We start from the raw sequence: 49,039 nt of genomic DNA, 5'->3' as shown, positions 1-49,039 counted from the left end.
AAAAGTTCCTGGCTTGATATCATGTTCCACACACCATTGATGATCTGTCAATCCACTTTGACGGCATTCCATGATGAGACGGTATTGTTCTTCAGCAGGTATTCTTTTGCTTCTCATGAGCACACCTCCATAACTTGAATAGAGTAAAATGCTCGCATCTATCATTTCTAGCAAGAGAAAATGAAGTGAAATGCTTGCATTCTCTAATGATTATTATGGATTGATTTTTAGGGCAACACAATCCGTCGAATTATTTTGCGCTTACTTCAAATCAGAACTTATCATCCCACGATAAAGTATATTTTGAAAATAATAAACAGCGATCTGGATTATTTTCACAGACCGCTGCTTAAATTTTTATTAAAGCGATACCCAACTCCCCATACTGTTTGTATGTAAATCGGTTTACTTGGGTTATCTTCTATTTTCCCACGCAAATTGCGGATATGACTCATGACAATGTTATGATCACCGAAGTAAGGCTCTTTCCAAACATGATTGTATATCTGCTCCTTACTGAATACTATTCCAGCATTTTGTGCTAATAACAATAAGATTTCAAATTCTGTATAGGTTAATTCAATCTCTTTATCTTCACGAACCACAATCCGCTTCGGTTCATCTATACAAAGTCCATTAAAGCAAATGTTTCCATTATAAGTCGCCCCATACTGTACAATTTTAGTTTCGCCATCTACATATGATAAAATGCGTTCTAACATATCTTCTTCATTATCGTTAACTGTCAAAATTAAAACTCTCCCAAATAACCACCTCTTTTCAGCATCTGTAATTAATATTTATATTGATGCACCTTCACCACTTCATAATTCAAGAATGATACTAAGTCTATTAGATTGAATTTTTGCAGCAATACTTCCTCCAAGAATTTCAACAAGTCCCTTAACTACCGCAAGTCCCAAGCCTGTACTTCCATCATGTCGTGATTTATCGCCAGTATAAAAACGGTCAAACAATCGATTACAATCAATTTCAAAATTATCATGTATTGGATTTTCAATAGTAAATATAATGCCACTATCTTCTTTCTGTAAAAGTGTTATTTTTATTATTCCAGCCGAATACTTAATTGCATTTGTCAATAAATTTTGTAAAATTCGTTCTAACATATTTCTATCAGAATATACGTATATCGAATAATCAGGGAGATTTATTTCTGGTAAAATATTCTTTTTTTCTAATGCCACCGCATTTTCTGTAATCAAATTTATCAGTAAATTTGATATATTAAACGTTTCCTTTTCGGGAACAGTTTGTTGTTCCTCTAAAATTGAAAGGTCATAGAATGTTTCTACTAATTCTTTCATTTTTTCAGCTTTACCTAAAATGGTTTTTATACGCTGTGCTTGACTGGATTCTAAATTTTCTTTTTGTAATAATTGTAAGTGTCCCAGAATGACTGTGAGTGGAGTGCGTAAATCATGTGATATATTGGCAACTGATTCTTTTAAATATTCTTCATTGCGTAATACGCTCGCAATAGCATGTCTCTGTCTAATATTATATTGATTAAGTATACCAGCCAACCTCTCTAAATCTTTATCAATTAGAGAAATGTCTAACATCTGTTCCGAATTTCCACAATTCAATTCTTTCACTTGATCCGCAAGGTTGCGGATTTGTTTTTTTAATTGAATATATCGAAATAGCAGTATTAAGAAAAATCCAGTTATGATAAGTAAAATCCATTCTATGTTAGACATTTTTCCTCCATCTATTTAAAATCACATTTACAAAATTTTATCCAAGAAAGTAATACTAGTATGCCAATCCATATAATTCCTACCAAAATAGCAATCGGCTGAAAAAGCGGTGTCATGCTAACTGCAATTCTGATTTGATAAGTAGGCAAGAAACTAACTGGTAGTTTTAACATCATTCCATATCCAAGATACAGGCTAAGACCAAAAATAATAATTGCTGTAACTGAAGTTGCTTTTATAGAATCCTGTAAATAACAACAAACAAGTATAGCAATTAAGAATATCGCACTGTTTAACAGGCAAGAATAAAGAATTGCTTTTATTATATTGTAAAAAAACATTCCTCCATCTTCAATACCAAAACGTCCAAATTCTTTTATGCACCCTCCGACTGGATATACAAGTGCCATAACATTAAAAGCAATCAAATACGATATTATTTTACTTGTAAAAATCCGTTTTCTGGAATGTCCTGCACTGATCTCTAAATTTATTGTTCTCTTAGAAAATTCCTGTCCTAAAATCAAAGCAAGTATGCCCGATATGATAATAAGAAGAAATGTAGAATCATATACCATTCCATTAAAAATATCTGCTAGAGAAGACGCAATTTCTTCTGTCGGTCCCATGACTTCTGTAACATAAGTATCCGCTGTAAAAAATCCCATAACAAAGATTCCAATCATGCTACACCAGTAGAGAGAATTATGTAATAACTGATATTTTTCCATTTTTAATAATTTATCCATTAAAATCGCCCCCAGCTATTTCAAATCTATATGTAAAAAAACATTACCTGCAACCATGTACAAAATGACATTCCATAAAAAATCCACAAGCAAGAAAAAATCTATCGAATAGAACTTTTGCAATGAAATCAATCGAAGTTGTCCCATTGGCAATATTTTTATAATAGTCTGTGCATATTCACTGTTCATGAAAAAAATCATAACAAAAAATAAAACCATTGAAATCGCCAGTGTTCTTCCCATATCCCGAAAAATGAAAGCAAGAAATATCGGTAATGTACACATTGTTATCATGGCAAGTAGCGTTACTAAAAGTATAGTATATCCGTTATCTCCCCAAATAAATTTTTCTTTCATGCAAAATTGACTAATAACTCCATGCATAAGCAATGGAAATATAAGAATGATAATACAACCTATTTGAGATACAATCACTTTTGCCCACAATATACAACTTCTTTTATGTCCGGCAGTAATATATGTATTTAAAGTTCTTCTACCTAAATCGCTTCCAATAAATAATGCTATAAATACAATAATTAGAAAATAGAGTAATGGAACATTGTATAAGGACGCCATAATTAAATTGGAAGATTTCCCCTTACTATCCAATAGTAATATAGTGCTTAAAAAGAGATTGAATATTCCAATTCCCCAAAAATACCAACTATGAAACAATTTATATAATTCAGTTTTTAGGAGATTTGACATCTTTCATTCCTCCTATTTTACTTAGAAAGTAATCTTCCAAAGTATCGCCTGATACCGAAAGCCCTGTAACAAGAATGTGCGACTCTGCCAGGATAGACGCAACAAGCTCTAAATCATTTAAATAATCATACAATCGAATCGTGCCATCCGGCATGAGTCTAAAGTTATCTGTATGGAGATTATCTTCTAAAACCATCACTGTTTTCTGGACATCTGTAGTTTTTATTGAAATATGACGTTTGCAACGTTCATTTAAATCATGGTCAGAAATTTCCTCTATAATTTTTCCATGGTCAATCAGAATAAATTCTGATGCCGTTTGATACAGTTCTTCCAGAATATGACTGGAAACCAAAATAGTCATTCCATATTCCTTGTTTAAGGATTTTAATAAATTTCTGATTTCTACAATTCCAGCAGGGTCAAGACCATTGATGGGCTCATCTAAAATCAACAACTCTGGCGTGTTTAAAAGCGCAATCGCTATTCCCAATCGCTGACGCATACCTAATGAGAAATTACGAACACTTTTTTTACCTGTATCTTGCAACCCAACCATATCTAACGTTCTTTTAATAATTGATTTGTCTGGTATACCACGTTGGATACGCTGTACTTCCATATTCTGATATGCAGTCATTGCTGGAAATAGTGCAGGGGTTTCAATCATACATCCAATTCGTTTGCGTTGTTTCTGCAATTCTTCTTTACTTGACTTTCCCCATAAAGCAAGTGTGCCGCTTGTAGGAAATGCAAGTCCAGTGACTAATCTTAAAAATGTAGTCTTTCCAGCTCCATTCTGACCAATAAATCCATAAATTTTGCCTTTTTTAATTTGTAAATTTATGTGGTCTAATGCTATTGTCTGTTTATATTCTTTGGTTAAGCCTCGTGCTTCTAAAATAATTGAATTCATACTCCAAACCTCCTTTACTTTAAACATTATAATAAGTAATCATAAAGAATTTCTTAAATATGAAAGATAAGAGCTAAAAAAAGAATAAAGCCAAGGAATTGTTAATCCTTAGCTTTATGTAAACGATAGCCAATACCCCAGACAGTATCTATAAATTCTTTATCAGGGCATATAGCTTTTAATTTGTTTCGCAAATTGCTGATATGAACATTCAGAGTATTATCTTCGGTAAAATATTCTGTATTCCAAATACTTTGAAAAAGATTTGATTTTGAAAACACTTTATCTGGATATTTCATCAATAATTCCAAAATTGCAAATTCTTTGGCAGTCAACGACAATTCTACTCCATTTAAAGTTGCTGTATTTTTTTCTAAGTCCAAAGATAAATTGTCATAATGTAAACATTCTGCCGAACCATTTTGAAACTGTATTCTCCGCAGATTACTTTCAATTCTGGCAAGCACCTCTTCCATATCAAAAGGCTTTGTAATATAATCATCTGCACCCAGTCGAAGCAAGTCAATTTTATTTTGTGTAGTTTCTTTTGCTGAGATAATAATAACAGGCATTGTAAATTGTTTACGTATATCAGCTAAAATAATATCACCGCTTCGATAAGGAAGCATAATATCAAGTATAATCAAATCAATTTTTTCTTTGCGTAAGAAATCTAAAACATGAAGTCCATCATATTGACAATGTACAGCATATCCATTTTCTCTTAAAAAGTCAGCAAGAAGCGTATTTATTTCTATATCATCTTCAATAATCACTATTTTCTTCATTATTGTACCCCGTTTCTATAATGTACTTTCTCATTATATATTTTCATGACGATTTTCTCAATACCATTGTACCTCTCAATTATATATGTGACATCATATGAAATACCACAATATTTATTCAAAAAACATTCTATATTTGAACTACTCTTTTCCTTTTTTTATGTAAATTGGCTTATATATAAAGCAATCATTTTTAGAGCAAGTTTCGCAATGTCAGACAAAAACCCCTACGGGATTTTGTCTGCCTTGCAACTTGATGGGGATTTCGTTTCCCCATACCCTCGACCACAACCAAAGATGTGTGTATTGGTTCCCATTTGCATGGTCACAGCGTGATGCTTTTTCATCACTTGCTTTCACAGCTTACTGTGAACTTTCTATTTTTCCTGCGGAACCTTTATACCAGAAAGGAACATTGAATGACACGACCACAAAAAGAAACGGACATGAAACGAGAACACCGGGTAACCATCCGCTTGACAGATACAGAGTTTTCTATCATAGAAAATGCAGCAACACAGGCAGAAATGAGTATTTCAGAATACATGAGAACTCAAACTATGGAAGGAAAGGTAAATGCACGATTTGAAATTGTTGCTGACGTCAATCAGATTAAAAAACTAATCGGTGAGTTTGGTAAGATTGGCAGCAACCTAAATCAGATTGCCCGATATTTTAATCAGGGTGGAATCCTCTCTTCAGAAATGAGAAATGAAATCCGAAAGTCTCTCCGGGATATTTATGAAATGAAATATGAAGTGATGAAAATGGCAGGTGATTTCCGTGGCAGTAATTAAACATATCGCAAGCAAAAACTCTGACTACGGAGAATCGGAACGGTATCTTATCTTCCAACACAACGAGTATACGCAAAAACCGATTCTGGATAAAGAAGGACATATGATGTTGAGAGAAGAATATTATCTGGACGGTCTGAACTGTGATCCATTCTCTTTTGCATCTGAATGTCAGGAGCTGAACAGCTACTACCACAAGAACAAAAACTTCAATGAGATAAAATCCCATCATTATATCATCAGCTTCGACCCGAAAGACAGGGATGAATGTGGATTGACCGGTGAACGTGCCCAGCAACTTGGATTAACTTTTGCAAAGAAAAATTTCCCCGGTCATCAGGCTTTAGTCTGCACTCATACTGATGGTCATAACGAAAGTGGAAATATCCATGTACACATCGTAATCAACAGTCTCCGTAAATATGACATACCACAAGAACCCTATATGGAATTTGACTGTGAAGCAAAAGCCGGATACAAGCACCATCTAAGCACAGCATACCTTATCCATTTAAAACAGGAAGTTATGGATATGTGTAAAAAAGAAGGACTACATCAGGTTGATCTGCTCACTCCTGCTGAAAGAAAAATCACAGAAAAAGAATATTGGGCACAACGCCGGGGACAGGAAAAACTCGATAAGTTAAATCAGAAAATGAAAGAAGATGGAATCACTCCAAAGGGAACTCGTTACCAGACAGAGGAACAATTTCTTCGTGACGCTATTGATGATGCTGCAAGTACCGCCCGATCACCAGAAGAATTTTCAAAAATCCTTGATGAAAAATATCACATTATCTTCAAGATCAGTCGAAACCGGTACAGCTATCTTCACCCTGGCAGAAAAAAATATATCACTGGAAGAAATCTTGGAACCAGATACACAGAAGATTTTCTCTTGAAAACATTTGAGGAAAACACAAAATCCCATAAAGAACAGAAAGAAGAAATTCTGGAACAGCAGACTCCGAATACTTCCACAGATTCGCCAACTGTTCCTTTCTCCGATACTTCTGCTATCCCTGCACCATTCATTTTCATAAAATCAGATCTCCGGCTTGTCATAGATCTGCAAACCTGTATTAAAGCACAGCAGAGCGAAGCCTATGCTCAAAAAGTAAAGCTCACCAATTTAAAGCAGATGGCTCAGACTGTTGCCTACATACAGGAACATGGCTATGATTCTCTTGATGATTTCCATGCAGCACTCGATCAGGCATCAGACCAGACCAGTGCTTCCAGAAAATCTTTAAAAGATACTGAACAGCAACTTAAAGATGTGAATGAGCAGATTCATTTTACCGGACAATATCTGGCATATAAAAATGTGTACGCAGATTATCGCAAAAGCCGAAACAAGGAGAAATTTTATGAAGAACACCAGGCAGAACTTTCCCTGTATGACGCAGCCCTCCGAACACTCAGAGAAAAATCTGGCGGGAATAAATTGCCTTCCATGAAAGCTCTCTATGCTGAAAAGGACCGGCTTGTTGAATTGAAGGATAGACAGCGTGAAGATTTTTCTAATCACCGGGATTATGAACGGGAACTTCGCACTGTGTCTGCGAATATTGATATGATTCTTAAGAAGAATTACGAGCAACTACATGATAGAAAAGAGCCAAATTTATAGAGACACATTAAAAGGGACAGATTGCTCCTCTGTCCCTAAAAATATATCTCTATTTTTCTAACTGCTTATACCAATCTTCCGGAAACCCTATATGTCTCAATGATATATCATTCTCATATTCTTCTACAATAGCTTTTAATTCTATCAAGACTTTGTTGATCCATTCTTTTTTGTCTGGATATAATAATTTTAATACAAGTATTTGTGAAAACAATTTTCTGTTTGGTGACATTTCTAATTCCCTTGGCATTTTGGGTAATGCGGGAAATGACCAATAATACAGCCTTGAATAATGTGCGCAACGGTTTCTTAAATCAGTGATGCAACGTAACCAGCTTTTTAAACAGGCCACTGATGTACCATATAATTCTTTTGCTAAATATTTCTGGTCACCAGACTGCAAATCTGCATAAAAGTAGGACAACATTCCCATTGAAAAAAATTCAACAATAACCCATATAGGAAAATTTCCGCCATACTTTTCTTTATGGTGCTGAACTACTGATGTACTTTTATTTTCCTCTATACATACATTTAACAGTTTCACAAACTTTTCATGATTGTGCCTGTCATTGTAAATAGCCCCATCCATATATCCTAAAGCCCCATGAACATGTCCACTGTAATAGGCTAATTGCGTTCTTAAATATAATTCAACTTTTTCTATATAATTAAATAATACACCACGCAATCTACTGTCAAATTCATAGATTCTTTGAATTCTGTGAAAGTTTATATTTGAAAAATACGTCCCATCCTTTTTTCTAAACGGAAGGAAATAAGCAGATAATCTATAATAATTCGCCTGTTTTAAAAATCTGATACATTCTGTATCATTATCTATAATAAAACCCTTTTCTTTAATAATTTCAACTTGTTGAGCAAAGGTTTTCGGTTGTTTCATTACCTGTACAGTTGCTTCATTATTTTTCAACTTTTCATTTTTAATTTCACTTGTATTCACCATTATTTCTCCAAAAATAAAAATGTCTCCCCATGGGACACATCACTTGCGTGAGAGGTGCGGGGAGTCCTGTTAATGTTATGATATGATATTCGAGAGAAAAAATCAACCATTTTTTTATATTACCCTCAAAAATTCTGGCAAGACTTTTTTACTTCTTCTTCCTTTCCATTTCTTCTTCCATCGCCTTCTGTTGTTGTGGCTGTCCTTTGCCTTGACTGGCTATCTTCTTCTGATGATTGCGGAGCCGTTTCAGTACCGATCTCCGTGGAGCGTTCTTATCCTTTTTCTTTGGAGTGTTGTTCATCAGTCCGTCAATCATATTGTAATTGGCTTCTTCTGCCATCTCTGCACTGCGAAGATATTCTCCATTATCCATGACCTTCTGCCAGTTTGCCAGCTCTGGTTTCTTCTTTTGTGTTTCTCCGGATTGTAATTGTTCGGTCTGGGATTGTACCTGCATTTCCTGTTGTTTCTTTTGTTCCTGTGCCTGCTCTGCCTGTTGCTGCATGAAGTTCTGGATGTTCCGTCTGGCTTCTTCATCAAAGCCATTGTAACAGTCATTCATAACTACGGCACCTTCTTCACTAAGAATCACATAGGCTGCTCTTGTCCCATACTCCTCATGTTCCATCAGAAACCATTTCTTTTCGTTCATCAGGATATAATCCTGTGCAAGCCATGTCCCTTTCTTTCCTTCGATTTCATATCCGGTCGTATCAATGGAGAGTCTGGTATCGGAAGAACTTTTGATTGTGAGAAATTCCGGAATGATGATAAAACCATCTTTGTTGACATAGTAAGCTGTGGTTTTTCCATCGTCGGTGATGACGATCACATCACTGCAACCAATGGAATGACCTCTGAAGTTCTTCGGTCGCTGTTTCTGTAAACGGAGTTTAATGTCAGCCGGAGTTTCCCCCGGCTGGATTCTTCCAATATACACCTGCTGATAGTTTTCTATCTGGACTGTTCTTCCTTCGCCTTTCAGTTTCTCGTAAGAACGGAAACGGACATCCCGGTACTCTGGGGTATCTTTTACCTGATATACTGCACACTGACTTGTACTCATTCTTCTTCCTCCTCTTCCAGTTCCATTTTATATTCTTCCAGATCCATAAGAAAAACCTCATATCCTTCATCACTCATGCAGAACAGTTTTCTTATGGTATTGCAGACAAGCCCGATCATATCTGCATCGCCTTTCAAAAAAGGAATGATATGGTCGATTGCCTCCATTGTGTCATTTCGGTTTCCTTTATCAAACATTGCGGTTACTAAACATTCATCCGCATCAAAGTTCATCGCCAGATCCATCATAATTCCACCTCTCCCTTCTTATGTGTCTTGGATTTTTCCGTTGTCTTATTCTGCTCCTGTGCTTTTGCCCTTGCCTGAAAATCTTTTAAAGACTGCAGCACAGACTTCTTCACTTCACCTTTTGCTCTGCTTGCAGGTTCCGCTTTTTGTGGCTGGCTCTGACTTACAGATACCGCCTGCTCTGCCCTTCTGTCTGCCGTAATCGCAGAAGGTTTCTCTCCACTTTCTATTACTGTTTCTGCCGCATGTTCCGTTTCCTGCACCCTTCCATGCTTTTCATCCAGATACTTTTCCATATCTGTGATTGCTTTCTGCACCAGAGGGCTTTCTTTATAGTGTGGAATCATATCTATCAGATCACGCCGTATCCGGTCTGCACTCATCAACTCATATTCCCCAGAATAATCTTCATCACCATCTTGCAGATCAAATCCGATTCCTTTAATCCCATGCAGTCTCTCTGCTGGGATACTCTCATATATTTTAATGGCTTCTTCTAAAGTGAGGTTATTATGGTACTCTCCCATGACTGGAAACTCCATGCACTCTGCGACATAAAAACTGATCGTGGCTTCTGGCTGTTCCTGCTCCGGCTGTTTGTCAAAGATAGAAAATCTCTCTGCGTCCTCCAGACGTGAAAGTAAAGAATGGGCAGTTATAATATCGCTGTCTATATCGGATTCTTCAGATACCTCAAGCAGCCAGTCCTTGACAGCCTCTGTTTTCTTATTCAAAATATCCTCCGTGAGTTTCTCCACCTGTTCTTCTCTATTTTCAACCGTATCGTTATACTCATAGGTATCAACGTCATAGCTAAAATTATCCAGATCCACGGCAAGTTTTTTAATCTCCTGCTGGTCAAGATATTTTTCAGATTCTTTTATATACTCTGCCAGAGTGATTCGCTCCTCTGCAATCGGGTTAATGTCCACCTGGATTCCTGCCATCGCTATGCCGGATTCATTTAAGGCATTGAAAAAGCTATCTTCTCGAATATCACCTTTATAGGAAAGAACCACATCAAGGTCAGAATCTTCCCGGTAAAGGTCTTGTCTGCTTCTGGAACCATACACCCTTGCAGCAAGCAGCTCTACCTCTTGTTCCATTCCCATATCTTCTAATACTGCCTGTGCATGATACAGGACACCTCTTTCAACTTCTGCCCTGCTCAGGCTATTTAATGCCCGTTCATTTCTTCCAATCTCCGAAGTCGCACGAAGTTCCCCCTCCTGCAATAAATCCTTAGAGTGCTGGATCGTCATTTCTTCAAATTCTTTATAATCCACTTTGACACATTCCATGTCATCCATTCTTTCACTTTTAAGGATTTCATAAGCTGCTTCCTGAATGGATGCGTCTGGATTATCGTAATCACCACCCTGAATTTCATGCAGGTCAGAGTCATAAAAAATAAACGAACATCCTTCTTCTGTTGCCTGAATAGTCAGATACCCTTTGCTCCTGGTAAACTGCATTGCAATTCCTTCATAGGTTTGCAGTGCTTCTTTCCTGCGAAATCCTTCAAAAATACTTGCCGGGCAGTTCTTTTCTAATTGCACCCGCTGCATCTGTTCTTCCTGAACTTCTTCCACATCTGCCATCAGTTCTTCATAATCCACTACTTTTGCATCTTCCAGCGAGTACCCTTTATCTTCTAAAATATCACTGGCGGCTTCATCCACATAGATTGTCGGATTGTCATAGATTCCTCCATCATCCTCCTGATAATCTTCATTGTAAAACGTATAATCATAGCCATCTTCTACGGTCTGGATTGTAAAGTATTGTTTTCCAATCTGATATGCAATCTGCACCTCATTCCACTCCAGTATATTTTCCATTTTATTTACCGCTTCATATATTTCCGGATTCAGCCACCCTCCGATCTGTTCATATGCATGGGTAAGCTGATCTATTCCGTTTTCACACCGGATAAAATCCATGCTTTCCTGCATTGTTTCCGTATTCTGGATACCAAGCACTTTTTTCTGATGATTTGGCAAACGTAAATATTCCTGCATCGCTTCATCCAGTGATTCATACCGGTTTACTTTTACTACACCCTCTGCATTTACATCTTCCATCACATAAAAATTATCAATGTAATGAATCTCTGGCATTTTTAACTTTATGCCTTCCGGCAGCTGCACCTCACTGACTGCATGAAAATTAAATCGGACATCTGTTCCAGATTCATTTTTTCCTTCCATCGTTTCTTCCCAGGTATCTTTCTGCACTGCCTGTACTTCTTCGATTGTAAGTGTCTGTCCACTCCGCAGGGTTACAGCAGAATCTTTCGGGAATTCCGGCAAGTCATAAAGTGTTGTTCCATTTTCCTGCAAATATTCTAATACAGCTTCCAATGCTCCTGCATCAAACCCATTCCATAAGTCCTCCGCTACAAGCTGTCCATTTTCTGCTACGATAATGCCTGCCACATCGGAACCAAATTCATCATGTTCCATTAAGAAAAACTTCTCCCCGGCATATTCCTTTTCATCAACCGTATGCCATGTCCCGTTATGTCCTTCTGCTTCATATCCTCTTGTCTCTGCCGTGATCGTCACTTCGTTTTCTCCTATCGCCTGTTCTATCCTCTGCATCCGGATCTCAGCTCTTGCCATGTCGATAAACCCATCTAAAACTGCCGGGTGGCTTTCGATCACATAATCCAGATTCAGATTTCTGCCCCGGCTGATATTTTCCGGGACTTCGATATGCTCCGCCCAGTCTTTGTTCTGTCTGGAGAATCTTCCATCATGGGAAAGTTCACGGATGGTGTTTGCCATAACAAAATTCATACGTTCTTCCCCAAAGCGTTCCACGGCTTCTTTTGCCGCATCCTGCTTTAAGTGCAGTCCGTCAAAATTCTCCCGGATGGTTTCTTCGATTGCCTTCTTGCAGTCCAGGTTTAACTTTCTGGAATCCAAATAGGCATCTACATCCCGTTCTCCCATTGCCTGTTCCAATGTTCCTTTATAAACTGGCGGATATGCCCTGACGGAATTATGTTCCAGCATGTTCCTTCTCTGCTGGACAAACTCCGGAAGTTCCTGAAATCCAAAAGAATCTACATAATAGGCTGTGATCTCTGCACCCCTGTTTATCACGATCACATCACTTACCGATAATGAATGTCCACGGAAATCTTCTGGTCGGTCAATGTTAAAGCGTTCAAATATATTTTCTAACGTGATCGTTGGCATCCATGGTGCTGCATAAACCATCCGGTAATCCTTTCCGTCAATGGTATATCCCAGACTCTTTGCGGATTCCATTCCCATAAACTGATAAGTATGCTCATCTCCACTATCCATCTGATAAATGGCAAACCTTCCGCTTTCTCCATGCAGAAGAAGTGTCTCATCAATCCTTTCTGCACTCTGCTGTTCCAGTGCCTCCTGCTTTGTAGCAGAGGCTTCTCTTTCTTTCTGCACTTCCCATTCTGTTTCTGTGATTCCAAAGATACCGTCATATCCAAGAATTGCATTTTCTGTGTCTACAAGTGTGGATTCTGCCAGTTGCGGATTGTCGGAATTTCCATGTAACACATAAATTTCTGCCCCTCCACGGTACAATTCATATGCCCGGTCTTTCGTAAGCGGAAGCATATGGTCTAACCGGATTCCTGCCTCGTGCATTTCGGTAAAACCGATCATGCCATCCGGAAAATTGTCAATCTGTGCCTGTGTTTCATTCATAAGGCTCCTCGTATATTCACTTCCCGGTCTGCGGATTGCCGTCATCATACGGTTCACCAGTCCAAGCACTTCATCTTTGTTATCCATCTTATATGCAAAATTTACAATAAGATTTCTCTGGGAATCTGTGAAATCTCCCGTATTGGCAGCTTCTGCTGTTTCAATCAGACGGTGGGCATACTGCATGGCTGTTTCTTCTGCAATTTCCGGTTCCTTCGCTGGGAAGTTCGCCCTCGCTGCCTGGATCACTTCATACACCAGCTTTGAACCGGCTTCATCATAAGATTCCCTCATATCCCATACCAGGTCATTCAGTCTTTCCACCTGTCCAGGGAAGGTTTCTGCATATTCATTTACAAATGCCTTTTCATTTTCCGAAAAAATATTTCTTGGAAACTCTGCTTTTTGCACCAACATCTCTGCCTGATCTTTCGGAGAAAGGTCAGAAAAATAAGTAATGCCTGTGTCAGCATCATATTCCACATCATAAAAATCAATCGGATAGTTCTCTCCGTGCCCACTGCTGTCATACAGTGGTGTGACGGCAGCACCTTTTTCTTCCAGAAAACTTTCCAGTGGTTTTTCATTTTCCTCTATCTCACCACTTTCCAGAAGGCGGACGTATTCACCCACATTCTGCTCTAATTGTTCCCTGCTCATGTTTTCGATCAGATCATAAGTAAACTCGGAACCCATGCTGCCTGAAAGATGCAGAATTAAATCTTCCTTATGAAAAGTATCCCGGATTGGTCTTTCCATTTCCAGCTCGTGCATCTGTGTCTCGATATTCTCAATGACTTCCGCAGACGTTTTCCGGATGGTATCCATAGATGCCCGGAGTGCTTTCATATCCTTGCTCTCACACCAGCTGGCAATATAGGTAAAAGAGTATTCTGAAGTATCCAGACCAAAGTGGTTGCAGACAATATAGGCAATACTTTCTGCTTCTACTTCTTTGGTTGTCCGGTCTTTTAAAATCCCTTCCGCATCCATTACCTCCCGGTCATGCAGCAATGCGTGGCTTACTTCATGGACTCCGGTTTTCATGGTCTGGAGATTACTCATATTTTCCTGAATTGCGATATATTTTTCTGTCTGATGATAATACCCCTTTGCTTCCCCTTCTATCTCCATCATGCGGATTGGCACAGGGGAAATGTTCTGCAATGCTTCCATGAACGTGTCATAAAACTGTACGCTCCCGGTAAGTTCCGGTACTTCCAGCTCTGCAATCGGTTCTCCCTCTGTCTGGCTGACATCAAATACTGTTGTCACACGGAACCTTGGAATGACCATCTCAACAATCTCTGTTTCCGGCTGACCGTCATCCCCGATCACCGGCTCTTTGGTCACCAGGTCAATCTTTTCAATCTCCTGTTTCTCACGGATGGGTGCCGGTGCGATGATCTGGATTCCTTTTTCCCCTCTCTTTACATGGCGGTTAAACTTCTTCTGCCATGCCTGATACCCTGCCACCAGAGTAGCCTCCGGTTTCTGCATGGTGATCAGAAGGGTGTTATTAAAACTGTAATTATGGAACTTGGACATGGTATTCAGATATTCCGTATACCGTTCCGAAGTAAAAATCTCCTTTACGCCCTGTTCCAGACGTTCCGATATTTCCTTTAACTGTTTCTCTATATTATTTGCCATATAAAAATCCTCCTTTTGGATGTTTCCCGCCAGAGAACCCTCTGACGGGAAAACTTTTATAACTCCTGCTCGTGTTTCTTCTTTGCCGGCTTCTGTACAGTCGGCTGTTGTAGTGCGTTTTGCTGTGCTTTCTCCTGCTTCAGACGGTCTACGATGGAAGGCTTATGTATGTTATCTGCGATTTCCGGCAGTTCCCGTTCTCCCACAGATTCTCTCTTATTGCTTTCCGCACTCGCTTCCCTGCCAATATCTTCATCTGCCATGATGGTTTCATTTCCCTTCTCGTCCATATTTAACAGGGAATTTAACTCCGATAACCGTTCCATCTTTTCATTCAGTTCTGCCTCTTTTGGAAACGGCTTTTTCACTTCTTCCTGTGCAGTCGCAAGCTGCTGTTGTACCGTTTCCAGTTTCTGCTCACTCTCTGCCAACTTTTTCTCGATAGAAGAAAAAGCATTGTGAATACGCTGGATATTTCCTGCGGGGTCTTTTCCAATCTCCAGCTTATAGGAACATTTTCCTTTGACCGTCAGTTCAAATGTATGGGTGAATGCATTAAACGTTGCTGACAGACGAAATCCATGATACTCCCCGACTTTGCCGCCGGTACTGACTGTCTTTAATCCTGCACAGGCTGCAAGTAACGCTTCCCCTGCCTCCTTTTTATCTGCATAATTGACATTCCCTACGTTCATAACAAAAGCATCATTGTCCTGTAAATCCACGCTTTTTATGACCTGCAAGTCTGCCTGCATCCCGGCAATCCGTTCCTTCAATGCACTGATCTGTACTGGGAAATTCTTTGCAATATCGGATTCCAAGCGGTAGATCTGACTGGTATGGTTCGCCTTTAAGAGCTTTAATTTACTGACCTGCACATCCAGATCCATCTTTTCCTTGATATACGGATTTCCTGTGGCAAGTGCCTTGATCTCGGCATAGGAAAGTGCCGTATCATCCACATCTTCACAGGCCCTGACCGGGGATTTACTGGTCATGATCTGGCTGATGAACTTCTGCTTGTTCTCCAGAATCTGCCACATGTACGCATCAAATGTATTTTCCGTAACGTACCGGAAGATCTTTACCTTCTCATTCTGGTTTCCCTGTCGTAAGATTCGACCTTCCTGCTGTTCCAGATCGGACGGCTTCCACGGGCAGTCCAGATGGTGCAAGGCAATCAATCGGTCCTGCACATTAGTACCGGCACCAAGTTTCGGTGTGGAACCCATCAGGATTCTCACCTGCCCGGCTCTTACCTTTGCAAAAAGGTCAGCTTTTTTTGCTTCCGTGTTATATTCATGGATAAAAGCAACTTCCTCTTTCGGTACACCTCTGGCAACCAGCTTCTCCCGCACATCATCGTACACATTGAAACTGCCATCCTCTTTCGGTGTGGACAGGTCACAGAAGATTAGCTGTGTTGTACGGTCTGCTTTTCCTTCCTCCCATACCTGATACGCATTTTTTACGCAGGTATTGACCTTGCTTGTTTCATCGTCCGGAAGAAGTTCATTTAATAATCTCTGGTCAAGGGCACATTTTCTTCCATCGTTCGTGATCTTCAGCATGTTATCCTCGGTTGGATTCACTAAGCCTGCCCTTACGCTTTCCGCACGTTCCGAAAATGCCCCGACCATTTCCTGCTGTTCCTCGCTTGGTTTTAAGACTTCGTTGATAAACTCTGCTTCCGGTACAGGAAGGTTCAGCATATCCGATGTCTGGATGTCCGCAGCTTCCTTAAATATGGAGATCAGCTCCGGAAGATTAAAAAAACGGGCAAACCGTGTTTTCGCACGATAGCCCGTTCCTTCCGGTGATAATTCGATTGCGGTCACTGTCTCCCCGAACGTTGCCGCCCAGGAATCAAAATGTCCCATGCCCATACGCATGAGTGTGTCATACTGGAGATAACGCATGATAGTGTAAAGTTCTGTCATACTATTTGACACGGGAGTACCTGTCGCAAAAGTGATCCCCCTGCCGCCGGTCAGTTCATCCATGTATCTGCACTTCATAAACATATCCGAACTTTTCTGTGCATCGGTCTGGGAAATTCCTGCCACGTTCCGCATTTTTGTATATAAAAAAAGGTTCTTGAATGAATGGCTCTCATCCACAAACAGCCTGTCTACTCCCAGCTGTTCAAATGTCACAACATCATCCTTTCTGGTCTGGTCATTGAGTTTTTTCATCTTTGCCTGTAAGCTCTTTTTTGTTTTTTCCAGCTGTTTGACCGTATAATTCTGCCCTGCCTGCCGTCCTGCTTCCTCGATAGAGAACGTAATATCTGCGATCTGCTGTTCCAGCATGGCAATCTGCCGTTCTCTGGAAAGAGGGATTTTCTCAAATTGTGTATGCCCGATAATCACGGCATCGTAATCCCCGGTCGCAATACGGGAACAAAACCGTTTTCGGTTTGCCGGTTCAAAGTCCTTCTTTGTAGCAACCAGGATATTTGCTCCCGGATAAAGGCGTAAGAAGTCACTTCCCCACTGTTCCGTCAGATGGTTCGGCACGACATAAAGGTTTTTTTGTGACAGTCCCAGACGCTTCGCTTCCATACCGGCTGCGATCATCTGGAACGTCTTTCCAGCTCCTACACAGTGGGCCAGCAGAGTATTGTTCCCATACAACACATGAGCCACCGCATTTTTCTGGTGCGGCATCAGGGTGATTTCCGGATTCATACCTACAAACTGGATATGGCTTCCATCGTATTCTCTTGGACGGATACTGTTAAACCGTTCATTATAGATCTGGCATAAATCTTCCCTGCGGTGCATGTCTTTGAATATCCAGGACTTAAATTCCTCCCGAATCAATTCCTGTTTCTGCTGTGCAAGCATCGTTTCTTTCCGGTTCAATTCCCGGTGTTCCCCGTCCGCATCCTGCACCGTATCATAAATCTTGGTATCCCTAAGATTTAAGGCATCTTCCAGCAAACGGTACGCATTTGCCCTCTGTGTTCCATAAGTAGAAGTAACAAGAGCATTTCCATAGCTGTCTATACTTTTTCCTGTGACATTCCACTGCCCGGTCACTTCGGCATACTGGACTTTGATCCGGTCCCCGACATAATATCTTGGTGTATGGAATGTCTCTGCCATGAACTGTGTGATATAGTCCTCCGAAATCCAGGTTGCACCAAGCCTTGCCTCAATCTCTGACGCATCCAGGTCTTTGGGCTGTACCTGCTCTAAATACTGCACGTTTACAATGTATTCCGGATGATTTTCGGCAAACTGTTTCGCAATCCGCAGCTTTTCCCTTACATTCCCGGAAAGGTACTCATCCGATGGCTCCCATTTTTCACCGATTGGATTCTTAAAGATGACTCCTGCAAGTTCCTCCGTCAGTTCCTCTTCCGTTTTCCCGGAAAGCTGTGACATATACGCAAGGTCAACCCCGGCTCTTTCTCCGATAGATACGGCAAGTGCTTCACTGGCTGTATCAACAGAAGTCACGGTTTCTGCCCGGCGGATGGTTCTCTTGGTAAAAATATCTGCCTTCCGTTTCAGTTCTCCCTTATCATCCAGAAATTCCAGAGATGTTAAAAGACAATAGCTGCTGTCCTGGCTAAATGCCCTTTTATTGGCATTACTGCTGAGCAGACCATACTTTGCTGTGAACGTATCGTATTCTTCATTGAGTTTCCCCTGAAGCTGTGTGATCTGCTCATCGCTTCCCTCGGTCATCTGACACTGAATCAGGGCATTCGTCGCATCACGGATCTTTACCATGCCTTTTACACGCTCGGTCGTTGCCGCCGGGAGTTCCATCCGGTTCATCACAGAGTTTTCCCGGTAATACACTTCCTCATTGACCACCGTAAAACTGAAATTCTTTACCTCCAGGTCTGCCGGAATGGACACCACATCTTCTTCCAGTTCCGTATCGGAAAGTTCCAGCTCCGTAATGGTTCCGTGGATATGCTTTACTGCTTCCTTTAACTGTTCCTCTAAGGTGACTCCCTCTTTTGCTCTTACAGTTACTTCCTGTTTTCCATACTGGGTACTCTCCGTTGTAAACTCCCCAAGCACCATTTCCGGATGCTCTGCAAAATACGCATTGACCGAATATCCTTCGGCAGTTTCCTTCAGATGTATCCAGTCCGGTTCCTCGATGGAAGCCCTGTCTCTTTTCTGGAAAAATAAAATATCGGAGACAACACCTGTATTGGCATTTCTCTGGAACGCATTATTTGGAAGGCGGATCGCCCCTAATAACTCTGCCCGGTTTGCAAGGTACTGTCGGACTGCCGGATTTTGTTTATCCATCGTCCCACTGGAAGTCACCACAGCCACCACTCCGCCGGGACGAATCAGGTCAAGGGATTTTGCGATAAAGTAATCATGGATCAGAAAATGGTGGCGGTCATATCTGCGGTCACTGACCTGATATGCCCCAAATGGTACATTCCCGATCACGCAGTCAAAAAAGCTGTCCGGGTAATCTGTTTCCTCAAATCCCTGTATGGCAATCTTATTTTTCTGGTAAAGCTGCCTTGCAATCCTGCCGGAAACCGGGTCAAGCTCCACACCATACATTTTTGCCTTGTTCATGCTCTCCGGGATCAAACCCATAAAGTTACCGACACCACATGATGGCTCCAGAATATTTCCCTGCTTCAGTCCCATGTTCTCCAGTGCTTCATACATACTACTAATCACAGTTGGCGAAGTATAAAACGCATTTAAGGTCGATGCCCTTGCCGCACTGTATTCTTCTGCTGACAGAGTGTTCTTTAACTCCAGATATTCCTCTGCCCAGCTGCTGTTGTTTTCCTCAAATGCCTGTGGGATACCGCCCCATCCGACATAGCGGGATAAGATTTCCTGTTCCTGTGGCGTTGCCAGTCGTTCTTCCTTCTCCAAAGTCTGCAATAAATGGATGGCTTCCATATTTGCCTGATACTTTGCTTTCGGTCCGCCAGCACCAAGGTCATGATCCTGGATGCGGAAGTTATGCGGTTCCGTTACAATCTTCTCCTGTTCCTGTTTTACATACGGCAGAAACTCTCCCTCGTATCCAAACAGTTCATTTTCTCCCGGAATATAGTTGCGTCCGGTTTCCAGACACCGGAATATATCTGCGGTCGGTGCGTTGCAGACTGCATAAAACTCCTCATAAGAATATTTCGGAAAATCTTCGGTATGATAGGTGGATAAATGCAGTTCTGTATTGGAACGGGTCTGAGCTACCAGTTCTTTTCCTTCCAGTCCTTCCGGTAATACTCCAACGGCTTCAAAATGATAACCCTGATACTCGAAAACACCTTCGTCCCAGGAATCCGCAAGCTGTTCTGCAGTCTTTCTATCTGCACTACTTTCTGGTTTCTCTACTTCAATTTGCTCTGATACTTCTACAATGTCTTCGTCTGTCAGAAGTTCCTCCTGTTCCTCAGTCTCAGAAACAGATTCTCCCTCAGTGGTTATCTCCACTTCCTCGGTTTCGTCCACATCCGACATATCTATCTCGGTCGGTTCAGACAATGCCCTTGTATCCAGATAATCAAACATAGACATCTGATGCCCAGATAGCCCTGCTTCTGAAAAAGATGTTTCCACTTCCGGAATTGGAAAGATCGTATAAATTCCTTCTGCATACTGATGAAGTTCTGAAAGAATCCCTGCTTTCTGCTGATAGTCTGTCCCATAGGCTTCAAAGTCTAATGGCAGAGCTGCCAATGCCGCATCCATTTTTTCAAGTAGTTCTTCTGTGCTTTCCGGATTATTCAGCACCTCCATGATCTCCTTTCTGGGTGCTTCCCAGAAAAAATCCTCTTCAAAAGGACGGTCAATATCTTCTGGCAGACGGTTATAAAAGTTCAACACCTTTGTTGCCATCTGCTCCCGTTCATATTCTGGCATATGGACATAATCCTCTGCCTGCAAGAACTTGTCATTCTTTATCAGATACTCTACCCGTCTTGCCACTTTATTCCACGGTAAGGTAATGGAAGTATGCGGATTTCCAAAATTTCCTCTGGCAAGAACCAAACCTTTCCCGTCATAGTCTGCATGGGAATTATCCGCACCGGAAAGTGCGTGGCTGCATCCGCCGATGCCATACTGCTCTTTTATAAAGTCAGCCCTTGCTTTTTCCTCCGTATGTAACAGATAAAAGGAATATGTCCTGAGCCTGCCTTCGGAATACGCCCCACCTCTGGCAAGAAATGCGTCGATCTCGTCCTGTGTAATGAACATCTGCTGTTCTTTCCATGCAAATCCCTCTCTCGCCTGGTATGGAATCACCTCATCTGCAAACTTCTGGAACTGTCTGGAGATATTGACCGGATTATAATGATGGAAACGCATAAGAGAATTGTCCGTCTCGTAGGCTTCTGCCAGTGCTTCCAGTCTTTCATTCAAATCCGAAAGCCACTCTGAATCTTGCAGTTTTTCAGTAAGATAATCCGTGATTTTCGGATAAATACTGCGAAGATGCGGCAGGTCTGCTTCATCAAAGACAATCTCTGCCACACCTTCTGCCATATCCCCTTTCATATAGGCAAGTGCCTGTGCGTGTTCCTTCAGGGCATTGTCCCTTGCCGCATCCAATACCGACTGCGGGGCATATTCTCCCTGATCTAAAAGCTGATGGATACGTCTGCTGACATCTTTCCAAGATAAAAAGGCTTTATCCAGAATCTGGTCTGCCACCGTGTGCCCGACTGCGATCTGCATCCCGGTTTCATCAAACCAGACGGAATATTCCCTTCCATCCATCTGAAAACCTTTGCCGCCTTTTCCATACTCACGCTTTACAAACTCCGTGTATTCTCCCGGTGACTGTTCACTCATAAAGTTATAGATGATACGCAGCTGGCTTCCTGTCCGGTTTCCTCCCGTCCGTAAAATATCATCCACAACACTTTCCGGAATAGGAATCTCCCCGGCATATAAAGCAGCTACCCTTTCACCAATCTGCCTTTTCTGTTCATTTGCTGTGGGATATTCGGGCAAAGATAAAGCAGAGGCGATTTCTTCCTCTGCTTTGCTCAGTCCATCTTCTCTTGTATCTTCAACTAGCTGTATACCAATTCCGTCAAGATGCTCTCTTCCGCTGTTGCCATCAGTGCGTTCATATGTGCTGTCCAGGCCATCGGGTCTGCTTCCTTGTCCGGTGCCGGATGGTTCTTCAGCAGTTTCTCCATCTGGCTGTCCATCCTCTCCTGTGCTGCCTTCTCGATCTCTGCCAGATGGCTGTTCAGCTTTCCTGTCAGGAACAGGCTCTGATACAGGCTGTTCTTGTGTTCCTTCAGGAATGTTCTCCGAAGCATCCCGTATTTCCCGATTGTCACTTCTTCCTCCTCTACGGTCAGGTTCGGAAACAGGTAATCCCCCTTGCGATGATATGTCAGTTCCATAGTCGGTTCCTCCTTCATTCTCGATATTTTCTTCTTTGTTGTTTTCTACATCCTGATTTTTATTTTCACGCATTAATGTGTTAAAGTTATTATAATTCCTTTCATTGGAAATTTCAACCTCTTTTCTGGCTTCTTCCAGAGAAATTTTATGTACCGTCCTTCCAATGTCGATCAGAACACTCTCACTGATCTGGCTTGCTGCATTTCCAAGAAAGGTCAGTACAGACAGCCGGTTATAATCGGTGATGTGCATAAAATCCTCTTCTTCCAGAAGCTCCATCGGTTCCAGACCACACCGTCTGCAAAGCATGTAATATACGCTGTCCGTTGCAAGCTGGCGGAAATCACTGCGGATCGTAACTTCATCCAGATCTTCCAGATACGTTCCTTCCGCTGCATACTCCAAGCCGTCCAGATATTCTTCCAGACTGTCTGCGACCATTTCCCTTGCAACCGCCATCAACGCATCCGATAAACTCCCGGTATCTTTTTCTTCCAGACCATACGCTTCTACCAGATGGGTAAGGATCTCTTCCTGCTGATGTTCCTGCATCTGCCACAGGTAAGGGCTTCTTCCGCCTGCCACCATGTGCGTATCTGAAATATCAAACACATACCGGAGTCTGGCATTGTGACCATTCTCGTCAAGCAGGGCGATTCCTCTTGCTCCCCGGTTTACCCAGCGGAACATCTTCTCATTCCACAGTTCCAGGGACGCACAGGCGGTTGCCTGTGGATGCTGTGCGTGGATCAGTAACTGGTCTGTAAAAGGATACCGGTACAGTCTCGCTGCGGTATCCATGTAACCCATCCAGTCCCTTGGTGAACTGCTCACCGATGTCGCATGTTCCTGTGCCAATTCCCGGATGTCCTGTAATTTCGACATACTGCCTACCTCCTTGCCTTATTTCTTTTTCTTCTTTGGAAATTCCAGATGGAACCTTGGCTTTCCATCCTCCAGTGTCAGCAAAAGGTCTGCGTCAAACTTTATATCTTTTTTTCTGGAATACAGCCCTTTTACATGGGTGCAGGCTTTATCAAGAAGCTCCACTGCCATCTTTTTATCCAAAGTTTTCTCCATGCTCCCTAAGAAACGGTTTTCTTTCCAGAGGGCAAAATCACACTGCCTGTTGGAACAGTAAAAATTCTGTTTCCCTTCAAAAACATCCGAACCGCAGACCGGACACTTACCGATCACTTCCCTTGCCTTCTGGAATCTTCTCCTTTCTTCTTCCGGTATCTCCCTGCATACAGAAAGGATCTTACCAACTAAAGAAGTGATCTCACCCATAAACTGTGTATCTGTGATCTGCCCTTTTTCCATCATTAAAAGCTGATTCTCCCATTCGGCAGTCATTGCGGCAGATTTCAGATAAGCCGGCATAACATTTACCAGTTCCCTGCCCTCTGTGCTTGGCACGATCTGCTTTCCTTTTCTTACCGCATAGCCGGAAGAAACCAGTTTTTCAATGATACCTGCCCTGGTTGCCGGAGTCCCCAGTCCTTTCTTCTCTGTCTCCGAATCGAAGTCTTTATTCCCTGCGGTTTCCATGGCGGCAAGGAGGGTGTCTTCATTGAATGGTTTGGGCGGGGAAGTAAAATGCACTGTCTTTTCTGCCTTTACCGGAGAAAGCGTCATTCCTTCTTCATAGCCATATGGAATGGAAGTTTCTTTTTCCGTTTCTTCTTCCGGCTTGGCTTTCACGCACTGGTTCTTAAAAGCATTTCCCGCCTCTTTAAATCCCATCTGCACCGGCACTTTTCCTCTGGCGGTAAAATCATGTTCCTGACATTTGACCGTAATATCAGTCTGCTCATACTGATACTCTTCCCCGGTTGCCTGCACCAGCTGCTGGCAGACCAGCATCATCAGGTTCTTTTTGTCCGCTGGCAGATCAGAGATTCCTTTTTCTACGGCTTCTTTGGTTGGAAGAATCGCATGATGGTCGGATACTTTTGCATTGTTGATCACTCTGGTGATATTATGTCCCAGCTGTCCATAATCCAGGAACGGAAGTAAGACTGGCATTTTCCCTACCAGTTTCTCTACGGTATCCCTCATATCCTCCGTCACAAACTGGCTGTCCGTTCTTGGATAAGTGACCAGCTTTTCTTCATATAATTCCTGCAGCATATCCAGTGTTTTCTTTGCCGTATAGCCAAAGTAACGGTTTGCTTCCCTTTGCAGGCTGGTCAGATCATAAAGTTTAGGAGGAAATGCTTTCTTTTGTTCCTTCTTTACCTGTGTAATCACAGCTTCCGAACCCATACATAAGGAAGCAAGGAGATCGGCGGCTTCCTCATTTGCAATATTTTCAGAAACCACCGTAAGCCTTCCGTCTGTCAGTGCTACTTTATAAAAGGCTTCTTTCTGAAAATGCTCAATCTTATCCTGACGTTCTGCAAGCATGGCAAGCGTTGGCGTCTGCACCCTGCCCACAACCAGACGTTTAAAATAACAGGTCGTATATGCCCTGGTTCCGTTCATTCCGATCAGCCAGTCTGCCTGTGCCCTGCATACCGCAGCCATGCAGATATTCCGGTATTCCTCTGCTCCTTTCATTGTCTGAAAACCTGTCCGGATTGCCGTATCCTCCATGGAACTGATCCATAAACGCTTCACCGGTTTCCTGCATCCGGCAAGGTCATACACTCTCTGGAAGATCAGTTCCCCTTCCCTTCCTGCATCACAGCCATTTACCAGATAGTCCACATCTGCCCGGTTCATCAGGCTTTTTAACACATCAAACTGTTTCTTCTTATCTCTGGAAACTTTCAACTTCCAGACCTGCGGAAGAATCGGAAGGTCATCAAACTGCCATTTCTCATATTTGGAATCGTATTCTTCCGGCTGTGCATACTCTGCCAGATGCCCAAGGCACCAGCTGACAATACAGCTCTCTCCCTCTAAATATCCGTCCCCTTTCTTATAAGCTGACAGGTTTTTGGCATAACTCTGTGCCACACTTGGTTTCTCTGCGATCACTAAAAATTTTGACATACGCTTTTTTGTCCTTTCTGAAAAAAGGGCAGCCAAACTGCTCTGGCCGCCCCTGTCCTTATTTTGGTTGCTTCTTTGGAGATGGAAGTTTATTCTTCTTCCTCATCCTCTTCTTCATTTACATACGGTCCGTCAGAGAACTCCAGCTGTTCGCTTACATAGTCCTCCTCTTTGCCACGTCCATGCTTTTTATAAACAGCGATACCTGCCACTCCAAGAATCACTGCAAGTACGATTGCTCCAAGTCCTTTTACATTCATTCCTGTCTTTTCTTCTTTCTTCACTTCGGTTTCCTCCTCTACTGCCGGGGTAGTTTCCGGTGTGGTTTCCGGAATCACTACGGTTGATTCTTCGGTTTCTTTGCTCTTTTCTGTCTCATCCAGAAATTCTGCCAGGTCATTCTCATCGACCAGGGACATCATGTACACGTTTTCTGTATTGCTGGAACGGTCAATGACCATGTAAAACGTATTTCCCTTCTTGGTCTGGATGGTAAGGAACTGTTTCGTATCATCATTTTCCTTATCATCCACCAGCTGGGCATTTCCCGGAGTAGAAAAAGCAGAATTATCCCCTTCTCCGGTGACCCTTACGATATCCTCTTTCTTCTCCGTATCTTCTGTTGATTCTGTTGTTGTTTCTTCTACTACCTGTGTCGTTGTCTCCTCCGCCGGTGGGTTTGCATTTGCGTAAACCGTAGCAATGGATGTCCCGGAGATCATGGTGACTGCCATGGCAATCATAAGCAGTTTCTTTACCACTTTATTCCTCATCGTCTAAAACCTCTCTTTCTGTCATCTGACCAACAGATGGTCTATGAACTTCTGCGTTGTTTTCCTTTTTCTGCGGAGCTTTTGCATCCTCCACCGTAATACCGCCATCCTCATCCATCTGGATCGTAACGGTTCCTTTCTGAATCCCGTCAAGCAGGACAAGCAGGCTGCGGCTGTCCAGCTTCATGGAACGGAACGACTTAACGATCTCTATATCTTCCATCTGCTGTCTCAATGTATTCTGCCGCTTCAGGTGTTCCTGTAATTCAGCAATCTTATCCTCCGTTTTCTGAATATCATCCAGAAGTTTTTTTAATTTCATGTTCATCTGCCCTGTCACCTCCTCTAATGCAGACGACCAAACGCCATAAAATGTTCCTGCCAGTAGGCACTTGCGATGCTCGTATACTGGACAGGCTTGCCACAGTGGATCATCATGTTATTGCCGACATAGATTCCCACATGGCTTGCTCCCGGTGTGTCATAGGTTCCTTGGAAGAAGATCAGATCTCCCGGTTTTGCCTCCGATGGAGATACCTGCGAACAGTGTGACCGCAGCTCATCTGCAGTACATCTTCCGACATTCCATCCATTTCCACAGTTATTGATAACCCAGCTCACAAAACCGGAACAGTCAAAACCACTTGGGGAATAACCGCCCCATACATATGGAACACCCAGATATTTTTCTGCTTCCTGTATCATTTTTGCAAACTGTGGATCAGATAAAGCATCTGCCGGTATGTCATAACCAAATCCACTGCTTCCGGTGGGTATGCTGTTTAGATCAAACAGATAATCACGGTTGCCGTAATATTTGTTATACGCATCGTAGCGTTCCTGTTCTTCCTCTGTCATACGGCTCCTTAACACGGCATCCAGGCTGTGGTTTGTCATCGTTACATCCAGGCGGTTCACTTCTTTTGTGGTCGTGACCTGCACTTCCTGGCTTCCATTACTGTCTGCTATGTAGGCTTCCCATGTCTGGTGTCCATGTGCGGATGCCGCCGCATGATTGTCATAGTAAACATCGAACTGTACCCCATATCTTGCAAACGCTCCAGTATCTTCTACTACATATTCCACACCGTTCATGACTACATGTGTTCCGATCGGCACAAATGGGTTCGCTGCATCCACGGCAATCGTATGGTTTGCTGTCGGCATCGCCCCACTGGCTGTCGGTCCGCCACTCCACTGCCCACAGCAGATCGGGCAGTTACAGTATCCACTCGTCACAACCTGTCCCAAGGATTCCCCTACCCGGACCGTCTTGGTTTCCGTAACCGTCTCTCTGGTAGAGTCTGTGGTGATCCCATACTGCTGTCGGAAGATTTCCTTAATCTCCTCTGCCACTTCCTCGTAAGTGAAGCCGCCATATTTTACCGTAAGATAAGAGATCAGCTGATATGGGTTATGACCGATCTCATCAATCTGATACCGGTATTCATCGTAATCCGGATGGGTGGATTCCATTTGGTTGATCTGTGTATTCAGTGCTTCTTCCAAGGCACGGTACGCATTTTCAGCGGCATAAATATCTTCATCCGTACTGGAATAGCTAGTAGAGATGATCGCTGAGGAAGCTCCCTGCAAGGATGCCGTACAGCTGGTAAAACTGGCTGCGATCAGCACAAAGATCAGGGCAAAGACTGCTACCGTGGCAAAAATTCCCCGGTTCTGTGCCATCACCATCTTGACCGCATCTTTCGCTTTTTCCGTAAACTTCTGTGCGGAAGTGATCGCTGCATCCTTTACTTTTTTACTCTGTCTGGCTGCCTGATACTGCTTCTGGTAACGCTTCTTCTGAAAGAGTTTCTGCAGGGCAGATTTCTTTTTCTTCTCTGCTTCTCTTTTCACTGCGTCCTTCGCTTCATTTCCATAGGCAGTCTCAAATACCAGCCTGCTCCTTTCTGCTTCATCCAGGACGCTTTCTTTTAATCTCCGGGATTCTTCCCTCCGCCCTTTCAGCTGTTCCCGCATGTAGATGGATTTCCTTGCAAGGCTTTCCCCGGCAAGTTCTGCCCGGTGTGCCCCTTCCACTGCCGCATTTTCATCCTCTTCTTCATGCGTTTTCCAGTGTGCTACCGTGACTGCCGCATCTTTGACTGCCGATGCCGGATTCCGGATACCGATCCCGGCACCATGTACCATGCCGTTACCTTCATCACCAAAAGACAAACGGGAAACTTTTTTCCGCTGTTCCTTCAGCACCCATTCCCTTTTGGACTTGCCTTTGATCTCCTCCTGGAACTCATCCAGGGAATCTTCCATCACTTCGGAAGTTTCCCGGTAACGGGCAGATTCTCTTTTGGCTGCTTTTTCTTCTCTGGAAGCCTCCTTTTCCTTCCTTCTTTCCTTTGCAGCATAATCCCTGACCATCTTTTTCTTCCGAAGATCCCGGCTGTCCGCAACTGTCTCCAGATATGCCCGTTCCCCTCTTGGCTGTCCACGGATACTCTCTGTGCGAAAGGCAGATTTGGGATTTTCTCCATTTTCAACGGAAACATCTCCCTCTGTTTTCACCTCTTCATCCATATCTGGTTTTATATCCTGGTCGGATACATGTTCCCTGCTATATCTGGGTTTTCTGGAACTCTGCTCCGGCTGTTCCATCCCCCGTTCTTCTTTCCGCCGTTCCTGTCTGCGTTTACTGAAATCCAGTTCCTCTTTCTTCTCACTGCGGGGAATCTCGGTATCCGTATCCCGTCCGGTGATCCTTTTTTCTTCCTTGTTCCGGAGGTTTTCTTCCCGCAGACCATCCCGGCTCATCTTCTGGACGGTTTTATCTCTCGCCTTATACTCATGCTCCTGCAACTTTGACCATCCCCTTTACTGCTTTGTCCCGGTTATTCTGTCTTATCCTGATAGTCCTCCCATTTCTCCAACACTTCATCTGCCATCCCTGCAATGGAATCCGTCAGCTTGTCTGTCATTCGCTCACTTAAAGTTCCCCTTACAGCCAGACAAGATGTAATTCCCATGAAATCAATCAGTTCCGCCAGATAGATAAGGTCATCCATCATTTCATCAGCCGTCACTTTTTCCTTTGTGTCCTTTTCCATTTTCAAAATCTCCTTTTCATTGTCTGCACAGATTCTTTCTGCAAATATGCAGCAAGGTTCGCCGCTGCATCTCTCCATGTTTCTGTAATCTTCCATCTTGTAATCCTCCATGATTTCCAGGCAGAAAAATTGCCGGAAGTATTCCTCCGGCTCATCCTCTACTCTGTTTTATTTTGTTTCGTTTATTTCTTTAATCGTCCCGTTCTCCGATACCAAGTTTCTTACGCTTTTCCACCTCATCCGGCTTGGAAGTCATCAGGGCATACAGCATCAGGGAATTATCAAACTTATCCTTGAACGGGATAATGGTGCTGCCATAAAAGACCAGTCCCTCACCTTCCCCGCTGTTCGTTACATAAGAAAGCTGGTGAGGGGAAATGTTGAGCTGTTTTGCAAGGATCTGTCTGTCACCAGATGCCTGGTTGAGCATCAGGATAAAGTCCGAGTTTTCAAAGATGTTCTCAATCTCCCGGCTGGCTAACAGGTCTTTTACGTTCTGTGTGATACCCGTAGGGATACCACCCCATTTACGGAAACGCTTCCAGATCTCCACACTGTATGCTGCCGTCTGCTCCTCTTTTAAGAGCAGATGGAACTCATCAATGTAATATCTGGTACTCTTATTCGCAGAACGGTTGACCGTTACCCTGTTCCACACCTGGTCCTGCACGATCAGCATACCCAGTTTTTTCAGCTGTTTTCCCAGATCCTTAATGTCAAAACATACGATACGGTTACTCAGTTCCACGTTGGTTCTATGGTTAAACACTTTTAAGGAACCATTGACGTAAATCTCCAGTGCCGTTGCCAGACGCTGTGCTTCCTGCTCTTTCTGATTACGGAGAAGATTATATAAATCCTCTAAAATCGGCATTTTTTCCGGTACCGGGTCAGAAAGGAAATCCTGATAGACCAGCCTTACGCATCGGTCAATGACGGTCTTTTCAACCGGCTCCAGTCCGTTCTTTCCGCCTACTACCAGCTCACAAAGAGACAGGATGAAGTCCGATTTTAAGGAAAGCGGGTCATCATCGTCAGCGTAATCCAGGTTAATATCCATCGGATTGATATAATCGTGGCTGGTCGGGGAAATACGGATCACCTGTCCATGAAATGCCCGGACTAACGGATAATACTCCCCCTCCGGGTCACAGACGATAATGTCATCTTTCGTCACGATAAATGCATTTGCAATCTCTCGTTTTGCCGCAAACGACTTACCGGAACCCGGTGTACCAAGAATCAGTCCGTTCGGGTTCTTCAGTTTCTTCCTGTCTGCCATGATAAGGTTATTGGACAGGGCATTTAATCCATAATAAATAGATTCCCCAGCCATAAATAATTCCTGTGTGGTAAACGGGACAAAAATTGCCGTGGATGTCGTTGTCAGTGCCCGTTTGATCGGTACAAAATTCACCGCAAGCGGCAGGCAGCTCATCAGTCCCGGCTCCTGCTGGTAATCCAGCCGTTTCAATGCACAGTTATATTTCTGTGCGATACCGGCAGTCTGGAACACCACATTTTCCAGTTCCTGTTTGGTCGGTGCAGTATTTAAGAACAATGCTGTTACAAGGAACATTCGCTCATTTCTGGACTGTAGATCTTCCAGAAGCCTTTTTGCTTCCCCACCGTATGTATTTAAGTCCGAAGGAATAATGTCCATGTCATAGCCTGCCCGGACTGCTTTTTTCTGTTCCTCGATCTTCATACGGTTAATATCCGTCACCTTGCTTTTTACCAGCTTGATTGCCTTCATCTGGTCGATGGACTGGATATGGAAATTCACCATCAGGTTGCTGTCCATCTCCAAAAACTCTGCCAGCATCTTGTCGGTAAGTTCCGGTGCAAGGATCTGTAAATAGGAAACAGCTCCCATCGTGCCGCCCATCTCAAAATCTTTTCCATTCTTAAATACAAAACTGGTCGGTGCGACATAATCCTTGGTACTAAGCCCTGTCCGAAGTACATCGTCATAAGAGAAATGGAACGGAACTTTGCTGTCCTGGTTAAAGATTTCATACATGATCTGTAACCGTTCCTCTCCGTTCAGCGGATAGGCAGATACCCCAAGGATCTTAAAGTTATTCAGAATATCCGACTCGATACGTTCCAGTTTTGGCCGTGCTTCCCGGATATTCTCCGCTTCAATCCCAAATGTGATATATTTGGTACGCATCAGCCCGTTATTTCCTTTTGCCAGCTGGTTATTGAGCATCTGGGCAAACTCCATACGTAGGTCATCAAATTCATCCTCCTGCGGATTGATATGGATGATCTTCTCATACTCTGCCATGTTGCTGTGCTGGTTGATAAAAGACAGCTGAAAATGAATTGTGCTGTCAAAGTAATTCAGGAAATCACACCAGTTTTCAAAGATGGCGTTCTTATCTTCATTCTGTGCCAGCTGATAGTTGATGTCATAAAAACGGATCGTCTTGGAATAAAACTTGTCCTGCACCCGGCAGATACCGTCCCTTCCCATCTCATGGTATGGAATCGACTGCTGTGCAGTGATCCTCTTATCTCTGGCACTATCCGGTGTTTTCTTTCCTGTCCCACTGCCTTTCGTTCCGGAAACCACTTTTCCTGCCGGACGCTGCCCCGACGGTGCTGCGACAGATCTGCTCTTTTTCTTTTTTGCGTTTTTCTTTGCGTCACGCACTGCCTGCTTTTCTGCTCTGGCTGCCAGCTTTGCTTCCCTTTTTGCATTTTTCTTATCCGCTTTTTCATGTTCCTTATGCAGTTTTTCTTCATATTTCTGTGCCCTTTTGAGGGCTTTCTTTTCCCTGCGTGTCAGTTTCCGGTTCGGTCTGCGGACACCTCTTTGCCGTTCCAGTGCTTCATACCCTGTCACTATAGGCTCATCATGCAGTCTGCCGCTTACTGGTTTTCTTTTCATTGCGGGGTCTGGAAGTTCTTCTTCTCCATCCTCCTCATCCAGCCAGTAATCATCCGGATATAATTCGTCTAAGCTCTGTGGCGGCTGTCTATCGTTTTTTCTTTTTAACACCCTTCGTTCCCCCTTTCTTCTTTTTGACCACGGTATACTTTTTCTCGTACATATTTTCCATCTGGTACTTGCGTACCGGAGGACGGATAAATTTTACGGTGATCATATTTTTTAAGACCTTTTCTAACGGGAGTCCATCCTTCTCATACATGGCAAACAAAAATGCCGGAAGCATCAGAAGGCACATCCCGGTCGCTGCGTTACTGGAACCAATAATTCCCCTGCTTAAGAAATAAAACGGAAGCCCTACCGCCGCCGCAATCCCAAAGCAGATCAGCTGCCGTTTCGTCAGATTGAAAATGATCTTATTCTTGACCTTGGTTAAGTCTTTAGGCACAGATACAAATGCCATTGCCAGTTCCTCCTTTCTTAATGGGCGTTAAAGATACTGCGGGCGAAGTTTCCTGTTTTCATCAGACTGAAACACAGGATCACCGTGTATGCCATCACGCCGAACAATGCAGAATGTATGTTATCTGACATCTGGATGTTTGCGACCAGGACCGCATAGATTCCCACGCAGACCATCATAAAAAATCCCTGGAATGCCAGTGCAAACAATCCACGAAGATAGTTGTTCCCGATCTGCCCCCATTCCCGGTTGGACATGGTTGCGAACGGGATCGCTCCAACGGACGAATAGAGATAAATCTCAATCATACGTCCATACAAAATCACTGTAATAAAGACTGAGATAATCTTCATACACAGGCTTACAAGCATCGTTTCCAGTGCCAGTATGACAAGTTCACCGATCTCCATAGATTCCATCGCCGTCTCCATCGTGGAGATCATCGTATCTATATTGATCGCTGTATCAGAACTGATAACCCCAGCTGCCCGGCTGACTACGGACTGCCCGACATCAAATACCGCCATCGTGATCGTAAAGGTATGGCTGACGATCCAGACTGCCACCCACATCTTGAAAAAGTATTTAAAGAACATCCAGGTGTCGATGTCGTGCATGTTGTTCTTTTCCGTCAACATGGAGATCAGCTCATAACAAAGTACAAATGTGATAATCATACCGGCAATCGGTACAATGACCGACTCGGAAAGATTCTGTATCATGCTGTAAATGCTGCCATTCCAGCCCTGCGGTGTCTGCCCAACCTGAGCAGCAATCTGACCGGTCTTTTCATTGACATCGGTATACATTGTTGTCAGGTTGGAACTTACCATGCCTGTCAGAAGATTCCTCATCCATTCTTCAATCGCTTCAAATATCCGATCCATGAGTCATCTCCCTCCTGCTTCTCTCAGCTGAACAATCCGGACAGTAACGGTACCAGCTGGGTGCCGATCAGAACGACACCGCCTCCTGCCATCAGCTGCTTGATTCCCTGGGACTTTGCACCTGGGTTGTCGTTTCCATATCCTTCTAACAGGTTAATAACACCCCATACTGCAAGTCCGGCTCCAATCGCCACCACAAGTGTCTGCAAAATATTGATTGCCTGATTAAAAAACGCCATATTCGTTGTCTCCTTTCAAATCTCTGTATTTCTCTGGTTTCTATCTTTAAGAAGTCTTTTCCGGCTCTGCCCTTACGGGTGGCCTTTCATGATCTCTCAAATCCATCACCTCCCAAAAGGGCAAAGAAAAAAGAGCTATGTGTCCGAATCTTTCACATGCTCTGCTTCCTTGTTTTCTGTATTTAATTCTCCTGCCAGACTCTCTTCCGAAAACTCATACAGGTCAAATTCCTGTGTCCTCGTCAGTTTCACTTCCATCCGATGCCGCATATACGCTTCCACATCAAACTCATTTTTCTTATCGTAGTCTGACAGCTCCTTATACCGTTTGTGTTTGGTAATATCGAACTTGTCACTGAAAAATGGTCTTACACCTCGAAGCTGCAAGATACATTTGCTGCCATCCATGACCGCAAGTTCGTCCCGGCTCATCAATTCCTTTCCTGTTTTTTGATAGTTCATCCCGTAAGAACGGCTCTGTCCACGGGTGTCCGAAGTGTTATATAAATCAATCGTTTCTTTTCCCAGCGTCTCGGAAATCTCCTTTAAGGTCGAACTTTCCTTACCGCCAAGGAATAACATCGTGTCGCAGTTGCCTAAGATTGTTTCAGCTGCATCTTTGTAGATTGTCTTTAACTGGGACTGCGACTGGAGGATAATGGATGCAGAGATTTCCCTGCTACGAATGGTGGCAATCAGCTTGTCAAACTTTGGAATCTGACCGATATTTGCGAACTCGTCACAGAGGATTCTGACATGATATGGCAATCTTCCATGATGTACATCGTCCGCTCTGTCACATAACAGGTTGAATAACTGGCTGTACATCATCGCCACAACAAAGTTAAAGGTATCATCCGTATCAGAAATGATAATAAACAGTGCTGTCCTCTGGTCACCTACCATATCCAGTTCCATCTCATCATAGCTCATGATCTCACGAAGCTCTGCAATGTCAAACGGTGCAAGCCTTGCACCACAGGAAATCAAAATACTCTTTGCTGTTTTTCCTGCCGCCAGTTTATATTTCTTATACTGACGCACTGCAAAATGCTCCGGTTCTTCCTTTTCCAGTTCCTCAAACAGCATATCTACTGCATTTTTAAATGTCTCATCATCTTCCCTTGTTTCCGAAGCGTTGATAAACTCAAGCAGGGTCGCAAAGTTCTGTTCTTCTTCCGGTGCTTCATACCAGATATAGCCGATCAGGGCACAGTACAGAAGCCTCTCTGCTTTCGTCCAGAAATCCTCACTGGACTTCTCGCCTTCCCCTTTCGTGTTCACCATAATCGTATTTACCAGTTTCAAAATATCCTTTTCTGAATGGATATAGTGGAAGGGGTTATAGTGCATACTCTTGGAAAAATTGATCGTATTCAATACTTTCACTTTATATCCATGCCGTACCAGCATCTTTCCGCACTCAATGATAATCGTCCCTTTCGGGTCCGTGACCACATAACTGATGTATTTTCCCATCTGCATCAAGTTGGGTTTTACATAAAAACGTGTCTTTCCTGAGCCAGATCCGCCAATCACGATCACGTTCTTGTTCCTCGCAAATTTCGGATTCTTTGGTCTGCCATTCATGGTCAGCCGTTCCGTCATGGTCAGCAGGATATTGTTCTCAAATACCGGGTCGATAAAGGGTGCAATGTCTTTTGCCGTCCCCCATCTTGCCGAACCATACTCCACTCCCTGCCGGAACTTTTTGGCATTTTTCCCTTTCATATAGACCAAGAGCTTCACCGCCACGGCTCCTGTAATCCCAACCAGCAATTCATTTTTATGCATACTTGGAAGAATCCTGCTGAATGCCATCTGGAAATTTAAGACCAGTACCATCAGTCTTTCTATCATGGAATCACCCACACAGTATTGATATAACCATGCCAGCTTATTTCCCACATAAAAGATCACGATATACGGAAGATTCATCAGAACAATCCGAAGCAGCTTATGTACATCCACCGGCGGTAACCTCTCCAGGTATCCTTTTCCTACACCAAGCAATTTCTGTAATCTGCTCATAATGACGGCTCCTTCTCCTTTCCTTTTGTTTTCTCCAGTTCTCTGTGCTTTGCAAGCGATTTGGTGATTGCCTGCTGTAACTTCTTCCTCACAGATGGTTTTTTGTCCTTATTCAACGTCTGTCCTGTATATTCCTTAAAAGCGGCAGTCATCACATCGGCATCTCTTGCCTTAAAGAACACATAATATCTTGGCGGGTCAGCAGTCACATCTTTTTTCAGACTGAAATCAATGCTGTACTTTTTTGCTACCCGTTCAAAAGACTTGATATTTCCATCTGTGATCTCAATGTTGGACAGCTGTACATTCTGCTTCATCAGCTTATCAAGACTCTGTTTTCCCTTATAGGTCTTATCCTCCTTTTCCTTCTGGGGCTGTTTCTGTCCCTGCTGTTTTTTCTCCTGCTCCATCTTTGCAAGAGCCTTTACCATGGCAGCTTTCAGCAGGTTGGCAGTGACCTTGCCGCAGCGGATACAAAGTGAGACTGTTTTCTCATTCACTTCATCCTGCAATCACACCACGCCCTTTCTTCTTTCACTGCTGTCTTATCCTCATTTATCACATTGCTGCTCCTTTCCTCTCTTTTCTGCCAGTTTCATATATTCTTTTTCTGATTCTGCCCCCACTTTGATACAGCACCAAAGGACAAATCCATATACCAGAAATACTGCAGCTGCAGCAACGATCAATACTGTTTTTGTCATCTTCTTTTCTCCCTAATTCTTTTGAAATTTTATAAAAGGGCATCTATGAATCCTGTGTCCATAAATGCCCTCATCCATTACTAAGAAATCTTATAATCTCTTATTTCTTCTTTTTGCGAAGAATCACTGTTCCACCAAGACCAGCCATTCCAGCCCCTGCAAGCAGAATCCAGAACAGAATCGGTGTATTATCTCCTGTCTTTGGTGAAGTCGATTTCTTTGTTTCTTCTGTGGTTTTTGTCTCCGGTGTTGGTGTGGTTTCTGGTGTTTCCGTCGGTGTCTCTGTTGGAGTTTCCTCTGGTTTCGCCTCATCCTTCATCACAACCTTCTGGATTTCTCCAGTATCTTTGACCGTAAACTTCACATCTTCTGCAACCAGATAACCATCCGGTGCAGTTTCTTCACGGAGGATATATTCCCCGATTGGAAGCATCTCAATATAGTGTGGTTTTTTCTCAGATGTCCAGCTTTCTACGGTCTTTCCATCTTTATCAAGGATCGTCAGTTTCGCTCCTGGCAGCTCCTTACCGGAAATATCGGTCTTGGAAATCTGCACTTTTGTCACATCATCCTTCATTTCCACCTTCTGTACTTCACCGGTATCTTCCACCGTAAAAGTGATGCTCTCTGCTGTCACATAACCGTCCGCAGGAAGTGTTTCTGTCATGGTGTACTTCTTGCCAGCGGTCAGTTCTTTGATGATATGTGGTTCTTTACCAGAAGTCCATTCATCCACAGTGTTTCCACTCTCATCTGTAACTTTCAGTTTTGCTCCCTCAATCTCCTTTCCGTCTGTCAGGGATGTTTTGGTAAACTCTACGGTTGTCGGCTCATCTTCAAAAGTAAACACATAAGACAGTGTTTCCTTATCTGCCCCACCATATTCAAAAGTAAATTCCTGTACCTGGTCTGTTGTCGCAAATCCCGGTGCCGGAGAAGTTTCTTTCACATAGTAGGTATAGCCAAGTGGCAGATCTGCCGTAAAGGTCAGTTTTCCTTCCTTATCCGTAGCCTGCTCCTCAATAACCGTATCCTCTTTCAAGATCACATCGCCCTTTGCATTGACAATATTTTCTTTATTGCACAGGGCAAATACAGCCCCTTCCAGTACACGGTCGGAATCTTTTTCTTTCTTTAACACGTTTACTTCTGCTCTCTGGCGTTTGTTCTGCCAGTCAGCAGAATAAGTAACAACTGCGGTATTCTGGTCACGGTAAGTCAGATCCACTTCACGAGCTTCTCCATCCAGGACATATCCATTTGCTGTCTCTTTCTCTTTGACACAGTATTTGCCAAGAGGAAGGTCTGTCAGTTTCGCCACTCCTGTTTCATCCGTCGTGATTGTTGCTACCAGTGCATCCTTTTTGTAGTAATCTTCACTCTCACCATCCGCCGCTTTTATATCTTCTAAGGCATAAACCTCAAAAGTAACGTCTTTCAGGGAACCGGAAAGATATTCAAACAGATGCTTCATCCATCCGCCAATGGAATCCAGTGCAGATATTTTCTCTAGGAACTCACCTTTTTTATTGATGATAAGTGTTCCGGTTGGCACTGCATCTTTCATCTCTACCTTCTGGATTTCAGCAGTATCGTCCACAGTAAAGGAAACTTCTTCCGCCATCAGATAGCCATAAGGAGCCATTTCTTCACGAAGAGTATATGTCTCCCCGGCTGTGAGTCTTTCAATCAAGTGTTCCTCACCCTTTACAGACTTCCATGTATCTACCACATTTCCATCCTTATCAAGCACCGTAAGCGTTGCCCCGGAAAGTTCCACGCCTGTCGTAATATCGGACTTCGTAAAGGTTACTTTTGTCGGCTGGTTCTTAAATACAGATTCCAGCTCTACCATTTTCACATCCTGTCCCTGATATTTGGCAGTCACTTCCAAAGTCTCAAAAGAAGAGACATACCCTGCCGGAGCTGCAAGTTCTTTGATATAGTAAGTACTAAATGGAAGGTCAACGTCAAATACTGCCTTTCCATCTTCCCCACTGACTGCTTTTCCAAGTAAGGTATCTGCCTTCACAATCACTTCTTCATGTGCCAGAATATCTTCTTTTGCATAGATACCAAACTCTGCACCCGCCACAACCGTTTTTGTCTCTGCATCCTGTTTGACTACGGACACTTCCACTTTCTGGCGGTCATTCTCAAAGGTTGCTGTCTGCTCAATAACTGGTGTTTTCTGGTCTTTGTATTCAAATGTTACTGTCTGTGCTTCTTCATTTAACACAAAGCCCTCTGGTGCTGTCTTTTCAACAATCTTATAGGTTCCAAGTGGAAGGTCAGCGATCTGTGCCTTTCCATCCTTATCCGTGGTAACAGTTCCTACCAGTTCCCCAGAAGCATACTCCAGGATACGGTTTCCATTATCATCTTTCTGGAAATCTGCTGTATAAATATCTTCGGCAGCATATACCTCAAAGACTGCTCCCTCCAGAGTTTCTTTCTGATAAGTAAAGTCATCTTTATAACCATTTAAGACCTCACCCTGTTTTACGATGTTCAGTTCTCCCTTAACCGGATGATTCTCGTATGCAACCTCGATGATCACATCGCCGGAAGTTCCGTCCATCTGATATGCTGTATTGGAATCTACATTCACCTCATAGTAATTCTCATTGAGCGTATATCCATAAGGTGCGTTCACTTCCTCAATACGGTAATGTCCAATTTTCAGATTCTGTGGAAGGATTAAGTATCCCTGCTCATCTGTAAAATAAGATTTGTGTTTTACCGTCGTCGGATAGGTTGTTACCTGTTCCACATACTTTTCTGTATCCAGGTTAAAAATCTTAAACTCTGTATTCTTCTGAAGCACTGCTTTCTTTGTCTCATCGTCCTGTTTGATGATCTTCAGCTTTGCTTCAAACTCTTTGTCAAGCAGCACTCTCCATACCTGCGGTGTAGTCGGATGATTTTCCGTAATCTGCACGATGAAATCATTGACCGGAGTGTAATTATGTGGCGTGGTTGTTTCACGGACGATGTAAGTTCCATAAGGAAGTGCAATACTGCGGGCATACCCTTTCTCATCTGTAAAGATCTCTGTTGCACCATTTTCCCCGATCACTACCGGCTTGACAGAATCAAAGTCATAGCTGCCATCTTCTTTTACTGTTAGGGATGATACCAGATAAGCGGTAAATCCTGCACCTTTCAGTAAATCGGCATCTGTCTTTCCGTTGTTCGCTGCCTTGATAATCTCAAATGGCTGCTTCATCACCTGTTCCAGAGACAGACAGTCACGCTTCACTTCCGCTACAAGATCACCCTCGTAGTTGCAGACCAGATCATGTTCTTCTTCATCTGCCAGGTAACCCGTTGGCGGAGTAATCTCTTTTACATAGTAATTACCAAGGTATAATCCATCTACGGAAGCCTGTCCATTCTTATCTGTTGTGAGAGTGGCAACCTGCTCGCCTGCTTTGTAGATCACACCAGTTGCTCCATCCGGATGGACAATATCCTCACGGGCATACAGTCCATAGACTGCCTTTTCTAAAGTAGCATCTCCCTGTGGAACAGCCTTCTTTGTTTCTTTGTCCTGCTTCTGTAAGGAAATCTTTGCTATCACACGCTCGTTTCTGAAGGTATGCTTAAATGTCAGTTTCGCTTCCTTATCGTTTGTATAAGAAAAAGTAAACGTATAGACATCATCCGCATTTCTCAGATAGCCTTCCGGAGCCTGTACTTCCTTTACATCATAGGAAAATCCCAGCGGCAGGTCTGCGGTAAACTTCGCCATTCCATCATTTCCAGTTGTCACTTTCTCAATCAGAGTGCCTTTCTTTACAACAACCGTTCCATCTGCATTTTTAATGTCACTGGCTGCATAAAGTCCAAAAATTCCTCCATCCAGAGGATTTTCTGTATCCTTATCCTGCTTTGTCACAATCACTTCTGCTTTCTGTCTGTCATTCGTAAAGGTTGTCTCAGAAAAAACAACATCTACATTCTGTCCTGCATAAGAAAGAGTGACAGACTTTTCTTCCCCGGCATTATAAAATCCGGTCGGAGCCTGTTTTTCTTTGACGATATATGTACCAAGATGCAGGTTTTTCAGAATGACTGCCCCATTCGAGTCTGTTGTCAGATTCTCTTTGACCAGATCACCCTTGCTGTAAACCTTGGCACCATAAGCAGTTTTAATATCTGCCCCGGCATACACATCATAAATCGCACCTTTCTGTCTGCGTTTCTCATACTTAAATGTTGTTCCATTCTCGGTGACATCTGCACCTGTCAGAACCTGACCTTCTTTATAAACAGTCAGCTGCCCCATCTGTTCCTCATCCGGAACAGTTACAGTTGTTGTTTTGCTGACTTCCAGTTTTACATTGTAAGCAGTTGCATTGATACGATATCCTGTCGGAGCTGTAATCTCTTTCAGATATACAGTGTCCTGTGTCTTAATGATCTGCACGGACGCTTCCCCATTTGCATCGGTTGCCGGTAACTTTGTGATCAGTTTTGTACAGTTTGCATCACTGTATAAACCAAACACGGCACCTGCCAGCTTTGCGTCTGCTTTTGCATCTTTTTTAATCACCTTAACACTTGCGTACTGTACCCATGTTACTTTGAAGTCCACATATTTTTCATCATCGACACCTTCACCAAATACCAGTGCCAGATCCTGTGAACCGGAGCCGGTACTGATCTTATATGCAGAATAATCTTTCGTTACACTGCCCTTCATGGTTGCAGACCAGCTTCCTGCGACATCCTGTACCTGTGTAAGAGGTGCAGATAAGTAAAACTTGGTTCCACCATTGATTTCCACTGCTTCACCAGCTTTGCTTGTTTTTCCGGTTGTCACGTTATGGAGTTTCACACCACTTGGAAGTTTCATCGTGATACTCTGAAGTTCATCTGCTTTAAAAGTGATTTCCTTTGTTCTCTGGCTGTTGCCATCTACATAGGCTGTCACATCTGCATCTGAAAAACTCATATCTACATCTGGAATCTCCGGCTGTGAAATACAGTAATTATACAGTTTCATTGCAAGTGTCTTCGCCTTGCTGCTTGCACCGGAGAAAGCAGAATCTCCACCATTGGCATAAGATGCTGCCAGATGTACTAAGATAAATCTGGCACCTGCACTCAGGTTTCCATAGCCATTTTCCTCTGTGAAAAATCCTTCATCACCGGAAGCCTTTGTGCCATAGTAACAAACCTTTGCCAGCTTCTTACCGTCACTGAGCTTTGTAATGTCATAAGTACCACTTCCCGGACTGGATTTAGAAGGCTCTACACAATATGCTGTGGCAGAAACATTACCAAACTGAACCGTATATTTATAAGTCAGATAACTTCCATACCCGTAATCCGAATACTGATAGCAGGTTCCTCTTGTCACTGTAACTTTCTTGGTACTCTGTGTTGCAATATCTGTTGCCATAAAAGTAACCGCTTCTCCTTCTTCCATAGAATAAAGGTCAATACCGTTCTCCGCTACCTGATCCATTACTTCTGAAACAGTCAGACCGGATTCTTCATCTGTCGTCACTTCCTGCTCTTCTGTAAGATCTGTTACAATCTCTTTTGACCCATCCGAATCAGCATCCTCCGCATTTCCGGAATCTTCTGTTTCACCGGCATTTCCTTCACCAGCTGTATTTTCAGAAGAACTCTTTGTCTGTGCTTCTGTTTCCGGCTCTTTTATCGTAATGTTTCTGCTTACTCTGTAAGCTGGGTGACCGCTGACTGGCTCTACTGCATAGACAGCTTTGTAGGTATCCGGTGTATGTACGTCAAAATCTGTACCAGCTTCACTTTTTGCTTCATGGAATAAAACTTTCACCTTTTTTTCATTCACGCCCTCTATACCGGACAGATCGACTTCCACCTCAAATTCTTCTCCATAGGGAATCTCAATATCCTTTGCTTCCACAATTTCATCTTTATCAAGAGTATCCTGCACATCCTGCAGTTCCGGATATTGCTGTTCAAAGGAAGTTGGTTCTGGTTCTAATTCAGAAGCAGAAACCGTGACTGGTTGAACGATAACAGACGCCAAAGTTGCAACTGCCATAAATCCCGACAAGAATCTTTTAAATCGCATTTTCATTTTGACTGAATCCTCTCTTTCTTCAATAATTTACTCCACTTTCGTTCAGGCTTACACCTGCATGAATCAATCATAGGAACCACCTCCCTTGTGTCTTGGATTGACTTTTAAATAAAAGCAGGATTGAGCTATTAAGCCACAAGAGGTAATTCGTAATCATTCCTGCCAAGGGTGCCTCTCATCCATTGCCCTTCACGTTATCACCGAATGCCCGCCGCCAGATGCGTAGCTGGGAAATTCAGGTATCCTCTTGCTGCTGATATGAAATTGTCAAGGTTCACTTTTAGAGGGAATTAATTATTTTGAATAAAATAGACATTTGCCCCTCCACTAACTGCATGTGTGAAAGGGCAAAAATTAACCTGTTTGAAATTTTTTTAGAAAATTTTTTGAAACAGCAAAAACTTACAAAGTTTCCAGCCTGTCTTTTAGTTTCTGCAATACTTTGTTTTTCCTGTTCCTGATTGTCTTTGTACAACACCCGAAATACTGTGCTGTTTTTTTAACTGTGTACTCTTCAAAAAATAGTAATCTTATCAATTCCATTTCTTCTTCAGACAAATATTTCAGTGCTTCCTGCAGCTCTTGTATTTCTGACACCCTGATGACTATTTCTTCTGGTGATAATATATGCAAATAACTGTTGTAACTCGTTTCCCCTACTTTTTCTATTCCGCACACACCATTTTTCTGCATTTTTTCAAGCTGGTATCTTTCTTTTCTTCTTGACTGGTACCATGCCAGATATACGTCTCTGGTAACTTCTATGAGAGTTTCATTTACACGCAGCACATACCGTTGTCTTTCCTTTGGTTTTTTACCACGCATCTTTTATTCTCCCTTCTGAAGCACTCCGATCAGTCTGCCTGTATTTCTTCTCATTTTCTGCTTTGCCTGTGAAATACATTTTGATACTGCCGGTTCTGTAATTCCAAACACCCGTGACACTTCTCTTTGTGTACGCTGCTGAAAATAAATTTGATGGATCACCTGTCTCTGCCGGTCAGTCAGCACATCCATGAATTCTCCAATAGCTTCTTCTATGATCAGTTTTTCAAGTACATTCTGCCTTTTATCCACCAATTCACACCAGCCTTCTGAAATATGGCTATATGAAATGCAATTATTATGTTCTCGTACCTCCCTGTTCCTGCACAGCCGATCTTCCCCTTCTAATATCAACCGCACATACCAGGGCTGATTATCAAAAAAATCTTCCTTAACAACTGTTATTTTTCTTCCTGCTTCATATACATAATCTCGACAGGTAAATAAAGGAAAAACCGTTCCATAATCACCCACGCAATAGAAAACATATCCTGTCCGATACGCAATAATTTCCGCACCATCTATCAGTCTCTGCTTTACAACTGCCACATCGTTTTCTCTTAAATACCTGGCGGACGGAACCTTTCTTCTTTCTTCCCTGTTACCTACAACCTGTTTCAATTCCTGCAATGTAAGCATAATTACCACCTTTCTGCCTGCTGGCAACAGGTGCCCATCGGCAGAAAGGATAGGATTCTTACTGTTCAACTGACAAAAAGGGCAGTAAAAAACAGCTTCCGGTACACCCGTTTTTTTTAAACGAGAGCCTGAAACTTCTTTACTGCCCTTTCTAATAGTTACAATATTCTCTACTTTATTTTCCGTCTGATACCAGGATCAGACTTCTTGGCATTTCTTTCTGCTTTTATGTTCTTTTCATTTTCCATCAAAACAGAATAATCTCCCATTGCATCATAGGGGCACTGTCTCCGATAAAGCAAATTTTCTTCTCTGGTCATCAATCCTATCTCCCTTCTTTATCTCTCTGTTTTCCATTTTAACAACACAAGATTCTATTATCCTTAGCATATATAGGGAGTTTTTTTATTTTGCACACCATATATGGTGAAATTTCACCTGTATTCATTAAAACTGTCTATCAGAGAATCTATGGTCTGCATGATAATTTTCTGCTCTTTCCATTCCATCTTCTGAATACGGTAAAGAACTTCCTGAACTGATTCCTGCTTCTCTATACCGCCTCCCTCTTTCCCCAACAGGACATTAGCATCCGTTTCCAATATCTCAATCATCTTCCTGAAAATCTCAACAGACATTGCCGTTTGCCCACCTTCAATCCTGCTGACCGTATTGACACTGATACCGGCTTTTTCCGCAAAAGATTCCTGTGACAACTTCATTTCCTGTCTCCGTTTTCTGATCCGTTCTCCCAATTCAATAAGTTCTGTGGAAATTGCACGATTGCTCAATACGGTGTCTCCTTTCCTGCAATTTGTCCCAACTTTACGCCATTGTGTCGCAAAGTTCCCCGAAAAAAAGCAGCTAATTTTTGTCTTAGCTGCTTTTCAAAAAATCTATTTCATTTTATTCTCGGTATTTTATGTATCCCTGTAAGAACTGTAATCAGAAAAACGCAGAGATAAATGATCGCCTGTCCAATCATTGCCAGAAGAACGATGCTTCCGATCAATCCTCCGATCAGAAGATTCATTGTCCAGACTGCCAGCGTTCCTCCGAGGTCAAAACCTTTTGGAACCATCCAGACACACATTTTTCCGATTCCAAACGGTATCCCCATCAGAAGTAACAGCAAGAAATAATTGCACTTCCCATCCTGGATACAAAACGGTCTTAATACTGCAAACAATACTGTAATCACCAGCACTGGTGCTATCACTTTTTTAATCATCTTCTTCATGTTCCTTTATCCTCCATACATATCGTGATTAACTTCTGCCTGATAATAACTGTTTATCGTTGCCGGAGCATTATACAGGGCGGTCAGAAGATACGCTTTAATATTCCCAATCTTTGTCGTATTCCGATTCAGACAGAACAGCACATATTCGATATGCGAATAGTTCAATTTCATAAACCTGGTTTTTACCAAAGCAACTGGTTTTTCTACTCCCGCAATGCGAATCATACTGTCCTCCGGCATCATCATAACTTCGATCATCAACTCCACCAGTTCATCTACATCTTCCTTGGCATGATATTGATAATCTATGTTTTCATGAATCACCTCACGATATGCTCTCATCTTCTCCATCACATCTTTTTTCTTTTGGGGATTACCTGATATGATTGGATAAGATTGATTTATCTCAGTTTCACTAATATCAGTCTTGTTAATATCAGTATTATTAGATTGTGATTTCGGGTATTCTGGATTTGTGATTTCCACTATTCTAGAATGATGATTTTCACTATTTTGGAATTGTGATTCTGGAAATTCTGGATTTGTGGTTTCCACCATTCTTGAATTGTGATTTTCACTATTCTGGAATTGTGATTCCCCATAATCCTGAATTGTGGTTTTCACTACTCCTGAATGATGATTTTCACAATTCAGAGAAATGCCTGTTTTCCCCTTGTTTTCTGCTTCTTGTTGCAAATCTGCACATTCCTCATATCTTTCCTGTTTCGATTGCAAATCTGCACAATTACCTGTCGGCTTTTGATCTGGAACCTCTCTGATCATAAAATTTTTCACATAAATAACATTCGGTTTTCCCAGTCCCAGGCGTTTCTTCTCGATCAGCCCGATTCCATTACTGCTGTCCAGCTCTTTTACCAGTTTCACTGCTTTTTGGGTTCCGCAGTTCATCAGCTCTGCAATTTCTTCCACAGTGAAGATAATGTATACTCTGTCCTCTGAATCCAGCCATCTATTTTTAATGCTCAGGCTCATACGGTCCAGCATCAGACCGTATAATATCTTTGCTTCGCAAGAAAGAGTTTTAAAGCATGGTTCTGTAAACAGCACTTTAGGGACACGATAGAAGCTGTATTGTTCCGCTTCCATCCCTGTAAAATAATCAAACTGTATCTTCTGCATCTGCTACTCCTTCTTTGTTTTCTTTCCATTTATCCAAAAGCATAAAAATGACTTCTTCTATCTGTTCTTTAGAATATGTCTCCGGAAAATAATTGCCGATTTTCTTTGCCGGAAGCGTCACATTGATCTTACTGCTTTCCTTTTTTAATAAAACAGCATAGATATAACTCTGGTTTAATTTTCCATTTGCACTGCATTCTTTTAGCTGTTCTGCCTGTTGCTTTGTCGGAAAGATACTGCTGTTGGCAATCACTTCCAGAAGCCACTCCTGCTCCTCTGGTTTCAGATAAGACAGCTTTTCTCCCACAATCATAGGAATTTTATTATTGTCCACATATTCCAACAGAGCATCGGATAATGCCGCCAGACGGATATACCTCTGCACAGTTCTTCCACTGTCCCCTGCAGCTTCACCAACCATATCTGCTGTATATTTCTCACCCTTGCTTCCCTGATGCTTCATTGCATCGTATTTCATCTTATAGGCATGAGCTTTCTCACTTGGCAGTAGATTTTCACGCTGAATGTTGGAATCTACCATAATAATGACCGCTTCATCATCCGTATAATTTCGGACAAGAGCTGGCAATGTAGTTTTTCCACACAGTTCACAGCCTCTTTTTCTTCTATGCCCGGAAATCATCTCATATCCACCCTCTGGTCGAGGTCTTACCAGTGCAGGAGTCAAAACACCGTATGTTTTAATACTCTCTACGGTTTCATCCATTTTTTCATCATCATTTACATGGAACGGATGATTTTTAAAGGGATAGAGCTTTGCCAGATCTATTTCCACAACCTGGTTCATACTCTTTTCCGGTGTTTCCTCTAATCCCAGTAATTCATCATAAGAGGTAAGCTGAATATCTTTTTTCGGTCTACGCATGTTTCAACACCTCCTGAACCAGTTCCAGATAGCTGTCTGCCCCCTTGCTTTTTCCATCATAGGCAAAGATACTTACACCCTCCGATGCTGTTTCTGCAAGGCTTTCTGTTCTCGGAATCGTCTGCTCAAAAATCCTAATGTCACTTCCGTATGTAGTTTTGATTACCTGTTTGTTTCTCTTTGCATTATTGTAACGGCAATTATCCATTGTGAATAAAATGCCTTCTATCTGTAAATCCGGATTGAACCTCTGATGGATTCCCTTAACTACTTTCAGTAATTCCATGAGTCCATCTGCCGCATAATATTGTGGCTGCACTGGAATCAGAACACTGTCCGCTGCACTCAAAGCATTGAGCGTCAGCATTCCCAGGGATGGCATACAGTCAATCAGAATATAATCATACTCATCCTTCAGCAGTTCCAGATACTCTTTCAGCACCTTTTCTCTGTCCTCTACTGTAAATAAAGACATATCCATTCCGGCAAGCAATTTATTGGACGGAATTAGGTCAACACCTTCCTCATGGTGCAGAATTGCTTCTTTCGGATCAAATTCCAGTCCCATGATAATGTTCTCCATCATGCTTTTTAATGTTACCTTGAGATTTTTAGGGAATCCCAATCCCATTGTCAAGTGCCCCTGTGGATCAGCATCTACCAGGACTACTTTTTTCCCTGACTTCACCAGTCCGGCTCCCAGATTGATTGTTGTCGTTGTTTTGGCTACTCCGCCTTTCTGATTTGCAATAGCAATTACTTTACACATATACTTTCCTCCGATTTACTCTTTTTCTTCTACTTCAACATAAACACGAAAATATTTGCTTGTTCCTTTGTTCGTATACGCATCCGATACTTCCAGAACATCCAATTCTTTATGCTTTTCCAAAATACGACGGAACCATTGAATATCCTTTAAAGTACCCTGTAATCTAATTTTCAGCATACATATCCTCCCAGTCTTTGTAAAAACAATACTCTGGATAACGGATTTTAATGGCTTCCCAAAAATACCGGGCATATCCGCAGCAAAACAGATCTTCTACGGTATAATACTGACACTCTTTTAACTGATCTTCCTCTGCTTCATAATCTCCGACACTTGGTGTCCCATTGCAGTAAAGATTAAATGCCATGCGGACGATCCGTAAACTTCCACTGGTCTGCCAACCTTCCTGCAGGGATTCCGTTTTTACACATCCAGTTTTAAAATTATAGATTTTATTCACATTTTCTCTTGTGTCTCTGTCGATACCCAGGCAATAAACCAGAGCCTGATGATAAACATCCTGATATCTGCATTTTTTCAGATATTCCATATAAAATTTTTCGTGTTCCTTGCTCTTGAAAGTAATTGTACGAGAATTGCTATTCTCTGCTCTTAACGCTGTGTTTGTCATTTCTGTTTTCCTCCTAAATTTTAATAAAAAAGACACCCCATTTCTGGAATGCCCTATAAAAAATAGGGACACCCGCTTTTAACAAGTATCCCTATAATCTATCAATTATTTGATAGCTCTCTATTCATTTTCATATTCAGAATTCTTTGTGTTCCCCGTACCGAGGTCTAATGCAACAACAACGGTTACTTTCTTCACAAGGCTCTTTTCTTTGTGATTTTCGCCTATTCTTTTGAAACTGAAAAACTCCACAAAATGCGTAAATTCAAGGATTTCTACATATTCTTCCTTTGTAGCAACACCACAGTCTCCACATGCACCGTATCACGAACATTATTCTTTTCGCTCCTCTCAAATCTTAACACATCCCACGGTGACAATAAAGCCAAACTTTTTTCTATAGTTCAGATTCTAAATATTTTTACATCCTC

At 42.5% G+C, this 49,039-nt stretch carries 36 protein-coding genes and 1 pseudogene; 2 read left to right on the top strand and 35 right to left on the bottom strand.

Annotated features, from left to right (window positions below):
* The 7 genes and pseudogenes from H8716_RS17950 to H8716_RS14965 all read right to left on the bottom strand — a co-directional run.
* A pseudogene (locus H8716_RS17950) lies at positions 1–117 on the bottom strand (IS66 family insertion sequence element accessory protein TnpA); the annotation flags it as partial.
* Between the two features lie 218 nt (positions 118–335).
* Complete coding sequence (locus tag H8716_RS14990) at positions 336–749, bottom strand: winged helix-turn-helix domain-containing protein (RefSeq protein ID WP_330427685.1); 414 nt, start codon at positions 747–749, stop codon at positions 336–338.
* A gap of 75 nt (positions 750–824) precedes the next feature.
* Positions 825–1,724 (bottom strand): sensor histidine kinase, encoded by a 900-nt coding sequence (locus H8716_RS14985; RefSeq protein ID WP_118699240.1) that lies wholly within the window; start codon positions 1,722–1,724, stop codon positions 825–827.
* 11 nt (positions 1,725–1,735) lie between these two features.
* On the bottom strand, positions 1,736–2,473 hold the full coding sequence (locus H8716_RS14980) for an ABC transporter permease (RefSeq protein ID WP_240577153.1): 738 nt from the start codon (positions 2,471–2,473) through the stop codon (positions 1,736–1,738).
* A gap of 15 nt (positions 2,474–2,488) precedes the next feature.
* Entirely contained in the window at positions 2,489–3,184 is a 696-nt protein-coding gene (locus H8716_RS14975) for an ABC transporter permease subunit (protein ID WP_118699238.1), read from the bottom strand.
* Positions 3,162–4,100, bottom strand: coding sequence for an ABC transporter ATP-binding protein (locus H8716_RS14970; protein WP_128867691.1), 939 nt, complete (start codon positions 4,098–4,100; stop codon positions 3,162–3,164). Before H8716_RS14970 ends, H8716_RS14975 begins: the two co-directional genes overlap by 23 nt.
* Positions 4,101–4,201: 101 nt before the next feature.
* Complete coding sequence (locus H8716_RS14965) at positions 4,202–4,888, bottom strand: response regulator transcription factor (protein ID WP_240577151.1); 687 nt, start codon at positions 4,886–4,888, stop codon at positions 4,202–4,204.
* Positions 4,889–5,307: 419 nt separating this feature from the next.
* Between H8716_RS14965 and H8716_RS14960 the strand changes: the two genes are divergently transcribed.
* Both H8716_RS14960 and H8716_RS14955 read left to right on the top strand, forming a co-directional pair.
* On the top strand, positions 5,308–5,685 hold the full coding sequence (locus tag H8716_RS14960) for a plasmid mobilization protein (protein ID WP_117547092.1): 378 nt from the start codon (positions 5,308–5,310) through the stop codon (positions 5,683–5,685).
* A complete protein-coding gene (locus H8716_RS14955) occupies positions 5,672–7,318 on the top strand; it encodes a relaxase/mobilization nuclease domain-containing protein (RefSeq protein WP_249309818.1) in 1,647 nt (548 codons plus the stop codon). Before H8716_RS14960 ends, H8716_RS14955 begins: the two co-directional genes overlap by 14 nt.
* Positions 7,319–7,367: 49 nt before the next feature.
* On the opposite strand, the gene H8716_RS14950 is transcribed toward H8716_RS14955, so the two are convergent.
* The 28 genes from H8716_RS14950 to H8716_RS14805 form a co-directional block, all read right to left on the bottom strand.
* On the bottom strand, positions 7,368–8,285 hold the full coding sequence (locus H8716_RS14950; RefSeq protein WP_117547090.1) for an Abi family protein: 918 nt from the start codon (positions 8,283–8,285) through the stop codon (positions 7,368–7,370).
* A gap of 148 nt (positions 8,286–8,433) precedes the next feature.
* Positions 8,434–9,354 carry a YodL domain-containing protein gene (locus tag H8716_RS14945; protein WP_117547089.1) on the bottom strand — a complete coding sequence of 307 codons (921 nt, stop codon included), beginning with the start codon at positions 9,352–9,354 and terminating at the stop codon, positions 8,434–8,436.
* Positions 9,351–9,602: a transposon-transfer assisting family protein gene (locus tag H8716_RS14940; protein ID WP_015540966.1), complete on the bottom strand. Its 252-nt coding sequence runs from the start codon at positions 9,600–9,602 to the stop codon at positions 9,351–9,353. Before H8716_RS14940 ends, H8716_RS14945 begins: the two co-directional genes overlap by 4 nt.
* The gene (locus H8716_RS14935; protein ID WP_249309817.1) at positions 9,599–14,956 is read right to left on the bottom strand and encodes a DUF3849 domain-containing protein; all 5,358 of its coding nucleotides are present in this window, start codon (positions 14,954–14,956) and stop codon (positions 9,599–9,601) included. The genes H8716_RS14940 and H8716_RS14935 overlap by 4 nt, the downstream gene beginning before the upstream one ends.
* 56 nt (positions 14,957–15,012) lie before the next feature.
* On the bottom strand, positions 15,013–23,214 hold the full coding sequence (locus tag H8716_RS18150) for a DEAD/DEAH box helicase family protein (RefSeq protein ID WP_330606652.1): 8,202 nt from the start codon (positions 23,212–23,214) through the stop codon (positions 15,013–15,015).
* Positions 23,215–23,232: 18 nt separating this feature from the next.
* Positions 23,233–25,329: a DNA topoisomerase 3 gene (locus tag H8716_RS14915; protein ID WP_249309815.1), complete on the bottom strand. Its 2,097-nt coding sequence runs from the start codon at positions 25,327–25,329 to the stop codon at positions 23,233–23,235.
* Between the two features lie 89 nt (positions 25,330–25,418).
* Complete coding sequence (locus H8716_RS14910) at positions 25,419–26,102, bottom strand: CD1107 family mobile element protein (protein WP_187558413.1); 684 nt, start codon at positions 26,100–26,102, stop codon at positions 25,419–25,421.
* Complete coding sequence (locus H8716_RS14905) at positions 26,092–26,430, bottom strand: DUF4315 family protein (protein ID WP_117640121.1); 339 nt, start codon at positions 26,428–26,430, stop codon at positions 26,092–26,094. Before H8716_RS14905 ends, H8716_RS14910 begins: the two co-directional genes overlap by 11 nt.
* Before the next feature lie 17 nt (positions 26,431–26,447).
* Positions 26,448–28,919 (bottom strand): C40 family peptidase, encoded by a 2,472-nt coding sequence (locus H8716_RS14900; protein ID WP_249309814.1) that lies wholly within the window; start codon positions 28,917–28,919, stop codon positions 26,448–26,450.
* A gap of 32 nt (positions 28,920–28,951) precedes the next feature.
* Positions 28,952–29,263, bottom strand: coding sequence for a hypothetical protein (locus tag H8716_RS14895; RefSeq protein WP_005338478.1), 312 nt, complete (start codon positions 29,261–29,263; stop codon positions 28,952–28,954).
* A gap of 94 nt (positions 29,264–29,357) precedes the next feature.
* Entirely contained in the window at positions 29,358–32,177 is a 2,820-nt protein-coding gene (locus H8716_RS14890) for a VirB4-like conjugal transfer ATPase, CD1110 family (protein WP_249309813.1), read from the bottom strand.
* The gene (locus H8716_RS14885; protein WP_117547081.1) at positions 32,155–32,529 is read right to left on the bottom strand and encodes a PrgI family protein; all 375 of its coding nucleotides are present in this window, start codon (positions 32,527–32,529) and stop codon (positions 32,155–32,157) included. Before H8716_RS14885 ends, H8716_RS14890 begins: the two co-directional genes overlap by 23 nt.
* Before the next feature lie 17 nt (positions 32,530–32,546).
* The gene (locus H8716_RS14880; RefSeq protein ID WP_004612759.1) at positions 32,547–33,416 is read right to left on the bottom strand and encodes a VirB6/TrbL-like conjugal transfer protein, CD1112 family; all 870 of its coding nucleotides are present in this window, start codon (positions 33,414–33,416) and stop codon (positions 32,547–32,549) included.
* Between the two features lie 23 nt (positions 33,417–33,439).
* Entirely contained in the window at positions 33,440–33,655 is a 216-nt protein-coding gene (locus H8716_RS14875) for a Maff2 family mobile element protein (RefSeq protein WP_005338487.1), read from the bottom strand.
* Positions 33,656–33,790: 135 nt separating this feature from the next.
* Positions 33,791–35,686: a VirD4-like conjugal transfer protein, CD1115 family gene (locus H8716_RS14870; RefSeq protein ID WP_118408422.1), complete on the bottom strand. Its 1,896-nt coding sequence runs from the start codon at positions 35,684–35,686 to the stop codon at positions 33,791–33,793.
* The gene (locus H8716_RS14865; RefSeq protein ID WP_117548360.1) at positions 35,683–36,198 is read right to left on the bottom strand and encodes a PcfB family protein; all 516 of its coding nucleotides are present in this window, start codon (positions 36,196–36,198) and stop codon (positions 35,683–35,685) included. The genes H8716_RS14870 and H8716_RS14865 overlap by 4 nt, the downstream gene beginning before the upstream one ends.
* Before the next feature lie 39 nt (positions 36,199–36,237).
* Positions 36,238–36,390: a hypothetical protein gene (locus tag H8716_RS14860; protein WP_004612794.1), complete on the bottom strand. Its 153-nt coding sequence runs from the start codon at positions 36,388–36,390 to the stop codon at positions 36,238–36,240.
* 100 nt (positions 36,391–36,490) lie between these two features.
* On the bottom strand, positions 36,491–42,469 hold the full coding sequence (locus H8716_RS14855; RefSeq protein ID WP_249309812.1) for a SpaA isopeptide-forming pilin-related protein: 5,979 nt from the start codon (positions 42,467–42,469) through the stop codon (positions 36,491–36,493).
* A 405-nt stretch (positions 42,470–42,874) separates the two neighbouring features.
* Positions 42,875–43,297 carry an RNA polymerase sigma factor gene (locus H8716_RS14850; protein ID WP_096241080.1) on the bottom strand — a complete coding sequence of 141 codons (423 nt, stop codon included), beginning with the start codon at positions 43,295–43,297 and terminating at the stop codon, positions 42,875–42,877.
* Between the two features lie 3 nt (positions 43,298–43,300).
* Positions 43,301–43,936: a sigma-70 family RNA polymerase sigma factor gene (locus tag H8716_RS14845; RefSeq protein ID WP_216419487.1), complete on the bottom strand. Its 636-nt coding sequence runs from the start codon at positions 43,934–43,936 to the stop codon at positions 43,301–43,303.
* A 170-nt stretch (positions 43,937–44,106) separates the two neighbouring features.
* On the bottom strand, positions 44,107–44,256 hold the full coding sequence (locus tag H8716_RS14840) for a hypothetical protein (protein WP_015543441.1): 150 nt from the start codon (positions 44,254–44,256) through the stop codon (positions 44,107–44,109).
* 114 nt (positions 44,257–44,370) lie between these two features.
* Positions 44,371–44,727: a helix-turn-helix domain-containing protein gene (locus H8716_RS14835; RefSeq protein WP_128867645.1), complete on the bottom strand. Its 357-nt coding sequence runs from the start codon at positions 44,725–44,727 to the stop codon at positions 44,371–44,373.
* Between the two features lie 110 nt (positions 44,728–44,837).
* Positions 44,838–45,176, bottom strand: a complete 339-nt coding sequence (locus tag H8716_RS14830) for a DUF6050 family protein (protein ID WP_118040676.1) — start codon at positions 45,174–45,176, stop codon at positions 44,838–44,840.
* 6 nt (positions 45,177–45,182) lie between these two features.
* Entirely contained in the window at positions 45,183–46,319 is a 1,137-nt protein-coding gene (locus H8716_RS14825) for a DUF6017 domain-containing protein (RefSeq protein ID WP_240577901.1), read from the bottom strand.
* A complete protein-coding gene (locus H8716_RS14820; RefSeq protein WP_128867644.1) occupies positions 46,300–47,205 on the bottom strand; it encodes a ParB/RepB/Spo0J family partition protein in 906 nt (301 codons plus the stop codon). The genes H8716_RS14825 and H8716_RS14820 overlap by 20 nt, the downstream gene beginning before the upstream one ends.
* Positions 47,198–47,974, bottom strand: coding sequence for a ParA family protein (locus H8716_RS14815; RefSeq protein ID WP_128867643.1), 777 nt, complete (start codon positions 47,972–47,974; stop codon positions 47,198–47,200). Before H8716_RS14815 ends, H8716_RS14820 begins: the two co-directional genes overlap by 8 nt.
* Positions 47,975–47,989: 15 nt before the next feature.
* The gene (locus tag H8716_RS14810) at positions 47,990–48,154 is read right to left on the bottom strand and encodes a hypothetical protein (protein WP_182465586.1); all 165 of its coding nucleotides are present in this window, start codon (positions 48,152–48,154) and stop codon (positions 47,990–47,992) included.
* A complete protein-coding gene (locus H8716_RS14805) occupies positions 48,141–48,608 on the bottom strand; it encodes a DUF6075 family protein (RefSeq protein WP_002594293.1) in 468 nt (155 codons plus the stop codon). The genes H8716_RS14810 and H8716_RS14805 overlap by 14 nt, the downstream gene beginning before the upstream one ends.
* Positions 48,609–49,039: the final 431 nt, after the last annotated feature.

The organism is Jingyaoa shaoxingensis (assembly GCF_014385005.1).
Classification (GTDB): domain Bacteria; phylum Bacillota; class Clostridia; order Lachnospirales; family Lachnospiraceae; genus Marvinbryantia; species Marvinbryantia shaoxingensis.
The sequence above is the reverse complement of the archived record's forward strand: the minus strand, read 5'-3'. Positions and strand labels throughout refer to the sequence as shown.

Bases quoted from the DNA above. Each gene is read 5' to 3' on its own strand.
- H8716_RS14985 (WP_118699240.1), bottom strand. From the start codon at position 1,724: ATGTCTAACATAGAATGGATTTTACTTATCATAACTGGATTTTTCTTA.
- H8716_RS14980 (WP_240577153.1), bottom strand. From the start codon at position 2,473: ATGGATAAATTATTAAAAATGGAAAAATATCAGTTATTACATAATTCT.
- H8716_RS14975 (WP_118699238.1), bottom strand. From the start codon at position 3,184: ATGTCAAATCTCCTAAAAACTGAATTATATAAATTGTTTCATAGTTGG.
- H8716_RS14970 (WP_128867691.1), bottom strand. From the start codon at position 4,100: ATGAATTCAATTATTTTAGAAGCACGAGGCTTAACCAAAGAATATAAA.
- H8716_RS14965 (WP_240577151.1), bottom strand. From the start codon at position 4,888: ATGAAGAAAATAGTGATTATTGAAGATGATATAGAAATAAATACGCTT.
- H8716_RS14960 (WP_117547092.1), top strand. From the start codon at position 5,308: ATGACACGACCACAAAAAGAAACGGACATGAAACGAGAACACCGGGTA.
- H8716_RS14950 (WP_117547090.1), bottom strand. From the start codon at position 8,285: ATGGTGAATACAAGTGAAATTAAAAATGAAAAGTTGAAAAATAATGAA.
- H8716_RS14945 (WP_117547089.1), bottom strand. From the start codon at position 9,354: ATGAGTACAAGTCAGTGTGCAGTATATCAGGTAAAAGATACCCCAGAG.
- H8716_RS14940 (WP_015540966.1), bottom strand. From the start codon at position 9,602: ATGATGGATCTGGCGATGAACTTTGATGCGGATGAATGTTTAGTAACC.
- H8716_RS14935 (WP_249309817.1), bottom strand. From the start codon at position 14,956: ATGGCAAATAATATAGAGAAACAGTTAAAGGAAATATCGGAACGTCTG.
- H8716_RS18150 (WP_330606652.1), bottom strand. From the start codon at position 23,214: ATGTCGAAATTACAGGACATCCGGGAATTGGCACAGGAACATGCGACA.
- H8716_RS14915 (WP_249309815.1), bottom strand. From the start codon at position 25,329: ATGTCAAAATTTTTAGTGATCGCAGAGAAACCAAGTGTGGCACAGAGT.
- H8716_RS14910 (WP_187558413.1), bottom strand. From the start codon at position 26,102: ATGAGGAATAAAGTGGTAAAGAAACTGCTTATGATTGCCATGGCAGTC.
- H8716_RS14905 (WP_117640121.1), bottom strand. From the start codon at position 26,430: ATGAACATGAAATTAAAAAAACTTCTGGATGATATTCAGAAAACGGAG.
- H8716_RS14895 (WP_005338478.1), bottom strand. From the start codon at position 29,263: ATGGAAGATTACAGAAACATGGAGAGATGCAGCGGCGAACCTTGCTGC.
- H8716_RS14885 (WP_117547081.1), bottom strand. From the start codon at position 32,529: ATGGCATTTGTATCTGTGCCTAAAGACTTAACCAAGGTCAAGAATAAG.
- H8716_RS14880 (WP_004612759.1), bottom strand. From the start codon at position 33,416: ATGGATCGGATATTTGAAGCGATTGAAGAATGGATGAGGAATCTTCTG.
- H8716_RS14875 (WP_005338487.1), bottom strand. From the start codon at position 33,655: ATGGCGTTTTTTAATCAGGCAATCAATATTTTGCAGACACTTGTGGTG.
- H8716_RS14870 (WP_118408422.1), bottom strand. From the start codon at position 35,686: ATGAGCAGATTACAGAAATTGCTTGGTGTAGGAAAAGGATACCTGGAG.
- H8716_RS14860 (WP_004612794.1), bottom strand. From the start codon at position 36,390: ATGACAAAAACAGTATTGATCGTTGCTGCAGCTGCAGTATTTCTGGTA.
- H8716_RS14855 (WP_249309812.1), bottom strand. From the start codon at position 42,469: ATGAAAATGCGATTTAAAAGATTCTTGTCGGGATTTATGGCAGTTGCA.
- H8716_RS14850 (WP_096241080.1), bottom strand. From the start codon at position 43,297: ATGCGTGGTAAAAAACCAAAGGAAAGACAACGGTATGTGCTGCGTGTA.
- H8716_RS14845 (WP_216419487.1), bottom strand. From the start codon at position 43,936: ATGCTTACATTGCAGGAATTGAAACAGGTTGTAGGTAACAGGGAAGAA.
- H8716_RS14840 (WP_015543441.1), bottom strand. From the start codon at position 44,256: ATGACCAGAGAAGAAAATTTGCTTTATCGGAGACAGTGCCCCTATGAT.
- H8716_RS14830 (WP_118040676.1), bottom strand. From the start codon at position 45,176: ATGAAGAAGATGATTAAAAAAGTGATAGCACCAGTGCTGGTGATTACA.
- H8716_RS14825 (WP_240577901.1), bottom strand. From the start codon at position 46,319: ATGCAGAAGATACAGTTTGATTATTTTACAGGGATGGAAGCGGAACAA.
- H8716_RS14820 (WP_128867644.1), bottom strand. From the start codon at position 47,205: ATGCGTAGACCGAAAAAAGATATTCAGCTTACCTCTTATGATGAATTA.
- H8716_RS14815 (WP_128867643.1), bottom strand. From the start codon at position 47,974: ATGTGTAAAGTAATTGCTATTGCAAATCAGAAAGGCGGAGTAGCCAAA.
- H8716_RS14810 (WP_182465586.1), bottom strand. From the start codon at position 48,154: ATGCTGAAAATTAGATTACAGGGTACTTTAAAGGATATTCAATGGTTC.
- H8716_RS14805 (WP_002594293.1), bottom strand. From the start codon at position 48,608: ATGACAAACACAGCGTTAAGAGCAGAGAATAGCAATTCTCGTACAATT.